The following is a 56,906-nucleotide window of genomic DNA, read 5'->3' as shown; positions in this document are numbered from 1 at the left end:
TTTTGTGGGGCGGTGCCGAAGCACTGTGGAGGTTCCTTTTACCATAACCTCTAACCTTTCCAGGAAAAGAATGCGTTAAATGGCAGCAAAAGCTTTTTGCTATGAAAAGACTGTACTGCTGTTATTTCCTGCTTTGTGCTCTCTTCTTGGTTAGCCCCGCCAGGGCACAAAACACCGCCCATGACATCAATGAAGAGCTATGGTATAAGAACTGCGTCATCTACAGCCTGGAAGTAGGCACATTTAGAGACAGCGATGGCGATGGGGTTGGTGACTTTGAGGGCTTGACCGGACAACTTGATTACCTGAAGTCTCTGGGCATAGACGCCATCTGGCTGGCACCTTTCCAGTCTTCGCCTAAGTTAGACGATGGCTATGATGTGGCAAATTACTATGATGTAGACCCGCAGTACGGCAGCCCCGGCGATTTCGCCGAGTTCATGTACCAGGCCAACAAGCACGGCATTAGAGTGATCATGGATTTGGTGTTGAACCATACCTCAGACCAGCACCCGTGGTTTAAGCAGGCGCGGGAAGACAAAAACTCCAGATACCGCAACTGGTACGTTTGGTCTAAGGAACGGCCCCAGGACTGGAACAAAGGCATGGCGTTTCCGGGGGTGCAGAAAGAAACCTGGACCTATGATAAGAAAGCCGGCGAATATTATTTCCACCGCTTCTATAACTTCCAACCAGATCTGAACTTTGAAAACCCAGACGTGCGCACTGAAGCACAACGCATCCTCGGCTTTTGGATGAACCAGGGAGTGAGCGGTTTTCGGCTAGACGCAGTGCCTTTCATCATAGATCTGCCTAAGACCAGCGCCGAAAAGCCCGAGCACATGTTTGAGCTCATCACGGAGTTCCGGCGGTTTGTACAGTGGCGCAAAGGCGATGCCCTCATTCTGGGAGAGGCCAACGTGATGCCAGACGAGAACAAAGAATACTTCGGTGAGCAGGGCGACCGCATGCACACCATGTTCAACTTCTACGCGAACCAATATCTCTTTTATGCCATGGCCACTGGGGAGGTGCAGCCCTTCAAAAAAGCCTTAACTGATACTAAAAAGATTCCCGGTACCGCTCAATGGGCTTATTTCCTGCGCAACCATGACGAGATTGACCTGGGCCGTTTAACTGAGGAGCAGCGTAATAAAGTGTACCAGGCGTTTGGGCCGGAGAAAGACATGCAACTTTATGATAGGGGAATCAGGCGGCGGCTTGCCCCCATGCTGGGCAACGACCGGAAACGCCTGGAGCTAGCGTATAGCTTAGTCTTTTCCTTGCCGGGCACCCCCGTGATCAGGTACGGAGATGAAATAGGCATGGGAGACGATCTTCAATTGAAAGAACGCATTGCCGTACGCACGCCCATGCAGTGGACAGACCAGAAGAATGCTGGCTTCACCTCCGCTCACAAACCTTTTAGACCCATAATAGACAAGGAGCCGTTCAGCTACAGGCAAATCAATGTAGCCATCCAGCGCCAGGACCCTAATTCATTACTCAACTGGACTGCCAACCTCATCCGCATCCGGCGGGAATGCCCTGAAATTGGGTTAGGCGAGTGGCAACTACTGGAGGTAGGCTCCCCGGAAGTATTGGCCATCAGGTATGACTATCAAGGCAAAGCGGTGGTCATGGTGCATAATTTCAGCAAGGAGGCCCGGCAAATTCAGCTTCCGGTGCAGTCTGAAAAAGAGAAGGAGTTGTTCAGTTTAACCCAAAACAACAAGCTGACGGCCACCAACAACGGGTATGCCGTGCGTTTAGAAGGCTATGGTTATAACTGGTTCAGGGTTGGTAGTGCCATAAGGTGAGAGAAGCATGGGGGAGGGTGCGTTTAGGGGCTGTTTTTCAAAAAAGAGGCTCTAAACGTAAATACCTCTATAAAGCAAAAAGACACCGCATGCGGTGTCTTTTTGCTTTATAGAGGTAACTCAAATTATACAGAGAAACTGTCGCCGCAGCCGCAGGTACGGCTGGCGTTAGGGTTATTGAAGTAGAAGCCTTTGCCGTTTAGTCCGTCAGAGAAGTCTAGCTCAGTGCCAGCCAGGTAGAGGAAGCTTTTCATGTCAACCACTACCTTTACGCCCTTGTCTTCAAACTCCTGGTCCATGGGTTTCACTTCGTCATCAAAGTCCAGCTTGTAAGACAGACCCGAGCAACCGCCGCCGGCCACAGAGGCCCTTAGGCGGAAGTTATCATCTAGCTGGGCATCTTGCTTCAGCTTGAGTACTTTTTCTTTTGCTTTATCAGAAACGGTAATCATACGCGTATCCTTTCTTAATTTAGGAGACTGGGTTCAGCACCACACTGAAAACCGTGATGGTGTGGATGTCCCGGCCATAATATAGTTTGTCCAGCGCGTCATACATATTCGTCGCCCGGAAGTAGGAGGTGTTCAGTTCCCGCTCGCCCCGGGCCACCCATTGGATGGTAAAGGAGCTTTCCTGGTCGCGGTACTGGCGCACGTACTCCCACATTTTCCGCAACGCATCCACCCGGTCATAACCTGTCTCTGTGTGAAACAGGAACGACTGGTGGTGGCGAGGGTTCACCGTAATCAAATCTAGCCGCATCCGGTCTTCCATAGGGCGGAAATCAAACAGCAGCTGACTTCCCTCTAAACCTAAATGGTCTTCTATCTGCTTCTGTATACGGGCACTTTCTACGTGCACGTTAGTGGAAACATCCATGCGGGTGCGGCTTGAGGTGGTTGATTAATGGTGAGATTTAGCCTCTACCAATGGCTCCAGACCGTTTTTCACGCGGTAGTCATTGATCGCCGCTTTGATGGCGTCTTCTGCCAGAACAGAGCAGTGAATCTTCACCGGCGGTAAGGCCAGCTCTTCCACAATCTCCATGTTGTCAATGGCCAGGGCCTCGTCAACAGTTTTGCCTTTCAGCCACTCGGTAGCCAGAGAGGAAGAAGCAATGGCAGAACCACAGCCGAAGGTTTTGAACTTGGCATCGGTGATTACCTGGTTCTGGTCAACCTCAATCTGCAGGCGCATAACGTCGCCGCACTCAGGGGCACCCACTAAACCGGTACCCACGTTGTTTTTAGATTTGTCCAGCGTACCTACGTTGCGTGGGTTGCTGTAATGGTCAATTACTTTATCTGAATAAGCCATAGCTTTAATTAATTAAAAATGAAGAATTATGAATTGAGAATTAGAGTTAAGTAACTAATATATACGCTTTTAATTCAAAGCTGATACTTCTTAATTACCAATTCCTAATTCTCAATTGAAATTAGTGTTCTGCCCACTCTACAGAGTCAAGGTCAATACCTTCTTTGAACATTTCCCACAGCGGAGAGAGTTCACGGAGTTTGGTCACGGCTTCTTTCACGTGGCTGATGGCATAATCCACTTCCTCATCGGTAGTGAAACGGCTTAAGCCGAAACGCAGGGAAGAGTGCGCCAGGTCATCGCTCATGCCCATGGCTTTGAGCACGTAAGAAGGCTCCAAAGAAGCAGAAGTACAGGCAGAGCCGGAAGACACGGCAATGTCTTTCACGCCCATCATGAGGCCTTCACCCTCTACATATTTAAAGGAGATGTTGCTCACGTGCGGCAGACGGCTCTCTTTGTTGCCATTCAGGTAAGACTCTTCCATTTGCAGCAACTCGCGCTCCAGACGGTCACGCATGGCCACAATGCGGGCGGTGTCAGCTTCCATGTCCAGGCGGCAGATTTCGGCGGCTTTGCCTAAACCTACAATACCGGGCACGTTCAAGGTACCGGAACGCATGCCGCGCTCGTGTCCGCCACCGTCCATCTGGGCGGTTACTTTCACTCTTGGGTTTTTGCGGCGTACGTACAGGGCACCCACACCTTTAGGGCCGTACATTTTGTGGCCTGAGAAGGCCATGAGGTCAATACCATCGGCCTCTACGTCTACCGGAATTTTACCCACGGCTTGGGTGGCATCTGAGAAGAACAGCACCCCGTGCTTCTTGGCAATGCGGCCAATTTCTCTGATAGGCTGTACCACACCCACCTCGTTGTTTCCGTACATGATGGAAATCAAGATGGTTTTGTCTGTGATGGCGGCTTCCAGTTCTTGTAAGTCGATCAAGCCTTCTGAATTCACTTGCAGATAGGTTACCTGCCCGCCCAGTTTCTCAATGTGCTTGCAGGTATCCAGCACGGCTTTATGCTCTGTGGTGGCCGTAATGATATGGTTCCCTTTGGAAGCGTACATCTCAAACACCCCTTTAATGGCCAGGTTGTCTGATTCAGTAGCCCCGGAGGTGAAAATCAATTCTTTGGGATTGCAGTTGATAAGAGCCGCAATCTGCTCACGGGCGTAATCAACGGCTTCCTCGGCAGCCCAACCAAAAGGGTGGTTGCGGGAAGCAGCGTTGCCGAAGTGATTGGTAAAGTAGGGCAACATGGCCTCCAACACGCGCGGATCCATGGGCGTGGTGGCGTTGTTATCTAAATAAATCGGAAATTTCAGCATCTTCGTCAGTAGTTTTCCTATGTAATGGCTAATCAAAAAACAGAATCTTGACTCAGTTAGTTTGATTTGCAGGCAAAATTACACAAAAATCGTCAGTTAGAATAAGTTTAAATAAACCGTATGCAGGTAGAGCACATAGGCATTGCCGTAAAAAATTGCAATGACGCGAATCATTTGTTTGAAAATTTATTAGGCATAGCCCCTTATAAAGCCGAAAAAGTGGAAAGCGAGGCCGTAAACACGTCTTTTTTCCACGTGGGGAACACCAAAATCGAACTGTTGGAGGCCACTTCTGAAAACAGTGCCATTGCCAAGTTCATTGAGAAGCGGGGCGAAGGAATCCACCACATCGCGTTTGAGGTGGAGGACATTTACGCCGAGATGGAACGCCTCAAAAGCCAGGGATTCCAGCTCCTGAACGAGGCCCCTAAACGCGGCGCCGACAACAAATTAGTCTGCTTTGTGCACCCAAAATCAGCGAACGGAGTCTTGGTGGAACTGTGCCAGGAGATACGGGGATAGCGGTTTTTTGCCTTTAGGGGCTGTTTTTCCAGAAAATGGTTAAAACTGGAAAGGGTGCCAGACGGCGCAGTTCCTCTGGGCACGGTGAGGTCTGGAACCTAGGCCTAGAAGCGGGTGGGAACCATGTCAAGAAGAGATTTGGCCGGTAGGTATGGTGGTAACTGCAGGCGCATTTTACTTTCCTAAAGGATACCAGGTGAGATTTAGGTAAACTTATACGTTGCGCGTCACTCGCAGCTCCCTTCCGCCGCCAACCTATGACCATCGGCGGTGCTCTCCAGACCTAGCGTCTCCGGAGAACCTGTGAACGTCTGCGTTAGTCTCCCTTTCCGTTTAGGGGCTGTTTTTAGAAAAACAGCCCCTAAACAGGTGCCTTGCGCAAGTTTGCCAATGCCTGTCTGTTCCCCTACCTTTGCAGCCCTGAGCGCAGCCTTCGCCAACGGCGGAAGCAGTGCGTATAAAATTTTGAATCAGACTCTTGCCCATGACCACGCCCGACATCTCTTTGCCCGATCATCCTGTTTTTGCCGTAGTGGCCCAAGCCGCCCAGGAACTGAACACCGAGGCCTACGTGATTGGCGGTTTCGTGCGGGATCTGGTGCTTAAGCGCCCCAGCAAAGACATTGATGTGGTCTGCATTGGCAACGGCATTGACTTAGCCCAGCGGGTGGCCAGTAAACTGCCCAACAAACCCAAAGTGGCCGTGTTCAAGAACTTCGGGACGGCCATGCTCAAGACCGAGGATGGTTGGGAAGTGGAGTTTGTGGGCGCCAGGAAAGAATCTTACCGTTCAGACTCCCGCAAGCCGGAAGTGGAGCAGGGCACGCTGGAAGATGACCTTAACCGCCGCGACTTCACCATCAACGCCATGGGCATCAGCCTGAACCAGAAAACCTACGGGCAGCTGATTGACCGCTTTGAGGGCATGAAAGACATCCGGCGCAAGAACATTAAGACGCCGCTGGAGCCGGGCATCACGTTTTCAGATGACCCGCTGCGCATGATGCGCGCCATCCGGTTTGCCACCCAGCTCAACTTTGACATAGACCCAGACACGTTTGACGCCATCGCGGAGAACAAGGAGCGCATCAAGATAGTCTCGCAGGAGCGTATCACAGATGAGCTGAACAAGATCATTCTGGCCAAGAATCCTTCTTACGGGTTCAAGCTGCTGTTCCAGAGTGGGTTGCTGCACCTCATCTTCCCCAAGATGGTGAAACTGCAGGGCGTGGAGACCATCAACAAGAACTCGCACAAAGACAATTTTTACCATACCCTGCAAGTGCTGGACAACGTGGCCGACGTCTCTGATGACCTCTGGCTCCGCTGGGCCGCCATCCTGCATGACATCGCCAAACCAGAGACCAAGCGCTACAACGAGAAAGTAGGCTGGACCTTTCACGGCCACGAAGACCGCGGGGCGCGCCAGGTGCCCAAGATCTTCGCCGATTTAAAACTGCCCCTCAACGACCACATGAAACAGGTGCAGAAACTGGTGCGGCTGCACCTGCGGCCCATCGCGCTGGTGAAGGAAACCGTCACCGATTCTGCCATCCGGCGCTTGTTGTTTGAGGCCGGTGACGATATTGACCTGCTCATGCAGCTCTGCAAAGCCGATATCACCTCCAAGAACAGTGACAAGGTGAAGCGCTACCTGCAAAACTTTGCCAAGGTGGAGCAGAAACTGAAGGAGGTGGAGGAGAAAGACCAGCTACGCAATTTCCAACCAGTCATTACCGGCGACTTGATCATGCAGACCTTCGGGATTTCTCCGTCTAAAGAAGTGGGTATTCTGAAGAACGCCATCACGGAGGCCATTCTGGAAGGCGAGATCCGGAATGAATATGAGGAAGCCTTTGCGTTTCTGCTGGAAAGAGGCAAAAAGCTGGGCTTAACGCCGGTGGCTTCGGCGTAAGCTCATCTAAAGTTTTACATAAACTGAGGCTTTGCGTTTAGGGGCCGATTTCGCAAAAACGGCCCCTAAACGCAAAGCCTCAGTTTTTTTTCTGGAGCAGACGAAGTTCCAGATCATGGAGGGATAACCTCAGGAACTACTGGGTGCCCTAAAACAAAAAAGGAGGACTTTGCCAGAAGCGCGTCCTCCTCATGCCAAAGCAGCTCAAGAAATCCAAAAAAGAGTGCCTTGGGTACTTTGCGTTTAGGGGCTCTTTTTCCAAAAAGAGCCCCTAAACGCAAAGCTTATTTCTTGCGGCTGATGTGGGAGCCGCCCGATTGATTTGTGTCTACCTGTTGTACTTCGCCTAGGTACTGCACTGAGCTGGCCCCGCTGGCCTCGGCCACCAGACGTTCTTTCACGTTGAACACGCCTTCGCTGGCCCCGCTCAAGTCTACATTGGCTCTCACCGAAACCAATTTTGAAGCTTCCACATGGCTGGCACCGCTGGCATTTACCGCCAAGTCATCGGCGTGGCCTTTGAGCAGGGTTTTGGCGGCCCCGCTGATGTCCACGTCTAACTGACCGGTGCTGATGTTGGAGGCCACCTCACTGGCCCCGGACTGCTTGATGGTGAAGCTCTCAGGGGCAAACCCTATGATCTCGGCCTTGGCAGCCCCACTGATGTCCACGGTGGAAAGGTCTGGGGTTTCTACTTCAATCAAGACAGGTTGCTGGCCCATTTCCCAGAGCCGCAGGAACTCAGAGTCGCGTTTGATTTTGAGCACGCCGTTCTGCACCCTCAGTTGTAGTTTTTCCAGCTCTTTCTCGGTGCCCGTTACCCGCACGTGGTGGCGGAATGACTGCCGCACCCGAATGTGGTAAGCGCCGCCCGCTTCAATTTCCTCAAATTCACGCACGTTGTAGATTTTGGAGACTCCGTCATACTCATCTTTCAGGATAGAAAGGTCATCGTCTAAGCTGGCGGCCACGGTGGGCTTAGCGCCGGAGGCTTGGGCGGCGGTGTCTACCACGCTACAGGTGAGGCAAACCAGACGGCCTTCTTTTACTTGCCAGGTGTTGCCAGACAGATCATCTGCGTTGTATTCTCCATTGGTGACCGCATTGGCGAAATGGTTCGCGAATCCTTCTGAGAAGCGCAGCTGCTTGCCTTCCGGCACCAGAATCTTCAGGTCTAAGTCTTGGTCACGGAAGGTGGCGTTTGGCTTGAAGGTGAAAGCATCATCAAAGCGGAGAACCGAGTCTTGCTGCACCAGTTTGTACGTGATCATCTGGGCATTTTTGATGGCGTCTTCCTCGTTCAGACCTCTGGACTTGAACGTCTGCACCAATCTAACGTCTGTGCCGTTGTATCCTTCCAGCGTCACGTTCATGCGGTGACCGTAGTCATGCGAGGATTCTCTGATGTTGAATACCAGTGTGTTGTGGGCCGCCACAGGGAAGCTCTGCTCTTGCACGTACTCGCCAGACTCTTGGTAGTAGCGGGCGGTAGTGAAGATACCGGTGATAAGCGCCGCGGTAGCCAGTAACCAAACCCCCAGCATTGACCAGCCCACCGTAGGGCGCAGGAAGAACTTTTTGGCCAGCAAGCCAACGCCCAGCAGAAACAGTAACAGCGCCGGAATAATGCCTGTGAAGAAGCCTGCCCACACCAGCCAAGACGGCACCGCATTAAAGAAAGCCGAAGCAGGAATCTCCCCGAAATTAAAATATTCCGGCTGCTCAAAGACACCCAAGCCCACCATGAGGGCCACCAGCAGCGCCACCATGAAGCTACCGGCCACTACCATCATCATGAGTCCGGCAAATACCCGCACAATGGTGACCAAGGCTGCCATCAACGGATTAAGCACTCTGGACAGCGCCTTGATCACCTGTGAGACCAAACGTACCGGAAATAGCAGTACTTTTGCCAAGGTGCTCTCCTGTCCGTTGGCGTCCTGCATGTGCAAGCTATTTTTCACAGATTCTTCAATGCTGGAGAGCGTGACGGGGTTTCCCTGCATCTGCATCCTTTCTGTAATACTTTTGGCCTCTGGTACGGCTATCCAGAGAAGGATGTAAGGCAGTAACCCAATCCCGAAGATGAAGAAGAACACCAGGAACAACAGCCGGATAATGGCCACGTCTGCCCCAAAGTAGATGGCTATGCCGCTGGCCACCCCGCCTAATTTCTTGTCAACGGGGTCTCTGAAAAGTTTGCGGACCGGAATATCTGGCAGAGACTCGTTCTCAGGCAGAGCCACCCAGCAAATGCCGTAGAGAATCACGCCTAATAAGGTGAACCCACCAGTGAAAGGCACGCCCAGCACCAGCAGCACAAACGCCAGCCTGACCCAGATGGGGTCCATCTGCAGGTAGTTGGCAATGCCAGAAGCCACCCCCGCCAGTATCTTGCGGTTTACATCACGGTACAGGCGTTTTTGCTCTATAGGGGCGGCGGCAAAGGGAGGAGGCGTAGCACCCTGGGCCTGACCGGTAGAAGCCTCGGCTTCATCTGGTTCCACCACGGTCTCAAAATCTGCGATGGTTCCCATCTGAGCGATGAGAGCCTGTACGTCTTCGCGCGAAATCACCTGTTTGCCGGGGTTAAGACGCGAGAAGAAGATCTCTGCTATGCGTGACTCAATGTCTGCCACAATCTCCTCATGCCCTTCATAAGAAGAGAAGTAAGTCTTTATGGCGGCAAGGTACTGACTCAACATCTCGTAGCCGTCTTCCTCCACATGGAAGATCATGCCTTGCAGGTTGACACTTATGTTCTTTTTCATGGCTAGTTGGATTTCTTGCGGTTGATGATGAAGGTGGTGGAATCTACCAGTTCCTGCCAAGTAAGGCGGAGCTGCTCTAAGAACTCGGTGCCGGTGGCGGTGAGTTTGTAGTATTTGCGGGGCGGCCCTGAGGTGGACTCCACCCAGGAGTAGTCTAAGAGTCCGGCGTTCTTCAGTCTGGTCAGCAAGGGGTAAAGCGTACCCTCCACAACAATCATCTTGGCGGCGGTCAGCTCCTCCAGCATGTCAGAGGCGTAGACCTCGCCGCGGGCGATGATCTCCAGAATGCAGTACTCCAGAATCCCTTTCCGCATCTGCACTTGTGTGTTTTCTACTTTCATGGTCTGTGAGTCTGAATGATTGATACAAATATATAACTAGGTACTATGTAAAACAAGGTACTGTTAAAATATATTTTTTGTTGCCGTTTCCAGGTAAATTCTCATTGTGGTAAACACGTAGGGGGCAACGGGGGCAGAAACAGAAAAAGGCCTGCAAGAAATATGGTATTTGTGGAACAGAGAAGGAGAAATGGTTGTAATAAGCCGTAAGGTAAAATGTTATTTAATAGAGAGGTAACTCTATATTTGCTGCCTGATCCCGTATATTGAATTATTAAGTGTCCTTTATGATAAAAAAATTTGTACCCATCCTTTTTCTTCTTGTTTCACTCCTGTTTTCTGACGCAGTTCAGGCCCAGGATATTTCTGCGCCTAAGTACAGCAACGAGTTCCTCAACATAGGGGTAGGAGCCAGGGCTTTAGGAATGGGAGGAGTCCAATCAGCCATTGTGCGCGATGCCACGGCAGGATTCTGGAACCCGGCAGGCCTGGTGGGCATGCCCAAGCGCCATAATGCCGTATATATGCACTCTGAGCTGTTTGCGGGCATCATCAAGAACGATTATGCCGCCTATGCCACCAACCTGGATACTGCCAGCGCTCTGGCTTTTTCGGTGATTAGAGTGGGGGTGGATGATATTGCTGATACCCGGCGTCTGCAGAATGAGTACGGGGCTATCCAGTACGACAGTATTGAGTTCTTCTCCGTAGCCGATTACGCATTTCAGGCTTCCTATGCCCGTAGAAGCAATCTCATCCCCGGCCTTACTTTGGGGGCCAATGCCAAAATCATTTACCGCAACGTAGGAAAATTCGCGAACGCCTGGGGGTTTGGCTTGGATGCCGGAGCACAGCTGCGCCGGGGTAACTGGCATTTTGGGTTAATGGCCAAAGACATCACCACCACCTTCACCGCCTGGAAGCTAAATCCAGATGAACTGGAGGCTACTTATCTGCAGGAAGAGAATTCCTTCAACGCCAACAGCATAGAAGTAACGCTGCCCCGCCTGATTTTGGGGGTTGGACGCTCTTTCCAGTTTGCCAAAAAGTTCTCGGCCCTAGTGGCTACTGATCTGGAAGTGACCACAGACGGGAAACGCAATACCCTTATCTCTACCGGGGTAGTCTCAGTAGATCCTAAAATTGGGGTTGAGGTGGGGTATGCCAATGCTGTGTATGTCCGCGGCGGACTCAACAATGTCCAGAAGATTGAAGACCTCAACGGGAAAAGCAGCTGGAAACCGCAACCCAACTTTGGGGTAGGAGTTGCCACCCATGACTTGCAGTTAGATTTGGCCCTGTCCAAGGTCTCTGATAACTCCCAAGTCTCTTCCGTGATTGTTTCTTTGGCCTATAGTTTTGATTGATTTTTCGTGCGAGTGAGTAATATGAAAACACCTTTCCAGTTAAAATACCTCTTCCTAATTTCTTTTCTGGCCTTGGCTATGGTTGGCTTGGTACAACCTTCCTTTGGGCAGCAGCAAGTCTACGGAAATGAGTGGATCAACTACAGCCAGAAATACTATAAAATAAAAGTACCTGCCACAGGTATTTACAGGTTGGATTACACTTATCTGCAGGCAGCCGGCATCACAGGCGTGAACCCACAGAACTTTCAGCTTTACCGCCGCGGTCAGGAGGTTGCCATACATGTGGAAGGTCAGGCAGACGGTTCTTTTGACAACAATGATTTCATTGAGTTCTACGGTGAGAAGAACGATGGAACCTTAGACCGGGAGCTATACAAAGATGCGGACCGCCACCACATCAACCCCTACTACAGCTTATATACCGATACCGCCGCCTACTTCCTGACCTGGTCCTCCACGCCCGGTAAAAGGATGGAGGCCTATAACCAAAGCTCTGCCGGTTTAACACCAGAGCCATGGCATTTGCAGGAGTATATCTTTTTTGACAATGGTGAATATGCGAAAGGGGAGCGGTATGGTGAGAACTATATGTCCTGGATGGATGCAGGCGAAGGGTACACGGGCGGCTCTACCGCAGGGTTCACCTTTAACCTGCCCGGTATGGTTTCCAATATATTTAGTGGAGGAGTGGCTCCCAAAGTGGAGATCGCGTTTGTGGGGGCCAATAGCAACAGCCACGAAGTGGATGTATTTGTGAGACCCCCAGGGGGAGCGGAAAGACTTGTGGGAACAGTAAGAATGAATGGATTTGGCGCTACAAAGAGTCAATTCACCTTAGCCGCCACAGACTTTGCCACAGACGGAAAGCTTGTGCTCCGTATCACCGCGAAAAATACTGCCTCCCGGTTCCGCACTGTCTATTTCAAGACAATTTACGCTCAGTCAAACACGATAACCACCCAAGGCTTACCTCTGAGTACAGAAGCCCCTACCACGGCTCCTCTTTTTTATGTTTTTGGCGGTGGCACCGCTGCAAATGCAATAGGCTATGACGTCACTTCACAGACAAATATTAAAAGAATCTCTGGTACGGTAGCCGGTGTCCAAAAAGGCTTCGTATTTCCTGAAGGTTTCCAAAAAGGAATGTTATGGTCTGGGAACAGTTTAGTTCCGTCACCTGCCAGAGAGATAAAGTTCAGATCTGTTGCCGGTAGTCAGGCCAATTATTTGATTATCTCCCATGAGATCCTGATGCAGTCTAGTGGTTCTTCCACTAATCCAGTGAAAGACTATGCCGCGTATAGAGCCTCCGCTCTGGGTGGGGGGTATGACACGCTCACCATGGAGGTAGGTCAGATTTATAACCAGTTCTTTTATGGAGATAAATCTCCCGCCGCCATTAGGAGATACATGAAGTACATGATAGCAAACGGCAAACCTGAATATCTGTTTTTGATAGGTAAGGGGTTGGAGGCAGATGATATAAGAGTTCGAAATAACCCAAGTGCGCTTACGGTGAAAGATTTGGTACCCACCGGTGGTACTCCTGGTTCTGATGTCTTCTTTACCGCTGACTGGGAAACGGGAAAATATATTCCTAAAGTAGCCACAGGACGTATTCCCGCAAATTCTGCGCAAGAAGTACTCAATTTTCTGGCTAAAATCAAACAACATGAAAGCCTGCCGCAGAACTTGGATTGGAGGAAGAATATTCTTCATCTAGGTGGTGGTACAGAGGGGGCAGAGCGCAATAAGTTAGCCGCTTATCTCCGTTCATATGAGCAGATTGCGGAAGGCAAGTGGCTGGGTGCGAATGTGGTCACTAAAATCAGAAGCTCTACTGCTGGTTTGGATACCGTCAATGTGGCGAAAGAGCTGAATGCTGGTTTAAGTCTGATCACTTTCTTTGGGCACAGTTCCACCACTACCTCAGACTTAGACATAGGATTGGTGTCAAATGTATTGTCTGGCTACCGGAATAACGGGAAGTATCCCATGATCTTAATGAACGGCTGTAACGTAGGGAACAGCTTTATTCCTGGTAAATCATTTGGGGAGGATTGGCTTCTAACGGCAGACAAAGGTGCTATTGCCTTTGTAGGGCACGCCAGTTACGGGTACCCAGATCTGTTGAATGTATTCAGTACCTACTTTTACCAAACCACGTTTGCAGACTCCAGTTATTACGGGAAGTCGTTAGGGGTGCAGCATAATGAGGTGTTGCGTAACATATCAGAGAAGCTCTCCGGAAATCATGCAACAGCCATGGCCATGCAAATGGTTTTACAAACAGATCCGGCGCTGGTGCTTTTTGCACCCGAGAAACCAGATTACACAGTTGTGAATGGAGGAATGAAAATTGCTTCTCCAGACGGAAAACCTGTTACCGCCACCTCAGAAAAGTTTGTGCTGTCCGTAGATGTGAGAAACCTGGGGAAAGTGAGTACATCACCTTGGTATGTGTCTGTAACACGCACCCTTGAAAACGGGACTGAGCTATTGTATGACCGTATCAAAGTGCCACCGGTATTCTACCGGGAAACGCTTCAGTTGGAATTGGAGGGCAGAACAACAGATGCCGCCGGTGTCAATACCTTCAGAATAAAACTGGATCATACAGACACCATTGCTGAAATAGATGAAACCAACAACCAGGCTACTCTGGAAATGTTCTTTCCAAGAAGTGGGGTAGTGGCACTGGCTCCGCATGAATACGGGATTGTGTCTGCTAACAAGGTAAAACTGGTGGGGCAATCCACAGATCTGCTTACAGCTGCCAGAGATTATTATTTTGAGATAGACACCACAAGTACTTTTGATAGCCCTTGGAAGAAGAGTCATACAGTGACAGCCTCCTTGTTACCTGTCTGGGAAGTTGAACTTCCGGAAACGGGGATGCCTAAAGATAGCATGGTGTACTTCTGGCGGTTGAAATACAATACTATTGCTGACGATGAAGAAGCCGTTTGGGCTATGAGCTCCTTCCGGCATATTCCAGAAAGTCAGAATGGGTGGTCACAGGCCAAGTTGGGGCAGTTAGATAAAGCTAGTATCTCAAAAATTGAGATTAATAACAAAGACAATAGGTTAGACTTCACACCACTGTACAAAAGCATCTTGATAAAAGGTGGCGGAGGCGGATTGCCCATGTCTAAAAGCGCTCCCTTTGGGATTTTTATTGACAACAATGCCTTCTTCTGGGACAATTGCGGCTATACCAGACCAAATATATTGGCCATGGTGTTCAACAATGTCACGTTAGAGCCTTATACCGCCATGCCTGAGAACACAGGTAGTAGATGTGGTCTGGCCGGATTGTTCGTTTACCAGTTCGCAGATTTATCAAGATCTTCTAACCAAGACAAACTGGAAGCATTCCTGAAAGCGGTGCCTGCCGGATACCACGTGGCATTGGTAGGGATCAACTCAGTGCCATATACCAGTTTTAAAGCATCCCTGAAGGAAGCTTTTAGAGGAGTGGGGTCTGTGTTGATCAATGAGTTGAAAACCGGTGATCCGTTTGTGTTGCTGGGGCAGAAAGGGGCAGCTTCTGGTAGTGCTCTTGAAATGGGGGCAACTGATACAGACACTACGCCACGCAACATGCAGGCCGTGCAAATAGAAAAAGTTCTGCAGGTGAAAGACCAGCAGGGCACCATTACCTCTTCATTGATTGGGCCTGCCACTGAATGGAGATCTCTGCACTACCAAATGAAGCTGGAAGACACAGACAGTTACCAATTAGACATTATTGGGATAGACAAAGATGCCCAGGAAACCGTGTTGGCTTCAGATGTGAAGGCCTCTACCTATACCTTGGATAATGTGAGTGCGATTACTTATCCTTACCTCAAACTGAGGCTAAATCTCATGGACGAAGGCCTCAGAACGGCACCGCAGTTAAGCCAATGGACCGTGTTGTATGAAGGGGTGCCCGAAGGGCTGTTGCGCCCAGATTTGGTTGGGGTAAGCAAGTACCAGAAAATCTCTGAGCAAGCTGCCACCGGCGAGGTGAACCTGGATTTCGCTTTTCATAACGTGAGTGACATCAGCTTCTCAGACTCCCTAACGGTAGAGACCACCCTGTTTGATGCCAACGGCGGCAGCACCGTGAAAAGGTTTAGGGTAATGCCGCTGGAGAAGGAAGATACGGTTTTCTTCAACCACAAATTCTCCACGCTCAATCTCAAAGGCAGCAACCGGTTACGGGTAACGGTAAACCCAAGGTTATTGCCAGAGCAGAATTACCTGAACAACACGCTGGAGCTACCTTTCACCAGCGAGGTGTCGGCTGGGATGCCGCCGGTGCTGGATGTGGTGTTTGATGGGGTTCGTATTCTGGACGGGGATCTGGTGTCGCCGAGTCCCTTGATCAGTATGGTGCTCAAAGACAACAACCGCAAAATCCCTATCACTGATCCTGCTTCCATGAAAGTATACCTCAAAAAGCCCGGTGCCGACTTTGAGGAACTGGACGTAAGGGCGAACCCGAACATCCGGTGGTTCCCCGCCGATGGCGAGAAAGATTTCAGGGTAGAGTATCAGCCGGAGAAGTTGGAGAACGGTACCTATACCCTGGAGGTGCAGGGAGTGGATGCGCAGGGCCAACGCGCCGGCAGTGAGCGGTACAGCGTCAATTTCATGGTGGAAAATGAGTCTACTATCTCCAATTTCTATCCGTACCCTAACCCTTTCTCGTCTAAGACTCGGTTTGTGTTCACGTTGACGGGCAGTACCATTCCTGCTAAGATGAAAATTCAGATCATGACCGTGACCGGGAAGGTGATCAGGGAGATTCAGAAGGAAGAATTGGGAGCCATCAAGATCGGAAACAACATCTCTGAGTTCGCCTGGGACGGTACTGATGAATTTGGGGACCGCCTCGCCAACGGAGTATACCTCTACCGGGTCGTGATTGACAATGGGCCTGAGGAAATGAAGCACCGTGGCACCAGTGGCGATAAAGCCTTTAAGAAAGGGTACGGTAAAATCTATATCCTGAGGTAAACCATACGTTTAGGGGCTGTTTTTCAAAAAAGAGCCCCTAAACGCAAAACGCCAAAAGAAAATGCCCACTGTTTGCAGTGGGCATTTTCTTTTATACTGAGTCTCTGGCTTCTAATTTATCTTTCCCACTACCCTTCAAGAAAGGTAGTGCATTACCCTGGGCGAGAACGGCATTTTCTGGTTTTGGGCCAATTCCGGAAAAAGAGCCGCTAAACAGAAGATAGCTGTATTTGGTGTTGTTGGGCAGGTTTTATAATCAAGCCTGTGGTTTCCGTTTAGGGGCTCTTTTTCGAAGAACAGCCCCTAAACGGAAACCGGAAGCTTAGTCTTTACTCAGTTCTTGCTGAAATCAGCCTTGCGTCTGAAGGTAAAAAAGGAAAACGGATAAGCGTGCCGTTCATCTGCTTCGTGTTCTTCCTGGGCTGTGACTTCCCAGGCGTCGGCGTCAAGGTCAGGGAAAGTGACATCGCCTTCAAAGGACTCGTGCACCAGGGTGAGGTACACCACCTCGGCCAGGGGCAGGGCTTGCCGGTAAATCTCGCCGCCGCCCACTACCATCACCTGTTCGTTTATGGAGAGAGCTTGCTGCAACGCCTCTTCTAGAGAAGCACAAACCAGGCATCCGGCCGGGGCCTGGAAATCCTTTTGGCGGGTCACGATGATGGACGTGCGGCCGGGCAAAGGCTTACCTATGGCTTCAAACGTTTTTCGGCCCATGACCATGGGGTGGCCCATGGTGAGTTTCTTGAAATGCTGCAGGTCTTTGGGCAAGTGCCAGATCAACTGGTTGTCTTTCCCAATGACGCGGTTTTCTGCGATGGCAACTACTAATGCGATCATACGGCCTGCTGAAACGTGAAACCTCTTAAAAAATCCTGAATCTTCATGCGCTTCTTGCCTTCCATCTGCAGTTCCTCTACCGCGAACCCCGTGTTCTCCCCGCACTGGAGGTGGAGGTACGTTTTACCGTCGGTGGAGTAAGCGCCGGGGGCAGAGAGGGAGGATTTCTCCAGCACATGGCCAGAGAAAATCTTGAACTGCTTTTCCTCCAGCACCGTCCAGGCGGCCGGGTACGGCGACAGTCCCCTTACAAAATTATGGACCTGCCGGGCTGGCTGGTTCCAATCAATCTGGCAGGTTTGCTTGAAGATCTTGGGGGCCATACGGAGCGGTTCTTCGGGCTGCGGCTGCGGATAAGGCTGCACGCGGTCCTCCACAATAGCCTGCGTGGTTTCCAGCAATAGTTCTGCCCCCGCATGTTTCAGTTTCTCATACAGCGTCCCGAAGTTGTCTTCGGGGGCTATGGCTACTTTCTTCTGCAGGATAATATCACCGGTGTCAATTTCATGCTGGAGGAAGAAGGAGGTGACGCCCGTTTCCTGGTCGCCGTGGATGAGCGCCCAGTTAATGGGGGCCGCGCCGCGGTAGTGCGGCAGCAGCGAAGCGTGGATGTTGAGCGAACCCAAAGGCGGCATGTTCCAGACAGCTTCCGGCAGCATTCTAAAGGCCACAATCACCTGAAGGCTGGCGTTGTAGCTTCTAAGCTCTTCCTGAAAGGTCAGGTCTTTGAGGTTGGTGGGCTGCAACACCGGCAGGTTGTGCTGTAACGCCAGCTCCTTCACCGGCGAATGCACCAATTTGAGGCCCCGGCCGGCGGGTTTGTCTGGAGCCGTGATCACAGCTACCACGTTCCAGCCGTTTTCCACCAGCGCCTGGAGGGCGGGCACCGCAAAATCTGGCGTGCCCATAAAGATAATCCGGAGGTCTTCTTTCCGCATGTTGTTATTCAAAGTCTGGGTACAGCAGGTACTGCTTACGCATTTTCTTGTAGGCCTCCAGATCGGTTTTCCAGGTGGCTCTTATTTCTTTTTCGCTCATGCCGGCCATGACCTGTTTCTGCAGCTCATCGGTACCGGCCAGGCTCTTGAAGAAGTTATTGAAGAATTTCTCCTTCTGCCCAGATTTCTGGTAGAAGTCCAGCAGGTAGCTGAGCGTGAAATTTTCCTTCAGCTCCAGCTTGGTAAGGTCTTTCCCGTAGCACACCTGGTTTTTGTAGGGGGGCTCCATAGACATACCCGGAATGGCCACTGGTGTGAAGGAGAAAGATTTGTCAGGGTAATAGGGTGCCCCGATGATCTGGAACGGAGTGTGCGTTCCGCGGCCCTGGCTCACAGTAGTACCCTCAAACAGGCAGATGAACGGGTATAGTTTGATGGACTGGTCGTTGGGCAGGTTAGGCGACGGTTTAATGGGCAGCGAGTAGAACATCTTGTGGTTGTAGCCCTTCACCGGAATGATTTTCACCTGGGCCTGCACCCCGTTCTTTAGCCACTTTTCGCCGTTGATCATTTGGGCGTACTCGCCTAAGGTTAAGCCATGGGAGATAGGAATGGTGTTCATGCCCACAAAAGATTTAAACGCGTGCTTGAGTACCGGTCCGTCTATTAAATAGCCAATGGGGTTGGGGCGGTCTAGCAGGAGCATGGGTTTGTTCTGCTCGGCGCAGGCTTCCATCACGTAATGCATGGTGCTGCTGTAGGTGTAGAAGCGCACTCCCACGTCCTGGATGTCAAACAAAACCACGTCCACGTCTTTCAGTTGGTCAGCGTTGGGCTTTTTGTTTTTGCCGTACAGAGAAAGGATGGGCAGACCGGTTTTGGCGTCGGTGGAGTTGCTGATGTGGGCTCCGGCATCGGCATCGCCCCTAAAACCGTGCTCCGGCGCGAAAATCATCGTGATCTTCACCCCGCAGCTTACCAGCGTATCTACCAGGTGCGTTTTGCCAATGGTGGAGGTCTGGTTGACCACCATGCCCACTCTTTTGCCTTGCAGGTACGGCAAATACAACTCTGTTTGTTGTGCGCCCGTTAGGAGAGTGGCCGGCTGGGGGGGCTGTTGGGCCGGTGCGGTCACTCTGGAAGGAGTGGTTGCCGCGGGGGTACTGGTAGTGGGCACTGTTTCAGTTTGTTTGCAACTGGCCAGCGTAGCACAAAGCACCGCCGCACGAAGGATAGTGGAGAGCATAGGTTTAGTTTAAGTACAGATAACTATCTTTAAGCACAAATTTGACGAAGTGAATCTTTCCCGATACATAGCCAGCCGTTTGGCCGGCGCCCGATCAGACTCTTTTACCGCATCGGTCACAAAAATAGCAAAGTTCAGCGTAGGGCTGGGCATTGCCATCATGATTGTGTCTTTTGCCATCCTGGAAGGCTTCCGTTACGAGATCCAGGCCAAGATCTTCAGCTTTGGCGGACACCTGCAAATTAGCAAATTTGACACCAACAATTCCTTTGAGGGATACCCCATGGGTACTTCTACCGGCCTGGGCGACTACAAAAACATTCCGGGGGTAGCGCATTTACAACCCTTCGCCCGTAAAACGGCCATCATCAAGACTGAGGACGAGGTGCTGGGCGTGGTGCTGAAGGGAGTGGATTCCACCTATGATTTCAGGGGCATGCGGGCTAATTTGGTGGCAGGCTCCGTGATGGAGTTCACAGACACGGCCGCCTCCAATCAGATTATGATGAGCCAGCTCATGGCCGATAAACTGCGCCTGAAGGTGGGGGAGAAGGTGCTTTTCTACTTTATCCAGAACCCACCGCGCATGCGCCGCTTTGAGGTGAAAGGCATTTTTAAGACGGGTCTGGAGGAGTTTGACAACGTGTACGTGCTAGGCGACCTGCAGCAGATACGCGACCTGAATCAGTGGCCCGACACCCTGGTGGGCGGCTATGAAATTCTGCTCAGTGACTTCACCAAGATTGACACCGTCACCAGCCAGGTTTTTGATAAGATGAACTATGACCTGCAGCTGGAGAAAATCACCGATACGTACGCCCAGCTTTTTGACTGGCTGGAACTGCTCAAGCGTAACGTGATTATCTTTCTGATACTCATTGTGTTTGTGGCCACCTTCAACATGGTGTCTACCCTGTTTATCATGATCCTGGAGCGGACCAACATGATTGGCGCTTTAAAAGCCATGGGGGCCACCAATGGGCAGATCAGGGGAATCTTTCTGCAAAGGGGGCTTCGGCTTACCATTGCCGGGCTCATTGGCGGGAACCTGCTGGCCTTGCTTTTCTGCGGAGTGCAGGATTATTTCCATCTCATTCCGCTAGACCCTGAGAATTATTACATGGACACGGTGCCCATTCACTGGGACTGGCGCATCTGGGTAGGCATTAACGGCATTACCTTTCTCCTGACCATGCTCTCCATCCTGTTGCCAACGTTGCTCATCTCCCGCATCAACCCAGTGAAAGCCATCAAGTTTGACTAAAAAAGCACCGTCGGCGTTTAGGGGCTGTTTTTACAAAAACGGCCCCTAAACGCCGACGGCGTGCAAGATGGTTAAGTGTTATTTCAGGGCAATTTCTTCCTGCTCAAAGGCTTCTTTCACTTTTTCGTTCAGGGCCTCAGAAATCTGTTGGTACCGGTAATCGCCACGGAGTACCCACACTTTCACGGACATGGTCATGGTTTGGCCAGCCAGCTTTTCCACGCCAACGGAGGGAGCAGGCTCTTTCACGATGCGTTCATCGGTGGCGATGATGCGCTCCAGCACTTGTCTTACCCGGGCCACCGGCAAAGCCGCATCAACGGTAAAGCTTAAGTCTAACCGCCGGTGGCTCTCCACGTCATAATTCACCACCACGGCAGACGCCAGCGGTCCGTTGGGCAGGTAGATGGTTTTGTTGTCTTCGGTTTTAATGACCGTGTTAAAGATGTTGATGATGCTTACCGTTCCTTTCTGGCCCTGGGCTTCAATGAAATCACCTACCCTGAACGGTTTCACGGTCAAGATCAACACCCCGCCCGCGAAGTTGGACAAGCTACCTTGTAGCGCCAGCCCCACCGCCAGACCCGCCGAGCCCAGAAGTGCCACAAAAGAGGTTATCTCCAGCCCCACCTGCGCAATGACCACCATGATGAGGAGCACCAGCAGCACAATGTTGAGGATGTTCTTGAGAAACGGCCTGAGCGAAGGATCTACATTCTTGCGGGTCATGAGACCGTACGTGAACTCCGTAATGCGCCGTATAAGCCAGAGGCCCACCAATAAAATGAAAACGGCCACTACTACCTTGAGACCGTACAGCACCGCAAAGTCCTGAATGCTTAGTAAAAAACGTTCTGGGTCAAACATAGAATTGAAGCTGATTGGATTGGAAAGATTAAATATAAAGTATAGCCATAAAGAAGAGGAAGTCTCTCTTAAGAGTGACAAGGGTATCTGGCTGGGAAGCGGTATGCTTTTAAGGAATAGGTACTTCAGGCGCATGCATGGCTTCTTGGTCTTTCTTAGGGAACACCTTTCGAAAAAAGCGGTCCCGAAGTTGGAGACAAGGCTGCTCTATACATAATGTGGAGAGCACCGCAAACACCATTGTCACCAATGTATACACTAGAAACCCTAATCCGCCCTTTCCAACATAATGCTGCACCGGTATCACGAAGAGAAAGTGCCAGAGGTAAATTCCGTAGCTGAAGAAGGCCAGTACCCTGAACGGTTTAAACAGCCCCGCGCGCGCCTGGTACAAGCCCAAAATTATCAGAAACCAGCAAACAGGGCTAAGGGTACGCAATACCAATTCAGGTAATGGAGAAAATACCGTCAGGCTTAGTAATAAGGTTAGAGTCCCCAAAACCAGCAGAGCTTTATTGTTGAAGAGAGGGTGTTGGGTGCCTTTTTTACCTCGGCTCAAGAGGGTAATGACAATTCCCCACCCAAAGGCATCTAACCTGTTGTGGGTATAGGTGGGCCATTCGGCAAAGTCAGTCACCATCGCCTGGGCTTTCAGGCCGATGCCCATGGTGAGCAGCAGCACCGCTGCAGCCACAAACCGTTTGTCCAACCTTGGCAACAGGAAAGTAAAAAAGATGAGCATGCCCGGCAAAATCCAGTAGAATTGTTCTTCCACACACAGAGACCACAGATGTTCCATGCTCCAGCGCGAGGGCGGCCCCCCATAGTTCCTGTAAAATAGAAAGTACTGCGGAAACTCACGGGGCAGCGGAATATCCTGCGGAGAAATATCTTTTAGCAACAGCACCGCCAGTAGATACCCCAGCACCAGAAATGTGTAATAAGCGGGAATAATCCTGAACAGACGTTTCAGGAAGAAAATGAGGTAACTGGTGCCGCCTTCAGCTTTCCGCAGCGTTGACCAAAGCGACACGCTCACCAAGTGCCCCGAAAGCACGAAGAACAGATCTACTCCCACAGCCTGTAGGTCCAGCACCCCAAAGTGCGTTAAGAACACAATGGTGATGGCAAAACCCCGCAAAAAATCCAGGCTGGGTAAACGGCTGGAATTACCTAAGATCTGTGAGAACATGCCAAAGAAAGCAGTTGAGATGAAAACCAAGGCAGTTTTCTGTTTAGGGAGTCTTTTTCCAAAAACAGCCCCTAAACAGAAAGTTTACTTTAAATGCTTTGTCTGAAGCAACAAATTAGGGTCAAGGCAAATCTGGCGGTAATAGTCTTCCTCAGAAGGGGCGCAGACGCCCGGGAAATCGCCGCTTTTGCCCAAAAGGTTGGTCATAAGCTGAAAATGCAGGTGAGGGGGCCAGTCGCCGTTCTCAGGGTAGGCGCCCATGGTGGCTACTTGTTGCCCGGCCTCAAAGTGCTTGCCCACAGACAAACCTTCCAGTGAAGTACGGCTGAGGTGCCCAAATAAGGTGTAGAAAATTTCCCCTTCCAGTTCATGCTCCAGAATGATGGTGGGGCCATAATCTCCGAAGTTGGCGTTGTCCTGGAAACTGTGCACGGTGCCCGCCACAGGAGTGTAAATGGGGATACCGGCCGGGGCCCAGATATCTACGCCCAAATGCACTGATCTGGGTTCCACGGCCCCGTCAAAATGCTCGCTGCGGCGGTAAATAACGCGGTTCTCAAAATAACCTCCCACGCCTACCGCTGCGTTCTGCTTCCGTAACATTTCAGTGACAAAAAGGTCAAAAGAGGCGGTGTCACGTAGATTGGCCTGCTGGAGGTCGGTGTTTTGCGCGGTAAAGTCCAGCCGTGCCACATCCGGCGCATTCAGGTCATGGTCCAGGATGGGAGCGAAGGTAGCGGCAGAAAGAAGGGAGATCAGTTTGGCGGAGTTTTCCATAAAACGGCTCTTAAACGGAAAGAGGTAAGAACAAACGGGGAAAGATACTGCAAAAACAAACGTACGCCCGCTTTTTTTGCGGTAAGTTCGGGCGGGTTGATGAAATGTCGTAACTTTCCCACTTTAATTACAGTCTGTAAACCCGAATCACCTTCGTTTTTCGTATATAAAACTATGAGTAACGCGTATTACAACATGAAAGTGGCGGCTATCACGCAAGAGACCTCAGATGCCATCACGCTTCACCTAGAACATCCAGACAAACAGAATATTCCATACGTTCCTGGTCAGTTTCTCACCTTGATCGTTCCGGTAAACGGCCAGAAAGTGCGCCGGTCTTACTCCCTGTGCAGCGTGCCGGAAGAACCGTACTTCTCAGTTACCGTGAAACGCGTGGAGGGCGGTCTGGTCTCTAATTTCCTGGCAGAAAACGCACAGGTGGGGCAGACCATTGAAGTAATGGCCCCGCTGGGGAATTTCGTGCTAAAGCCGGAGGCCTCGCAGAAGCGCCACCTGTTCCTGTTTGGCGGCGGCAGCGGTATTACACCGTTGATGTCCATGCTGAAAAGCACGTTGAAATACGAGCCCCAGAGCCGTGTAACGCTGGTGTATGGCAACCGCAACCTGGACTCAGTCATCTTCAGAGAGCAACTGGAGAAACTGGAGAAGCAGCACCCAGAGCAACTAAAAGTAGTGCACGTCTTCAATGAGGCGCTGGTAGATGCCACAGAAACCCAGGAGCATATTGGGTTGCTGGACCGTGCCATGGTATTGCGCCTCTTGGAGAACCTCAAAGTGCCGGGTTTCCAGCAGGAGCTGTTCTTTATGTGCGGTCCCGAAGGCATGATGAACGAGGTGCGCGAAGCCCTCAACTTCATGCGGGTGCCTGCCAACCAGATCTACAAAGAAAGCTTCACGGCCCCTACCACCCCAGAAACCCACGGAGCAGATGTGACCGCCGCCGCTGATGCTGATGAGATTATCACGCGCATGGTGACCATCAGATACGAGGGGGAAGAGTACCAGGTAGAAGTGAAGCCTGACCAAACCATTCTGGAGGCCGGTCTCAAAGCCGATATCGATTTACCTTATTCCTGCCAAGCCGGTTTGTGTACCGCCTGTATGGGAAAATGCCTGAGCGGACGTGTGCATTTAGATGAGCGGGAAGGCTTGTCAGACGCCGAGATTGCCCAGGGTTATGTATTGAACTGCGTTGGCCACCCACTCACCGCCGATGTAGTGATTGAAATTGGTTAATCCCTTCATCCTGTTCTATGGAAAATACCCCCAAAACACTCGCGTTGCCCAAACGCAAAACACGTCAGTATCTGCCCGAGGATTTTGAAGTGACGGACTGGGCCTCTTTGGAACCTATTTTTGAGGAACTGAAGAACCGTGAAATCACTTCTTTACCTGATCTGGAAAAATGGATCGCCGACCGCAGTGAACTGGAGAGCGTGCTCTCTGAGAACATGGCCTGGCGCTACATTAAAATGACCTGCGATACCCGTGATGAGGCGCTCACGCAGGCATTCCAGTTCTTCGTGACGGAGATTGAGCCCAAAGCCTCGCCTTATGACGATGCCTTCAACCGTAAACTGGTGGAGTCTCCATTTATAGACGGGCTGGATGAGCAGCAGTACCGCATTTACCTGCGGGGCGTGCGCCGGGCAATTGAGTTGTTCAGGGAGGAAAATATTCCGCTGCAGACCGAGATCAGTACCAAGCAACAGCAGTACGGCGCCATTGCCGGTGCCATGACCGTGACCTTAGACGGCGAGGAGATGACGCTGCAACGCGCCGCCGACCGCCTCAAGCAAACAGGCCGTGCCGTGCGGGAAGGAGCGTACCTGGCCATTCAGGGCAGAAGACTGGAGGACAAAGACAAGCTGGACGAGCTGTACACAGAGTTGGTGCAGCTGCGGCACCGGGTTGCCCAGAACGCCGGCTTTGACAACTTCCGGGATTACATGTTCGCGGCGCTGGGCCGCTTCGATTATGGTCCTCAGGACACATTCTCCTTCCACCAGGCCATTAAGGAGAAGGTGGTGCCGGTAACCCGGCAGATAGACCGTTCCCACAAAGAAATGCTGGGACTGGACACGCTCAAGCCCTGGGACATGGACGTGGACCCCAGCCTGCTTCCGCCGCTGGAGCCATTCAAGACCGGAGAGGAACTGCTGTCCAAAACCATTGACATTTTCTACCGCCTAGATTCTTTCCTGGGAGACTGCCTGGTCACCATGCGGGAAATGGGCCACCTGGACCTGGAGTCGCGCAAGGGCAAGGCTCCGGGCGGGTATAACTATCCTTTGGATGAAATTGGGGTGCCGTTCATCTTCATGAATGCGACTTCCTCGCTGCGCGATGTAGTGACGCTCTTGCACGAAGGCGGACATGCGGTGCATTCCTTCCTCACCAGAGACTTGCCCCTGAACGCCGCCAAGCACCCACCGTCTGAAGTGGCCGAGCTGGCCTCCATGTCTATGGAACTGCTCACCCTGGATCATTGGAATGTATTTTTCCCCAACGGGGAAGACCTGGTGCGCGCCAAACGACAGCATCTGGAGGGTGTACTGGAGACATTCCCGTGGGTAGCCACCATTGACAAGTTTCAGCATTGGGTGTATGAGCATCCTAACCATACTGTTGAGGAGCGCCATCAGAACTGGGTGCGCATCTATGAGGAGTTCAACCTACAGGAAGTTGATTGGAGTGGGTTGGAGCACCTGAAACCGTACATCTGGCAGAAACAGCTGCACCTATATGAAGTGCCGTTCTATTATATAGAATACGCCATGGCCCAATTGGGTGCTATTGCCGTCTGGAAGCGTTTTAAAACCGAACCTGAGGCTGCGCTGGAAGGGTATAAGCAAGCCTTGAGTCTGGGCTATACCGCCACCATTGGTGAGATCTATGCCGCCGCCGGCATCCGCTTTGATTTCTCCAGTGACTACATCCAGTCCCTGGTAGATTTCGTGAAAGATGAGTTGGCGCAGTTAGACCAAAAGTAATCTGCTGTTACTAAAACAATCGTTACTTAGCTGTAAATGCGTTTAGCGGCCGTTTTTCCAAAATTTGGCCCAAACTAGCTTAAAAAGAGAAGCCTCAGAATTAGATTCTGAGGCTTCTCTTTTTAAGCTAGTTCTATAGTTTAGTTATTCTTCTTCCTCTTCCTCCGCAGGTTTGGCGTCTTTGTCTACCCATTGGAAAAGGGGAGCCGGTTGCAGAGTGTCATAAGGCTTTCCTAGGTTAGGAAGCTGCTTTTTATAGCGCCGGAGAAGGGTATTGAGTTCTTTGGCTGTTTGGTCATAGCGTCCGCGGTAGAAAACCGCTTCAGAATGAAGAGCCGTGATGGATTGGTTCAGGGAGTCTACGAGGGCTACTCCTGTGGGGCCATTCTCCGGTAAAAAAGCGCGCAGGGCGTTCCAGACAGAATCCGTGGCGGCATCATAGGTGTCTATGCGGTCTGAGTCACGCACAGAAGTACGGTCATAGCGCAAGGTAGAAAGTCTTCTGATGGCCTGTTGCAGATCGGCGCGTTGTTGGGCCGCAATGGCCTCTGGCGGAATGGCGGCCAGTATTTCTTCCATCTGCCGTACTTTTACGCTGTCACTGTGCATCATCACGTTCCATTTGCCGGTGAGCGTGTCATTGAGCACAGCCAGCTCCTGTTTCAGTTGTTCATCAGAAATAGGACGGGCTAGTTTCCCGGTTCTGCCAGAATCTTTGGAACAGCCTACCATGCCCATCACCAGTGCTATGGCCATGCCAAAGAATAATTGTTTTTTCATAGTTGCTTGTGTAGAGGAGGCAGTGCGTGGTTTGCCTCTTTGCCGCGTGTCTTCGCCATACTGTGGTGAGACACCCTGCAAACGGATTAGTTGACTTTCCCGTTACAATGCAACTCTTTAAGCATATGTTGTAGTAAAGGAAAGCACCTTGGGCACATTAGTGCCTTTGTCTAGGGCTATAAACCGGCAAAGGACGAAGCTAGAAATTCTTAAGACCGTTGAGCAGCAGGTTAGAGAGGAACTCCGCAATTTCGTCGGGGCTCATTTTGCCTTCGGGTTTGTACCACATGTGCAGCCAGTTCAAGCTGGAAAGCAGCGTGAGCACTACAAACTTTTCATCGTTCACTTTGAACTCGCCGCTGGCAATGCCTTGGCGCACAATTTCCCGCAGGCTCTCCTCGTATTGGTAACGCATGTCCTGGAACTTGCCCAGGGAAGGTTCACTCAGATGACGCCACTCGTTCAGGAACACGCCGGCCGCCGGTGGGTTTTTGGTGAGTACCCGCACGTGCGCCGCCACCGCCAACCGCAGTTTCTCGCCCGCCGGAACGTCCTGGTTTTTCACTTCCTCAAAGGCAGCGTTGAACTCATCGGCCATTTTGAAACAGACACGTTGCAGAATATCTTCCTTTGATTTAATGTGCGAATATAAACTTCCGGCTTCAATGCCTAACTCCAGCGCCAGGTCGCGCATGGTGGTGGCGGCAAAGCCTCTGGTTTTGAAAAGCGAAGTGGCAACTTGGTCAATCTGTTCTTTACGAGACAATGGGGTACTGCTGGACATAGAGGTACTGTTTACAATCAAAACTACTGATCCTAACACCCGTTAGCAAATTTAGTTTGTCCTCAGGCACGTAAATGCACATGACCTGAGAGGTGCCGGAGAAAAAAGCTATCTTTGCGTTTTGGGCAAGTTTTTCTAAAAATAAGACGAAAACGCAGAACCTCGTACTTTTTTTAGTTACGTTTTATAAAATAATATCTCTGAACATACCATGTCTGACTATACCCCATTGGAAAGTTTGGGCGAATTCGGGTTGATCCGGCGCCTGCAAGAGCAAGTAGAAGTGAACAATGCGTCTACGGTGGTAGGCATTGGCGATGATGCCGCCGTGCTGGAGCCGGGCCAGAAACAGATTGTGGTCACCTCAGATATGCTGGTGGAAAACGTGCATTTTGACCTTACCTTCTGCCCCCTGAAACACCTGGGGTACAAAGCCGTGGCCGTGAATGTGTCTGACATTGCCGCCATGAATGCCATCCCTACCCAGATTGTGGTGAGCCTGGCCATTGGCGCGCGTTATACCGTGGAGGCCATTGAAGAACTGTACGCGGGCATCAGGTTGGCCTGCGAGAATTATAAGGTTGATTTGGTGGGCGGCGACACCACTGCTTCGCGCGGCGGGTTGGTCATCAGTATCACCGCTTTGGGCGAAGTGGAGAAAGGCAAAGCGGTGCTGCGCAGCACGGCCCAGCTCAACGACCTCATCTGCGTGACCGGCGACCTGGGCGGAGCCTATTTAGGATTGCAATTGCTGGAGCGCGAAAAACAGGCCTTCCTCGCCGATCCTGAAACCCAACCCGAGCTGGAAGGGAAAGACTATGTAGTGGGCCGGCAGCTTCGGCCGGAGGCCCGCATGGACGTGATCCATGAGCTGCGGGAGCTGGGCGTACATCCTACTTCTATGATTGACATCTCAGACGGACTAGGATCTGAGTTACTGCACATTTGCTCGCAGAGTAGGGTAGGGGCCGCCATCTACCAGGACAAACTCCCCGCCGACCAGCAGACCCTGGAAACCGCCGAGGAGTTCAAGCTAGACCCCGTAACCTGCATCCTGAACGGCGGCGAGGACTATGAACTGCTCTTCACCGTGAAAATGGCCGATTACGACAAAATCCGGAACCACCCAGACATCACCATTATAGGCAACATCACAGATGCGGGCGAAGGGGTGCGCTTGGTAACCCCGAGTGGCAACGCGTTCCCCATCAAAGCCCAGGGCTGGAACCATTTCGGTTAAGAGTAGACTTCTTGAAAAAGCGGAAGGGCGAGATGGATTCATCTCGCCCTTCCGCTTTTTTATTGGTTTTCCGCCGGAGCTTTATAAGTATGGAGTTACGTAAGATTGAAGCATGGTAATCAGTTCTTCATCCATGTAGCCGTACTTATCTGGGATGTTCAGTACTACAATTTGCTTTTCGCGGGCAGTGGTGCCAAATCTGGAGACGAGCTGCTATTTGTGCTTTTTCTCCATCACAAAAACCAGATCGGCCCAAGCCAAGGTTTTGGCCGAGATCTTAATTCTGGCCTGTTCTGAGGTGCCCGCCGACCGGAACGCGTGTTCCTGCACCGGTTGGAAAATTTTCTCGGCCGTAGGGCTACGCCATTGGTTGCGGCTGCACACGAAGAGGATGTTCATTGGGCTGGTTCTCCAGGAAAAGGCAAATCAATCCTCTGGATAAGGCACAAACACGAAGTTCATGAAATCGCGGTCTACCACAAAAAGGCAGCAGTATTCGTCGGCGTCGCGGTAGGCTTGCTCAAACTCCTCCACTTTGTCTGGGGCCACCAGCTGGCGGTTCACGAAGTCTTCCAGGTAAGAGGCGTTGATGTTCCATTCCAGGTCGCGCTCCTGCGCCCCAATCAGCAGGCCACCAATTTTGGTCACATCGCGGGAGAACACGAAGATGGGGTACTTGGAGATGTCGCGCTTCCGGATTTGGTAGGAGGCTTCTTTGAGGGTGTCAGAGACCTGCACAAAATCTTTGGTGATGGTGCCCAGGTATTTGCCGTTCAGTTCTGGATCGTTTTGCATAAGCGTAGTAGCAAGTATCGTGTATCAAGTAGCACGTAAGGTGAAACAAGATGTTGTGTGAATTTGCGTTTAGGGGCTGTTTTTGGAAAAACAGCCCCTAAACGGCATTAGCTTCTTAAAGAAAGCAGCGCCACGCTTTCTACGTGGTAGGTCTGCGGGAACATGTCTACCGGCTGAATCTTCACCACATCGTACTGCTCGGCCAGCATTTCCAGGTCACGGGCCTGAGTGGCGGGGTTACAGCTCACGTACACAATACGGTTGGCTTTCACTTCCAGCAGCTTGGCCACCACGTCTGGGTGCATGCCGGCGCGGGGCGGATCGGTGATGATCACATCGGGCCGACCATGGCGGGCGAAAAGCTCGTCGGTGAGCACGTCTTTCATGTCACCCGCGTAAAAATGGGTGTTGGTGATGTCGTTGATCTGGGAGTTGATCTTGGCGTCTTCAATGGCGCTGGCCACGTATTCAATGCCCACCACCTGCGCCGCCGACCGGGCCACGAAGTTGGCGATGGTGCCCGCGCCGGTGTATAGGTCATACACCGTCTCATGGCCATTGAGCAGCGCGAACTCCCGCGTGAGTTTGTACAGGTTGTACGCCTGCTCTGAGTTGGTCTGGTAGAAAGATTTAGGACCCACCCTGAAGCGCAGCCCCTCCATCTGCTCATGGATGTACGGCTGGCCGTGGTAACACACTACCTCCAGGTCATGGAAGGTCTCGTTGCCCTTGTTGTTGACCACGTACTGCAAAGACGTAATCTGCGGAAACTCCAGTAACAGGTAATCCAGCAGCGGCTGCAGCCAATCCATCCGGTCCTGGAACACCTGTACAATCACCATGAGGTCGCCGGTGTTGGCGGTTCTGATGATGAGATTGCGCAGGTAGCCTTCCTGTTTCACCAGGTCAAAGAATGGCAGGTTGTTTTCGCGGGCGTAGTTTTTAACGGCCAGCCTGATCTCATTAGACGGGGCCGGTTGCAGGTAGCAGTGCTGCACATCTACAATTTTGTCAAAGCGCATGGGAATGTGGAAGCCCAAGGCGCGGCGGTCTACGTCCACGCCGCTGTCTATCTGCTCTTTGGTAAGCCAGGCGTAGTCTGAGAACGTGAACTCCAGCTTGTTGCGGTAAAAGCTCACGCGGTCTGAGGGCAGAATGGGCAGCATCTCATGGCCCGTGATCTTGCCAATGCGCTCCACGTTGTCATTCACCTGCTTCTGCTTGTAAAACAGCTGCGTCTCATACGGGATGTGCTGCCACTTGCAGCCGCCGCACACGCTGAAGTGCTCACAGAATGGCTGCGTGCGGGCTTCAGAATACTCATGGAAGTGCACGGGCACGGCTTCCAGGTAATTTTTCCGTTTTTTGGTCACGCGCACGTCTACCACATCGCCGGGGGCCACGTCTGCGATGAACACCACCAAATTGTCGTGCCGCGAGATGCACTTGCCCTCGGCGGCCATTTCCTCCACGCGCAGTTGCGTCAGGACTTCGTATTTATGTTTCTTTTTGCTGTGTCTTTTCACGATGCCGCAAAAATACGAAGAAAACTCGGCCCCGCCGCCCCCTGCCTTGAAATAGCGTTTAGAGGCTCTTTTTCCAAAAACAGCCCCTAAACGGAAGCCGTGGCCGGTAGCGCAAGAAAAGAAGCGCAACCAGAATCTTCTCGTAAATTTGTGAGGGCAGCGGTGCTGCTTCACAGATGATTTTGAAGAACATGGAAAATAAAGTTGTCATCATTACCGGCGGTTCCTCGGGCATTGGCCGGGCCTGCGCGCTGGCGTTTGGGAGAGCGGGCGGCAAAGTGGTCATCTCGGCGCGCAACGCCCAGAAATTGCAGGAAGTGGGGCAGGAGCTGGCCGCCGCGGGGGTAGAATACTTGGCCGTACCCGGCGATGTGAGCAAGGAGGAAGACTGCCGCCGCCTGATTGAGGAGACCGTGGCCCGTTTCGGGAAGATAGACGTGATGCTTAACAACGCGGGCATTAGCATGCGGGCCCTGTTCCAGGACGTGGACCTGGACGTGATCAGACAGCTCATGGACATCAATTTCTGGGGAACCGTGTACTGCACCAAGTTCGCGCTGCCGCATCTGCTCCAGAGCAAAGGTTCTGTGATTGGGGTTTCCTCCATTGCAGGGTACCAGGGGCTGCCGGGCCGCACCGGCTATTCGGCGTCTAAGTTTGCAATGCAGGGTTTCTTAGGCGCGCTCCGCACTGAGACGCTGCACCAGGGACTGCACGTGATGGTGGCCTGCCCGGGCTTTACGGCCTCCAACATCCGGAACACCGCCCTGGCCGCCGACGGTAGCCAACAGGGAGAATCGCCGCGTGATGAGGCGAAGATGATGACCGCCGAGGAAGTGGCCGCCCGGATTTTGAAGGCCACCCGCCAGCGCAAACGCGATCTGGTACTTACCACCCAAGGCAAGCTGGCGGTGCTGCTAGGTAAATTCCTGCCGGGCCTCACCGACAAACTGGTGTACAACCAGATGAAAAAAGAACCAAATTCTCCTTTTAAGTAAACTTCTGGATTCTATGCGTTTAGGGGCCGTTTTTCTAAAAACAGCCCCTAAACGCTTGGGGTGATTACAGTTGGGTTTTCTCGGCCAGCGGCTGGGGCAGAAGCAGGAGGTTGTTTTTCCGGATGTAGGCGGTCTGGTCGTTCCATTCTATGCGGTACCAGATGTCCTGCTCGCCCAGGATGTTCACTTTATGGCCCGTGCCCACGGTGGCCACCAAGCCCGCCCCGGCCGAAGGCGCCGCCATGATAGGCACGTTCCCGTTCCGGATAATGCCCTGCTGGCCCAGGGTAAGGAAATTGGCGAAATAAAAGACGAAGCCCAGGTACAGGAGCATCCCTATTTTGGCTTCGCCGCTAATGGGTTGTTTCTTCACCCAGTTCCGCAGCAGCAAGGTCATAAAAACCGCCGCCACAATGAGCAACAGCTCCAGCAGCAGGGAGTAGTATTTGTAAAATTGGGTTTTGAAGAAGTCCCAGTCGGTGTACTCATAGCCGTTCAGGTGCTGTTGCAGGCCCACTTCCTCCATCTTTTGCAGCACAGATTTGCTGGGGTGCTTGCTGTAGTAGAGCTGTAGGTAGTGCATAGATTGGGTGTAATCATGCAACCCTTCATGGATGTAGGCCATTTTCAGGAGCATCTGCGGGGAGTATGTCCGGTTCTGCGACAGCAACTGCTCGTAGATCTGTAGGGCTTGGGTGTACTTGTGCTGGCTAAACAAAGAATCTGCCTTGGCCAGAGAAAAATTAGGTGCTTGAGCCAGAATAGGTTGTGCGCAAATGAGCCACAGGGAGCAAAAAAGCAGAGATAATTTGCGGAAAATGTTTGGCATTTACAGAAAGTGATTATACTTTTGCATCGCAATACGGGGGAACGCCCTGGTAAGCAAAGGTAGTAAAAAGATTCTGTAGCTCAGCTGGTAGAGCAATACACTTTTAATGTATGGGTCCTGGGTTCGAATCCCAGCGGGATCACTTGATCAAAAGCCTTTCCGGCTCCTAAGTCGGGAAGGCTTTTTTACCACCTTCTTTTTTTCTTGATTCTGTAGCTCAGCTGGTAGAGCAATACACTTTTAATGTATGGGTCCTGGGTTCGAATCCCAGCGGGATCACAATTAAACCTTCAAAGGTTATCAAAACCACTCAAAACTTTGTCTTTGAGTGGTTTTTTTGTTTGGTGCAATTTGCTCTGTAGCTTTGATACTGCCTTTTTGCAGGGCGGGTGTACGCTTCAGATGAATTGATGCCCCTTCAGAATGTTTGCAAGAGCTTTTTAATGGCCAACTGCATTGCCTTTACAGATATCCTTCCTCCTTTCAACAATATAACAACAGCAAATGAGGGTAGACGAGATTCTTGACGCTATATACCCGCTTTCTGATGCCTCAAGAAGTAAAATCACTGACTGTATAACGGAAGTAAGGCACCCCAAAGGGCACCTTCTGTTAAGAGCGGATAAAATCGAATCCAGCATTTATTTTATCAAGAAGGGGATTGTTCGGGCGTATGCCCAGAAAGCCGACAATGAAATTACCTTTTGGTTTGGGAGAGAGGGCGACACGGTTATCTCCATGAGGAGCTATGTGCAAGACCAAAGAGGGTATGAAGACATTGAGCTCCTGGAAGATTGTGACCTTTACGAACTGAAAACAGAACACCTGCGGGCACTTTTCAACGCAGACATTCACATCACGAATTGGGGCCGACGATTCGCAGAGCAGGAACTGATAAAGGTAGAGGAAAGGTTAATTGCCCAGCAATTCAGAACAGCCTCAGAACGCTACAGGGAGCTCCTTGAAAGCCATCCGGAACTGATCCAGCGGGTGCCGTTGGGGCATATCGCTTCCTATTTGGGTATCACGCAAGTTAGTTTAAGTAGAATAAGAGCAGAAGTGAGATAGGCGATCCTTTTTTATCATTTGTAAAATTTCCCCTCCATCGTATTTCCAACCTTTGCAGCAAAAAGAAGCAATGAACTGGATAATCTTGATTGTGGCAGGTTTGTTTGAAGTTGCCTTTGCCTTCTGCCTGGGAAAGGCGAAAGAAACCACCGGCAACGAAATGTATCTATGGTATGCTGGTTTTGTGGCCACCTGTGGTATTAGTATGGGGTTATTGATCAAAGCCACTCAGGTTCTTCCAATCGGGACGGCCTATGCGGTGTGGACGGGTATTGGGGCTGTGGGAACCGTTTTAGTAGGCATTTTCGTGTTCAAAGAACCAGCCACTTTTCTGCGTCTCCTTTTCCTCATGACCCTGATTGGCTCTATCGTCGGGCTAAAAGCCGTGTCACATTGAGCGATAGAGCAAAACATGAATGGCATCTGAGTCCTTTCATGGCTGGCTGCTAAGTGAAAAGCTCTTTTGAAGGCCCGCGTGCGCAGTACTAGCAGAGGTTGGTTTACTATGAATGGCCCTGCATGGCCTCTTTAATCTTTGGTGAAAGGGACTCTTAACTATACTCAAGAAGCATGGAAAATATTCAAATAACGAAGGCCTCTCTGAGAGACCTAGCGTTGGTGCAAAGAATAGGCAGGCAGACTTTCTCTGAAACGTTTGCCGCAGACAACACCGAGGAAAATTTGGCGAAGTACTTGGAAGAGGGCTTTTCGCAAGAAAGATTAACGGCTGAACTTAGCAATACCAGCTCAGAGTTCTATTTTGCGGTACTGGACAACGAGGTGATTGGTTATCTGAAGCTCAACACTGGACAAACCCAGACAGAAATAAAAGATGAGAATACCCTTGAGATTGAGCGCATATATGTACTCAAAGAGTACCACGGGAGAAAAGTAGGCCAGCTGCTTTACGAAAAAGCGATTCAAGTTGCCAGGAGAAGAAATGCAGACTATATATGGTTAGGTGTGTGGGAGAAAAACCATAGAGCCTTGAGTTTCTATAAGAAAAATGGCTTCATTGAGTTTGACAAACACATATTCAAACTAGGGGATGAAGAACAGACTGATATCATGATGAAATTGCAGATGGAAGGCAGGTAAAACAGGACAGTTTGGTTTTTTACAGGGTAATGTGGTTTCTTCCTGAGTTGTATTTCCTTTCACGCCATCATCCCCCCGTTAAATAAGTCTATTGATCAAGCTAATGACAAACCCTATCCTTTGCAAGAAGGATAGGGTTTGTTGTCTTTCTTCCAGCAATTTATGAAGCGGCAGACACTGATACCCGCTCCCGGTGGGCCCTACGCTGGCGGTGCTCCTCTACTGCCCCCTCCATGATGGTTTTGAGCTCTTCCTTGTCCCAGGGCTTTAGGAGGTAGCGGTACACCTGGCAGTGATTGATGGCCTCCAGTGCAGAATCCATGTCGCTGTAGCCGGTTAAGATTATCCGGATGGCGTCTTTGCTGGGGGGGAGGTTCTTCAGGAACTGGATACCCGTCATTTTAGGCATGCGTTGGTCTGTGATGACCAGGGAAATGTCCTCGGAGTTGAGGATGCGCAGGCCTTCTTCTCCAGACATGGCGGTGAACACTTTGAAATGGCGCCTGAACATAGACCGGAAGACTACCAGATTATCTTCTTCGTCATCAACAAAAAGAATGCTGGGCTTTTCCTGCCCCAGGGCGGCAGGGGAATGGGGATAGGGGGAATTCTGCATTTTGTCTGTTTTAAAGAGTGACTAGGTCAGGTGCTTCCTGCGCGTGGGCAGGGGAGGTGACCGCCGGTTCAGATGCTAAAAGTTTATTCAGATGTTGCGGTAGCCGAAGGGTGAATTCAGTGCCCAAACCGGGGGAACTTTCGACCTCTATGCTGCCCTGGTGCTTCAGAAGAATGCCGTAGGTGAGTGTAAGGCCCAGCCCGCTGTTGTAGCCGGTAGTTTTGGTGGTGAAGAAGGGCTCAAAGATTCTGCCTTTCACCTCCGGTGACATTCCTGCGCCGGAATCTTTCACTTGAATCACCACTTCGTCCTGATCCAGAAAAGTTCTAAGGGTAATGGTGCCCGTGCCGGCAATGGCCTGCGCCGCATTGGTGAGCAGGTTCATGAACACCTGGTTGAGCAGCGCGGGGTAGCAGTAGACCGGGGCCGTGGCGCCATACTCTTTTACAACCTCTATTCTGTCCTTCAGTTGAGCTTGCAGAAGGTCTATCGTTGCATCTAGCTGTTGGTGCAAGAGGGTAGGTTGCAGGGCAGACGCGTCTAATTTATTGAACTGGTGGAGGCTCTGGACCACCTCTTTGATGCGGTTGGCTCCTTTATTGATGCTGGAAAGCAGTTGGTCACACTCGTGCAGGAGCTCGCTCAGGTGCTGTTGCTGTGCTTGGCCTTCCTGTAGTTTTGACGGCAATGGGGCGCTTTTCTGAATGGCTTCCTTTAACTCCGTGAAATTATGGGTGAGGGCATCAATTCCCGCCGAGACAAAATTAACCGGGTTCAGAAGTTCATGGGCCAAGCCGCTGGAGAAAGGCTCTGCCGGTAAAGGGCCGGTAAAGGTTGCACTGTCCATCCAGGGAATAGTGGTAGCCCCTATGGCAGGATTTGCGTTTAGCGCCCGTTTTTCCAGTTTCGGGGCAAAACTGAATTTCCACACGAAACCCATGCACAGGAGCAGCGCCAACGCAATAGCTCCTCCAGACAGGGCAACCTGTAAGGGAACGCTCAGAGCAGCTGTAAGTATGGATAAAATGCCGTGCATTATCTACTGTAGAAAATCAATCCCCCTTAATATGCCTTTCCAGAAATAAGGGTAGCGTTCAGGCACTTTGGCCAGGGCTATCTAAGGCTACAAAAGGGTTCTTTATTTTGAAGCCTAAATTTATAGAACAATAGTCTGATATTATAATTTAATATAAAATTTATTCTATAAATAGGTTCTTTCTAATATATGCTGTAGCCAGGAGTGTTCTCTCCTGCATTGGGTACAGACCTTGAGACTATCCTTAGGAAGAGGCGGGCTTAGTGAAGATGAGGAAGGCATTCCTATGGGTATCATAGGCAAGTCCTCTATTAGTTAATCATTCTTTTATCCTCTCCTTGATTTATTGAGGCTCTAAAGAGATAGGGTCACTAGGTGTAGCCCTTTTCATTCCTTTGGGGATTTTTTTATTTGTATAGTTTAAATTATTATAAGCAAAATTAAAATGTTAAGAAATTATTATTAAATTAGTTCAGCGCTATAAAGTTATGTCTATGGGACATTGGGGGGAGGAAATACTAAAAATAGACTTTTATGAATATTAGACATCTACTTCATAATCAAAAATCAGTTGTGGTACGGGTCAGTTTGCTGTATCTATTCCCGTTGGTGGGGTTTGGACTGCTTGGGGTACAGCCTTGGGTGAACGTGAGCACCCTCACCAGAGATGCCACGGCAGTGGCCGGCGGTAAATTCTACCACGGCCTCATTTCTAATCTGGGGGTGTTGCTGTGGTGTGCAACCGCGTCCGTTAGTTTGTTCAGCGCGTGGCTCCTGAAAGCCAGAGGCGAACAAAAAACGGCTGTCTTCGCTTTCTACGCCGGGTTGCTCTCGCTCTTCATCCTTCTGGACGACCTGTTCATGCTGCACGAAGAAGCTTTCCCTAACTATATAGGCATACCGGAAAGCGTAGCCACTGCCCTGTACCCGTGCCTGATCCTGGCGTTCCTGTTCACGTTCAGGAAGAGATTGTTGGCTTCCTCCTTTCTAGTATTGGTTTCCTCCCTGGGCTTTCTGGGCTTGTCCATGCTGGTAGACGTGGTGGCACCCAACCAAACCTCTGAGCTGGAATATCTGCTGGAAGACGGTTTCAAGTTCATGGGCATTGTGGGTTGGTTTTTATATTTTGTCCATACCAGCACGGTGCTGGTGAACCAAAGAATCCAGGAGCAAGCGGGTTTGGGGAGTAGCAAGCCAGTTGCATCAGGTTCCCCAACCCCAGAGGTATTTACACCAAATGCCCCGCTGGCACTAGGAATCCAGAAATAAGCTCTTTCTTGGGGCAAGGGCAGATAAAAGGGTGGAGTAACCCAATGCTTTAGTGGCGTATTTAAAAAGAAAATTTCCATTCAATCAGATAGTGTCTGGTGATGCATTGATAGGTTAAACGCCCCGTTTTTCATTTTTGGCACGGGCTTTGAATAGAGGGAAGAAACGAAGCGATGACGATCGCTTCGCTAGAAAAAAATCAACCCTTTAAAAAGATACGAAGATGAAAAAGGTATTTGTAATGTTGTCGCTTGGTTTATTGGTAGCCGGTACTTCATTTGCGCAAGATGCGCCTGTTAAAGAAAGAAAAGCCCGCACAGAGCGCTCTGGCCGCGAGGGAGGTAGAAAAGAAAACATTACCCCTGAGCAGAAAGCCGAGAAAAGAGCCCAGATGCTGACGAAGAAGTACAACCTCACGCAGGCGCAGCAGGAGAAAGTGAAAGCCCTGTATTTGCAGCAGGCGCAGGAAAGAACGGCTTTCAAGGCACAACGTGATGCCAACGCTCCCGGTAACCAACAGCAGCGGGAAGCCATGAAAGCCAAGCACGAGCAATGGAACGCTGAGTTCCAGAAGATCCTGACCAAAGAGCAATACGCCCAATACCAGAACGACCAGAAAGCCAGAGCCAGCCGATTTGAAGGAAAAGGCGGCCACAAAGGGCATAAGATGAAAAACAGAGCGCAGAAAGCTGAACAGAAAAGCTAATTGCTCTTAACCAAAAAGGAGGTCCATTGAGTTGGGTCTCCTTTTTTTGTGCCTATAATCCAACAGGAAGGAAACGTGGTGGATGTTCATTCCAACTTAACCGCTGGAGATCCAGTTTTGGCCTGTTTTAGGAAAAAGAGCCCCTAAACGCAAGCTTTCTCGGCAACCCAAAAAAGTACTGAGTAAGGAATTGGGTTATTAAGGGTGACGCTGGTTTGCCAGAAATGTCTGGAGGTCTTGTTCCGTGAGTTGGGGGGTGGCCCCCGTATGGGTGGCTACCAGAGCACCGGCGGCGCAGGCTTTCCGTAAAGCGGTGGCTACTCCTTCGCCCTGTAGGAGGGCGTGCAGGAAATAAGCCAGAAAAGCATCGCCGCTGCCAATGGTGTCTTGCACCGGTACCGGAAAACCCGCTTGCTCATAGAAGTGGTCGCCTTGCAGGACCATAGCGCCGTTCTCCCCTTGGGTCACAATGAGCAGCTCTACGTTAAAGCGCTGGCGCAGGAAACGCATGCTTTCCCGCAGATCAACGGCGGGGCCGTACCAAGCGCTGATTTCTGCCAGTTCGTGGTGGTTCATCTTGGCGATATGAGCGGCCGAGAAGAGCTCCTCCAGTAGTTCCTGGCTATAGAAGGGAGGCCTGAGGTTCACGTCCAGCACGTTCAAGTTGCCCCGCGTCAGGTACTCCCGAAGCGTCTGCCGCGTAACCTCGTGCCGAGCCGCTAAACTCCCGTACACAAAGGCATGGCTGCGGGAGACTGTCTGGGCGGCCGCCTCGCTATAAGAAATGAAATCCCACGCGGCGGGAGCCACAATCTCATACCGGACCTCGTGTTTGTCAGATACATTCACCTTTACCGTGCCGGTAGGAGTGGTGGCGTCTGTCTGTACCAAGGCAAGCCCAAGTCCTTTCCGTTGCAGGAACGAAGTGAGTTCCTGGCCCAGAGCGTCCTGCCCAAGCCGGCTGATAAGGTGAACGCGCTCCCCTAGGTAGGTAAGATGAACGGCTACGTTCATGGGCGCCCCGCCGGGCAGTTTGCCGGTGGGCAGAAGATCCCAGAGCATCTCCCCGAAACATACAATTTCCTTAGGCATAGACTAAAAGGGTGAATTGATTCCCTCTGTGAAGGTACGTTTTTACCCCGATTTCAGAAAAGCAGGCTCTAAACGCAATTAAGCTTCTGGTTGTGAGGTGGGCACTTGCTCCTGCTTCTGCTGGATGATTTCCTGCCTGGCCGGGGAGGAGGTGAGGCGTAGGGCTGTCTGGTAGCAGGCTTTGGCCTGGGCGGGTTGCCTGCTCCGGTGGTACAGATCGCCCAGGGCAATGTGGTACAGGTAATAATGGGCGGCGCTTTCTTTCAAGTCCAGCAGCAGGTTGATGCCTTGGGCTACGCCATCACATTCGGCTACGGCAATGGCACTGTTAAGGGCAATGATAAAGCTGTTGTTCTGCTGCAACAGGAGGTCATAGAGGCGTTTGATGGCGCACCAATCGGTTTGGGCGTAGGTGGGGGCAGCGGCGTGCAGACCCGCAATGCAGGCTTGTAAATAGTAGGGGTTGAGTTGCCGGGGGAACGCCTCTTTTAGGAAATGGTAACCGCGGCTGATGAGTGGTTTGTCCCACTGGCTCCGGTCTTGGCGGGAAAGAGGCACAAACCGCCCTTGGTCATCCAAGCGCGTCTCAAACCGGGAAAGCTGAAAATATTGAAGCGCCAGCAAGTGCCGGACTTCCAGCCGTTGCTGGCCCATTTTCTCCTGGAGCAAGTGTGTGAGCCGTACCGCCTCCAGGCAGATGTCTCTGTTAAGCAGGTTGTTGCCCTGGGTGGTGTCATACCCTTCATTGAAAAGCAGGTACAGGATGCGCAAGACATTCTGCAACCTATCCGGCGACGCCTGGATGTCCAGCTCCATAAAGTCTGGCGAGAGCGTCTGGAAGAACTTCCTGCTGCGTTGCAGGCTTTTGTACACTGCTTCTTTGCTTTGCTGCACCCCCTGCGCAATCTCTTCCACGCCAAAACCGCCCAGGTGCTTCAGCGCGAAAATGATTTGGGCCGACTCAGAAAGCTTGGGGTGGCAGCAGGCAAACAGCAATTGCAATTGACTCTCCTGGGTTTCCCCTTCGCATAGGGCTACAGCTGGGTTTTCCTGCGCATACTGCTGCGCGGCCGCCTGGTGAAGGTTGCTGCGCTTGAGGTGGTTCAGGAGTTTGTGCTGCGCCACGGTCAGGAGCCAGGCCTGCGGTTTCTGGGGGAGGCCTTTGGTGGGCCATACTTTGAGGGCGGCATAGAAGGCCTCCTGCAGCGCGTCTTCTATGCTTTCCTGGTGGGCAGGTCCGTAGCGGCGGTACAACAGCGAGAACACCTCTCCGTAGGTTTCCCGGAAGAGGTGCTCGGTGGAGAAAATCGGCTGCGCCGAGGAAGGGTTAGGCGGGTGGGGCATAGTCCATGATGGGTCTGACCTCGGTGGTGCCGCCCCACAAATGACAAGGGCATTCTTTGGCAAGCTCCACGACCTGCTCCAGACTCTCCGCCTGCAACAGGTAATAGCCGCCAATCATTTCCTTCGTTTCAATGAAAGGGCCATCCGTAACCAGCGCGTTTTTGCCTTTGATGTACGCCCCGGTTTCCTCCAGTCCGTCTCCGCCCCGCAAGTGCCCCAACTGGGCCAGTTTCTCGGTCCACTGCATGTGCGCCTGCACCAGTTTCTGCATTTCCTCTGGTGACATTTCCTGCAGCGTGTCTACGTGGTCATACAAGAGTAACAGGTAATTTTTCATACGGATAAGTTTGGGTTGATAGGTTCTTTTAAGGCTATGACCACGGAGGGAATAGTTTTTGGACAGATGGAAGCAGATTTTTTTTCAGATAGCAGAAACACAAGCGGCCGCTTTCGCGATGCAGTCTTGTTTTGCCTCTGTTTCCGGAAAAAGGCAGCCTAAACGCAAACTAATACTTGGCGGCAATTCTGGTGAAGAGGCCGGGCCAGCCAGCGTCTCCGTAGTCTTTACCCAACCGCACAATGATCAAATCTTTGGCGGGGTTCACGTACACGTACTGGCCCAGAATGCCCTGCATCATGTAATCGCCTTGGTTAGACGGAAACCACCACTGGTACTGGTAATGCCAGGCGCTGCCCTGGGTGGTGTCTATTTTGGTGGATTCCTGCACCCAACTGGCGGGAATGAGCTGTTTGCCGTTCCAGTTGCCTTGCTTCAGATACAGTCTGCCCAGTTTGGCGAAATCGCGGGCGCGGGCGTTGAGGCAGCAGAAGGTTTTCTCCAGACCGTCTTTCTTTTTGTCCAGGCTCCAGCTGGCGTCATATTCCATGCCCATGGGTCCCCAGAGCTTCTCCTGTAAATAAGTGGTAATGGTTTTGCCGGCCAGCGCTTTCTCCAACACCGCCCCCAGGAGTTGGGTGTTTCCGCTGATGTATTGGAAGCGCGTGCCAGGGGCCACTTCGGGCTTCAGCTTGGCTATGGATTTGCGCAGATTACGGCCATAGTAAAAGCTGGCGGCGTGGCCGAAGGGGTTCACGTAGCTTTCATTGAACTCAATGCCGCTGGTCATCTGCAGCAAGTGCCGGATGGTGACGTTCTCCAGCCCGTTCTGTTTCAGTTGGGGCAGGTAATTGGTGAGAGGCTCCTCCACCGACTTGATCAGGCCGTCTTCCACCGCGCAGCCCACCAGCATAGACGTCACCGATTTGGCCATGGAGAAAGACGCCACGGTAGAGCTTTCCTCATACCCGTTGAAGTAGCGCTCATACTGGATAGAATCCCGGTGGATGACCAGAAACGCCACCGTTTTGTTGTCCTTCAGGAACTGTTCCACGGCTTGCTCGGTGGGGGCAATGGCCGTCAACGCGTTGGGCACGTTGGGCCTGGAACTCTGCGGGAACCGGAACGGAGCGCTGCTGCCCGTCAGGGGCCTGGACGGGAAAATCTTGTAATCTGTGATGTTGGCGAAGTTGTAGTAGATAAACCGCCCCACCTGGCAAGACGAAAATAAAAGGGAAACCAGCAGCAGGCTGCCGGCCAGCTGCGCAACTCGTGTTCTCTGCCGCATGTATCCAAAGGTTAGTGCAAACAAGATAACAGTTGTGCCGCAATGTTGCACTGCCTCCATGGAGATAGCCAGCGAAGCGTGGGCGTTTAGGGGCTAATTTTCAAAAAAGAGCCCCTAAACGGTTATCGCGCGGCGGCTACCTGGAGAACTGCGTGAGTAGCAGCAACACCGCTATGAGGGCCGCCACTATGATGTGCGGGATAAACGTGATGCCTCCCATTTGTTGAAGCTGCGCAAAGGCGGCTTGTTGGCCAGGGGCCTGCGCCAACACTTTCTGCACCTGAATGTGGGCCTGGCGCAGGTAAAGCCAGTTCCCTATAAAACCCAGCAACAGGCTCCAGCCAATGGTGAAGGCATTGTTCGCCAGAAGCGCCGCGCCGCCGGTAAGCCCCGCGGTTTGGATGAGCCGCTCCACCAGAAAAGACAGCACCACAATGGTGGCCATGGCCAGCAGCGCTTCCTTGTACAGTTTCCGGTAGAGCATCCAGGCAATCCCGAAGAAGAAGGCGCCCCAGTTGAACATCAGTTTCCGGCCCTGGCGGTACTGCTCCAATCTATCCATATAATACTCGGCGTCTGCGCCGAAATAGGCATGGAAATAATCGTCGGTGTCGTCTGGCTCAGGCTGCGGGGCGTGGGGTTGCATAGGTAGTTCGTTCGTAAGCGGTACTTTCAGATTCCTAAAGATACGGCACTTCGGGCAGACGGCGGTGCCTGCGGCGAGCAATCCCCTGTTTTTGCCCTGTTTTAGGAAAAAGAGCCGCTAAACGCCCCAGGTTGTGACGAACCAAAGCCATCATGAACGCAAGCTGCTGCATGAACGCAAGCTGCTGACAGAATTCACCATAAATGTTCCTAATAAAGCTTCAGGCCGAAAAGAAAACGCCGAGCGCCCGTAGAAGGGGAGGCACAAAACCTGAACCGTGGAACAGACACCAGAAAAGAGTACCGGCAAGAAGCTGTATTGGGGCGTGGCTGTGGTGCTCACGTTGGTAGGCTTGCTGTGGGGAGCGGCGCTGAACCTGGAGGGCTGGGCCACGCAGAAACTGCAGGACCAGGTGCATGCCAAATCAAAGGGACTGTACCAACTCCAGATCAAAAAACTGGACCTCTCCCTGCTGGCGGGTTCGGCTACGCTGGACTCCGTCATCCTCACCCCCGACCGTGCCCTCTGGCAACGGGTAGAGCAGAAATCACCCCAAGACGCGCCCGCTAGCCTTGCTTGGGCCAGGGCAGAACGGGTGCGCGTGCAGGGCCTCAACTTTCTGAAACTGCTGTTAGGCCGTGATCTTCATCTGGGCACTATCATCCTTGAGCAACCGGCGCTCACCTGGCAGGAGATGAAAAAAGACACCACTAGTCAGCCCCTGCACGAACGGGCCGGACCCCAGCTCCAGGGCCTGCGGGTGCGGCAAGTGCAAGTGAAAAACGGCAGATTCCAGTACAGAGCACTCTCCATGCCTAAGACAGAACGCATTGCGCTGGCGGGAATCACGGGCTACGCCGATGACTGGCAGTTAGACAGTGCCTCTTACGCAGACCCCGCGCGGGCGTATTACTGCAAAAGCCTTGAGGTAATTGCCCAAAAGGGAACGCTACAGTTACCGGATGGGAATTACCAACTCCGGTCAGAGGCCGTGCGGGTAGATACGCGCCAGCAGCAGGCTTCCCTGCGTCAGTTGCAATTGGTGCCGTTGCGTAGTGCCCGGGCTATGTCCAGAAGGGCGGGCAAGGCGGTGACGCGGTTCAACGTGCGGGTACCGGAGGTGCAGCTCACTAAATTGGATTTCAGAGATTTGTTTCAGAACTCTAATCTGTCAATGGGCCGGTTGGTGCTGCAAAACCCACGGGTGAGCGCCTTCAAAGACGGGAAGAATTTTGTTTCCAGAGGCAGTGGTTTGCTGCCCCATGACCTTGTCCGGCAACTGTCCTTCGGGTTGAACATCCTGCAGGCCGAGGTCCGGAATTTGGCGGTGCGCTACGAGGAACTGGCCGAGAAAGCCTTTCAGACTGGCTACGTCATGGCTAGTAACATTGACCTTTCCCTCAGCAACCTCACCAATGATCCGCGCCTGAATACCGTGAAGAAACCTGCCGTGCTGAAAGCCAGAGGCCTGCTCATGGGCAAAGCCAAACTGGAAGCCACTGTTAAAATGGCGCTGCTAGACCCCAACGGACACCACTCTATGGAAGGCAACATTGGGGGCGGAAATCCGGCTATTCTTAATCCCATCCTGGAACCTAGCATGTTTGTGCGCGTGAAGAGCGGCTATTTACAGAAAGGCGCGTTTCAGATGGAACTCACCAAGACCTCAGCCCGTGGCTCCATCCAATTGCAGTATGACAACTTCAAGGTAGATCTTTTAAACAAGTCGCCGGAACGGAAGCAGTCTTTGGGAAAGAAACTGAAAACGCTGGTGGCCAACAAGCTGGTGCTCAAATCTGAAAGCGAGCAAGACGGCAAAGCGCCCCGGCAGGGCACTATTCAGGTGACCCGTAAACACGGGCGTTCTTTTCTGGCTTACTGGAAAGACTGCCTGGCTAACGGCGTGCTCTCCGTAATTGGAGCGCCCACATAACCCGGGCCGTCGCCGCACTGGTAAGGCATTCACTTCTTCGCACAGCTCCGGCATTTTTGAAGTTAGGGCGGTAACCCCTACCTTGAGGCATCAGATATAGTTGCCTGCCTAACCTGCCCCATGAAAAATGCCCTTTCCCTGTTTTTGCTGTGTCTCTTTTTGGTCTTCGGAATGATGAACGCGCACGGACAGCAACCCAGAGAAATGCTCCGCCAGAAAACCGAGCAGCAACTGAAGGAGATACTGGAGGCATCGCCGGCACTCACGGGGCTGGTGGCGGTAGACTTAACCTCCGGCGAAACCATTTCCTTTAACCCTAATGTGGTGTTTCCGCAGGCGAGTGCCATTAAAGTGCCTATTTTGCTGGAGGTGTACCAACAGGCGCAGGCGGGAAAATTCAAGCTCACTGATCTGCGGGCCATTGCCCCGGAAAACCGGGTGGGCGGCACGGGCATCATCAAAGACTTGCCAGATACCACTTCCTTCAGTATCCGGAACCTGGCCGTGCTCATGATTGCCCTCAGCGACAACACCGCCACCAACACCTTGCTAGATCTGGTGAGCATGGCTTCTATCAATGCTACTATGCAGCGTCTGGGCCTGAAACAGACGCGGGTGCAGCGCAAGATGATTCAGGCCGCCGCTTCAGGCAGGGGCGAGGAAAACATCTCCACCCCCGCAGAGGCCGCTAAAATGCTACAGTTGCTCTACAAGGGCGAGTTCCTCAATAAAGCTGCTTCCGCGGAGATCATCTCCATTCTGCAGAAAACCAACCGCGAGACCAGCCGTTTGGCCGCCGGTCTGCCTGCCTCCGTACCTTTGGCCTTCAAGCCTGGGGTACTGAACGGTGTGTCTACGGAGTGGGCGCTGGTGCTGCTGCCCGAACGGCCCTACGCCGTAGCCATCATGGAAAACTACAAGGTGCCCGGCAAAGCCGAACGGGTGCTGGAAGACGTATCTGCGGTGCTGTACCAGTATTATTGGCGCCTGGGCAATGCCACCCGTTACGGCACCTACGTAGACCCCAAACTGATCAAATAAGCTTACCGTCTATCTGTGAAAACCCGCCCCTCCCGGGAGGGGAGTTTCCGGTAATGGTAGTAGAAATGGGGAAATTGGCAGAGGAAAATTTATACCTAGCATTAGGCACGCATTCCGTCCCCCTTGGAAGGGGGTAGGGGGATGACAAAGGCCGGTGAAGAGCCTATGTCTTTAGCTATAGAGCAGATTCGTTTCTCACATAAAGGGCAACCACAAGGGATTGCCCCTACAACGGGAACGCCATTTCCAGGACGAGAAATCATTCCCCAATCCCTTCCAAGGGGGACGAAATGCGTACAAAAAAATATACATCAGCCTATTCATACTTTAATCAAGCTCCACCAGCTTAACCCCTCACTTACCCTATGCTAGTAGATAACTCCCCTCCTGGGAGGGGCAGGGATGGGTTACAGACCACCCTCTCAATCCGTGTCACCTTAGCGTAATTCCGCTGCACCTCACTGTATTTTAACAATACTTTTCCGCTACAGGAAAGGGCTTTCGGTTTGGCGGGGTTTGCTGTCACCAGTGCGGGGAGGGTGGCGTTTAGGGGCCGTTTTTTGGAATTTAGCCCTAAAACGCTGGAACAGCCCAAGAAAGGTTGCTTCCCACCAGGTTTGCTGCATAATTTAGCCGCCGTTCCTGCAGGCATGCAGCACACCAAACTCTCACCAAACCTAAACCCCATGCACAGAAACCTTCTGTTCTCCCTTGTGAGCCTCTGTTGCCTCGCGTTCCTGCAGGCCTGCTCCACCTCCAAGCCCGTCGCTCCGCAGGAGCCAGTCGCGGCGCAGCCAAGTCCCCCGGCCCCCGGTTCCAAAGCCGAAACTGAATTCAGGGCCGCCTGGGTAGCCACGGTGGCCAACATCAACTGGCCCAGCAAACCCGGTCTCAGTACTGAGGAGCAGCAGCGCGAAGCCATTGAACTGCTGGATTTCCTGCAACAGCACCACTACAACGCGGTCATTTTCCAGGTTCGGCCGCAGGCCGATGCGCTTTATAAGAGTGACCTGGAGCCCTGGTCTTATTACCTCACCGGCGAGCAGGGCAAAGCCCCGGCCCCGTACTATGACCCGCTGGAGTTCTGGACCGAAGCCGCCCATGACCGTGGCATGGAACTGCACGTGTGGCTCAACCCATACCGCGCCCACCACGTGGCCGGTGGCCCTGTAAGCGAGCAGTCTATTGTGAAGAAGCGCCCCGAGCTGGTGGTGCACCTGAAAGAAGGCTATTACTGGCTGGACCCCGCCCAACAGGGCACGCAGGACCACTCCTACAACGTGGTCATGGACCTGGTGAAGCGCTATGACATTGACGGCGTGCACTTTGACGATTACTTCTACCCGTACCCGTCTTACAACGGCGACCAGGATTTTCCGGATGATGTTAGCTGGGCGGCGTACCAGAAAAGCGGCGGCACCTTGTCCAGGGGAGATTGGCGCCGGCAGGCCGTGAACCAGTTCATTGAGCGCCTCTACAAAGGAATTAAAGCCGAAAAAGCGCATGTGAAATTCGGGTTGAGCCCCTTCGGGATTTGGCGGCCCGGTTACCCGGCCTCGGTGCAGGGCTTTGACCAGCACAACGTCCTCTACGCCGATGCCCGCCTGTGGCTGAACAAAGGCTGGGTTGACTATTTCTCGCCGCAGCTGTACTGGAAGATCAACCAGATGAACCAGAGTTTCCCGGTGTTGCTGGGCTGGTGGTCTCAGGAGAACACCATGAAACGCCACCTGTGGCCCGGCATCAGTGTGGGCCGCGACAGCAGCGCGCTCAACGTGCAGGAGATCATGAGCCAGATCATGATCACGCGCGGCATGTTGCCCAGCAGCAAAGGCGTGATCCACTGGAGCCTTTCCTCGGTGACCAAAAACCCGCCCATGGCCAAAGCCCTGCTGGCCGGACCTTATAAGAATGACGCGCTGGTGCCCACCAGCCCCTGGTTAGACCGGGTTGCCCCGGCCGCCCCTTCCATCAGCACAGAACTGCAGGGCGACAGCGTGCGCGTGGTGTGGGTGCCCAAAGAGGCCAAAGATGCGTTCAGAACGGTGGTATACTACCAGTACGGCAACGCCTGGAACTACAAAGTCCTGAACCGCAACGACCGCTCCTTCACGCTGCTGCGCTCCTTCACCGATAAAGCCGGGGCCGCGCTTCCGCTTAAGAAAGTGGCTGTTACCTCCGTAGACCGCATGGGCAACGAAAGCGACCGCCAGGAAGCCACCCTGCCCGAAGCGGGTATGTAACCTCGGGGGTTGCTTCAATAGCGCTACAAAACAACTCGGCCTGCTTTCTCTGATGGGAAGCAGGCCGAGTTGTTTTTATGAAAGAACGAACGGGGGGAGAGCGCTTGCGCTGGTTTTGGGCTTCTTTTCAAAAAAGAGCCCCTAAACGCAAGATGCTTTACAGGTTTGCTTTAGGCTCCGGCACCCGGGTAAAATTCAGGTCCTGAAAATCATAGCTGAAATCAGTGAGCGGGGAAATGGGCTGCATGGTTATGCCCTGGGCGCGGCCCTCAAAGTCCAACGAGAAATTTACGAAGGCATCGGCGTCCATGCTGCGCTCGGTCCATTTTACCACGTAGGTAGTGCCTTTGTAGGGAAACAGTGCGCCAGAAAGTTTAGGTGACTTTTTAGCGGCAAACCAGAGCTGGCCGTTCTTCTGGGAAATCAAGGCCTCGCCCAGCCACGGGTCACGGTAGGTACCCAGAAAGGCGCTGTAGTTAGGGTTCTTTTTCTGCTGCTTCTGGGCGGTGGCTACTTGTTTCCAGATGGCATCGGTCACGTTGCCGGCGCTGGCCAGCGACTCCTGCCGGGCTTTGGCGTACTGGGCTACGCGGTCTGTGCCGGTGAGGCCCAGGTAGCTGTCTTTGATTTGGTCAGCGATGGCCCTGAACGCACCGCCTTCCTGCTGGTTGGTCAGGACAATAACGCCCAAGTTCAGTTCGGGAATCATGGTGATTTGGGTGACCATGCCTTCCAGGCCGCCGGTGTGGTTGAGCTGTTTGTAGCCTTTCACGTCTGAGAGGTTGAAGCCCAGCCCGTACGCGGCAAAGTGGGTGTTGTACGGCCCCGGGTTATTTACCGGGATAAGCGTTTGCGGGGTCTGGAGTTCTTTGCTCACGGCTTCAGAGAACAGGCGCTGGCCGTTTCCGTACCGGCCGTGGTTCAGGTGCACCAACACCCATTTGCTTAAATCTGCCACGCTGCTGTAAATGCTGGCGGCGGCGTGGTCTACGGCAGAGCGGTGGCGTTGAATCACGCGCACCTTGCCGTCTACTACCGCGTGGCCGTCTATCACGTTGGTGTGGTCTTTCAGGCGCTCATAGCTGGCAGCGGTCTCGGTCATGCCCAGGGGCTGTAGCAGGCGCTCCTCCACAAATTGGTCCCAGCTTTTGCCGCTCACGCGGGCCACCACTTCGCCAGCTACCAGGTAAAGGTTGTTGTCATAGTCATACCTGCTCCGGAAACTGGAGGTAGGCTTGATGAGGTGGCGCAGGTTGTAGATAATATCCTGTAGCGTGAAACTGTTAGAGTCTGGCCAGAGCATTAAATCTCCCGCGCCCAGCCCCAGGCCGCTGCGGTGGGTGAGCAGGTCCCTGATGGTGAATTCCTCGGTTACGTAGGGGTTGTACAGCTTGAACTCCGGAATATAGTCCTGCACCTTGGCATCCCAGGTGAGTTTTTTCTCGTCTACCAGCAGCCCCAGCGCCGCGGCCGTAAACGCCTTGGTGTTAGAGGCTATCCCGAAGCGCGTGTGCGCATCGGTTTTCTCGTGGCTGTTCAAACTCCGCACCCCGTAGCCTGCCGCGTGTACCACTTTCCCGTCTTTCACCACGCCCACCGCAATGCCCGGCACGTTGAACGCCTGTAGGGTGCGCTGCGCCAGTTCGTCTATCTGCGCGCTGGTGAGCCCTTGGGTGAAACCGAGGGTGGTGGTTATGAGGAGGAAGAGGGTGAGGAGGAGGGGTTTCATTTTGTTATTTGTTGAGGAAATGGTCCGCAAACTGAATGATGAGCATTTATTAGCACATTAAAAATTGCTATTTAGCATAAAAAGGCTTTTTGACTTGAATCATATTTTGATATTCATTAATATGTTTGCTTGCTGCCACCAGTACTATTAAAAAGGCAAGTCAGGGTCATCAAATAAACTTTCGTCAGTATCATTGAAAAAACTTACGTCAGTATCGTCAAAATAACTTCCTCGTGGTGCACTAGCAGACCTCTCATTTCGAAATTGAATTCCAATTGCTTTCTCTTCTTGATTTAAAAAATAGTCTTGATTGAAAGAATAGATATCTATGGATTCGTCAAGAATAACGTGTAAATGATTTTCATAATTAATCGACCTAGGATAGACTCTCCATCTCGTAATTGGTCCAGGGATTGTTATTGTCTGGTTGTTACTTAAAATTACAATTAATGCGTTTTCGCATTCGACAATATTTCCGAAGTATGCTGTTCCGCCGTTTGTGACTTCTCCTTTCCAAGCTTGAAGATTCAAAGAAGTTAATATTTGAAATTTTTCCTCACCTTTTTCTTCATTAGCATAATTGTTGAATTTAATAATTTCAAATCCACCATTTCTTGCTTTGTAAATTTTGTCAGCAATTCCCCAGCTTACAAAATGTTGATTTGAATTTGTTTTAAATAAAAATTTGTCCGTGATTTTTTCTTCAAAATTTCTTGAAATATCCTTTTGGCCTGTGGGGTTTAGCTTTGCACTCCATTTGAAGGTGGCTAAAAAAGACTCTTTGATAAGTGAGGTATTGTAGATGTTAAGATAAGAATAGTTAGAAAAAGAAGAATGTTCGCTACTAACTTGATAAATCGGTTTTTTAGTCTCTACTTTTTTTAAATTCTCTGGTTGAGCTCTTGAAGTATTAAGCTCAAATAGGCCTTCATCTCCACCTGACAATGCTATTTGAGGATATTTATTAGCTTTTATAGATAATAAATTACAGTCCCAAAGTTTCACAGGTCTTGAACTTACAGGATACTTTTCAGATTTTGCTCGATGGACGGAACCTGAAAAAAGTCCTTCATCATGAATAAAATATAATTGATTACTATAAATTTCAGTATCAGTTGGTAAAATTCCTGTTGGAGTCTCTTGTTCTCCAATTAAAAATTTTTCTAATTTGTTTTGTGTGATTTCAAATATTTTATTTTCTAATCTCTGAAATTTTTTTAACAATAGCTGTTTGAAATCTTTATCTTTAAATAGTTCAATTAATGAAGATTTATAAAGATAGTTACCATCTAAAAAACTGAAAGTAAAAGCTATTTTGTCTGTTTCTTTTTTTATTAAACTTTGAATAATGGAAGTCCAATCGTATACTTTTAGTCCACCATCAAAATCCCATAGGTACAACCTGCCACGATATATTTGGCAGTCATAATAATCTCCTTTTATACTTATTTTTAAAGGTCGCACGGTTGTCCTCTTCTTATTTTGTTCATTTTTGCTTTAGTCAAATATCCTTTGTCTACCCAACTCTTGAGTATAAAAGTTGGCGGTCTATCTTGAGACCGTCTTAGGTAATCGGCTGGGTACCCATGCCAAATATCATTTTCGTTCCCATCAACAAATTTTGCTAGTTTGAGGGTTTCATTCTCAAAGTTATGCCCAATATATTGTAGAACAGAATCTATTGCTTTTACTCCCCAACTATAATTATCTTGTATCCACTCCGATATTTTTGATTGTTTAAAGCATTCAACTTCTTCATTGAAATCAATTGTCCATACAGTTTTTTTTGGATTTCCTGTTGCGCGATGTTGAGAAGAAATAATATATGTTGTCTTTGATTCTTCTTTTAACTCAATTTCAATTTTGGTATCTGTTGTATATGGCATTGTTGATGATTTTCAATAGAAATCAATTTTTTGATAACTGCATCACTACAATCATTTTGGTTACACTGAATTTGTTCAATGCAGTTAACCTTTCAAAATAAGAATCAACTGCACTTAAATAATATATGGTTTTCGAAATACAATATAAGGTATTTCATTCTGTTTCCCACCTCTTTTCCCAAAAACAGCCCCAAAACGCAAAACCACCGCCTCCGCCTGCAAAACCCAGAAAGAAATCGCACCTTTGCAGAAGTTTCGGCGGGGGAACCGTAAAAGGGGAGAACCGCCACCACCTCGGCCGCCGGCCGGAACCTTTGCGCCCATGAAATTCGAGGATTACCATATCAACCCCGCCATCAAGAAAGCCCTGGACAAACTGGGCTTCAAGAAACCCACCGATATCCAGTTCAAAGCCATTCCGCCCATCTTGAAGGGCGAAGACGTGCTGGCCATCGCGCAGACGGGCACGGGCAAGACCGCCGCGTTTGCCATACCCGTGCTGCACCTGCTGCATGAGCGTAAGCAATACGGCCGGCAAGACGGCATCAAGTGCCTGGTCATGGTGCCCACCCGCGAGCTGGCCATCCAGATCACCGAGGTGTTCCACACGCTGGGCAAGCACACCCGCGTAGAGACCATGACCGTGTTTGGCGGCGTGGAGCAGGCCCCCCAGATTGAGAAACTGCAAGACGGCATAGACGTGCTGGTGGCCACGCCCGGCCGCATGTTTGACCTGGTGAGCCAAGGGCACATCCGGCTGGAGCGCGTAGAAATGCTCATCCTGGACGAGGCCGACCACATGCTGGACCTGGGCTTCATCAAAGACATACGCGACGTGCTGCGCCACCTGCCCCGCAAGCGGCAGACGCTGTTCTTCTCGGCCACCATCAATGAGCACATCAAAGACCTGGCGTACTCGCTCGTGACCAAGCCCATTAGAATCCAGATTTCGCCCAAAGACCCCGTATCTAAGAACGTGGACCACTCGGTGGCCTATGTGGGCATGGATGACAAGCGCTTCTTCCTGGAGCGCGTGGTGAAAGAGAACGAAGGCAGCAAAATACTGGTGTTCGTGCGCACCAAGGTGCGGGCCGAGCGCGTGCACAGCGCCATGGAACGCGTGGGCATCACCACCGAAACCCTGCACGGCGACAAAGACCAGAAAGACCGCCTCAACTCCCTCAACCGCTTCAAACGCGGCGACGTGAAAGTACTCATCGCCACCGACGTGAGTTCCCGCGGCATTGACATCCCCAGCGTGGAGTACGTGGTGAACTATGACCTGCCTGACGTGCCCGAAAACTACGTGCACCGCGTAGGCCGCACCGGCCGCGGCACCCAGAAAGGAAAATCCGTCTCGTTCTGCAGCCCCGAGGAAAAACCCATCCTGGACCAGATTGAAGAATACCTGGGCAAACCCATCAAAGTGCTGGAAATAGAAAAAGGCGACTACACCGCCACCATTGACTTCTCCGCCGAGGTAAAACCTGACTTGAAATCTCTGCTGCGCGAAGTAGAGGAGTTTGAGAACCAGAAGAAAGGCAAGAAAAAACCGAAGGGGAAGAAGTAGGAGCGAAGTACATTTGCAAAAGCCGTTTAGGGGCTGTTTTTCCAAAAACAGCCCCTAAACGGCTTTTGGGTTTTATGGGTGGGTAGGAGAGGGGCTTCCTTTTAGGAAACCTTTATTAATAAAAAATGAGAGGTATTTATCAAGAAAGTAAGAGGTAAACGATAACTCTCTCTAAGCGCAGATTCTCCCCTTGAGGGGAGATAAAGAGGGGTGTTTACACAGGAGAGTACGCATTGTTAAATATTCTTCTTTTATGACCCAGAAGTAATTTCCGCGCCATAGTTGGGAACGCCATGACCTGCAGGTGTAAACACCCCTCTTCGCTCCCCTCAAGGGGAGAATCTGTGCTTGCAAGGGGAGGATCTATGCTTGTAAGGGGGAATCTGTGCTTGGTAGATTATTTTGCTGAGATACTGATAATATATACACAGGAGAGTCACTTCTGCTGGTTCTTATGCTCCTCTATCCAGTGGTAAATCTCCTCCACCACATATCTGATATTCCGCTTCACATCAATGTCTTCAAACCGGAGGAACTTCACTCCATACGCTTTTAACTCTTGCTCCCTCTGTTGGTCATACGCTACCTTATCATCATGGCTATCCCCGTCAACTTCTATGGCGAGTTGCAATTCATGGCTGTAAAAGTCAACGATGTAGTGGAGCATTGGCACCTGCCGGTGGAATTGAAAGCCTAATTTTCTGTCTTTGATTTCTTCCCACAGCAACACCTCTGCCAAGGTGCTGTTCTGGCGAAGGTATCTGGCCTTCTCCCTTAAATCTTGGCGATATGGTATGATTCTGTTGGGCATTCGAGCTATTTACGAAATGCATGCCCGGCAGGTGTAAACACCCTTTTTTAGAACTGCGATTGGTGCCTCAAACTCTCGTTTAGAAATCCTTTATGGGAGTACCAAAAAGTAATTACTGATTTTGAGAGCTTATATCAAGCTTGCCTCCCCAATTTGCCAGCCCTAAATACCTCACAGGTTTTGAAAACATGTGAGGTCTACCTCAGCCACCGCCCTTCTAAAAGCTCCTCACCATCCCACTTACATTCAAAGTGATAAAACAAGTCTAAACATTAGTAAAAGAGTTTCGTATTTTATTTTTAGGTTTGTCTAAAAATATGTTTTAGTACATTTAATATTGAACATGCGAAAACAATTACTTCTGCTAGTTGGGTTTTGGCTGTCCCTTGCCGCCGCTGCCCAACAGGTGACCATCACTGGAAGCGTGCGCGACGCGCAGACGCGGGAGCCGCTGGGTTTCTGCAACATTAGTGTAGTGAATAGCACCCTCGGCACCATGGCCGATGAGAAAGGGAAATTCACCCTGAAGCTCCCGCAAACTCAACTGAGCAGCCAACTGGTAGTTTCCTTTCTGGGCTACCAGAACGATACCCTCTCTTTGCAGGCGGGGAAAACCAGTTACCAAATCAACCTTCGGCCCACGGCCGGGAAACTGAACGAGGTGGTGGTGACGGGCACCATGAAGGAGATGAGTAGGCTGGAGAGTCCGGTGCCGGTGGAGGTGTACACGCCTGCGTATTTCAAGAAGAACCCCACGCCCAGTTTGTTTGAGGCCGTGGGCATGATCAATGGGGTGCAGCCGCAGCTTAACTGCAATGTCTGCAACACCGGTGACATCCACATCAACGGCATGGAAGGCCCGTACACGCTCATTCTCATTGACGGCATGCCCATTGTGAGCAGCCTCTCCACGGTGTACGGCCTCAACGGAATCCCTAACAGTCTGGTGGAGCGGCTGGAGGTGGTGAAGGGGCCGGCGGCTTCTTTATATGGCTCTGAGGCAATGGGCGGCATCATTAACGTGATCACCAAAAGTCCGCTGAAGGCGCCGCGGGTGAGTGCCGAAGTGTTTGGCACTACGTGGGGCGAGGTAAGCTCAGATGTGGGCGTGAAGTTTAAGGCTGGTCAGGCGCACGGGCTGCTGGGTATTAACTACTTCAACTACCAGAACCCGTTGGATAAAAACCAGGACGGCTTCACCGATGTCACCTTGCAGCAGCGCGTCTCTGTGTTCAACAAGTGGGACTTTGAGCGGAGGGAGAACCGATTAGCCAGCATGGCTGCGCGCTACGTGTACGAAGACCGTTGGGGCGGACAGATGGACTGGACCAAGGAACACCGCGGCTCTGACCAACGCTACGGCGAAAGCATCTACACCAAACGGTGGGAACTGATTGGGCAGTACCAACTGCCGGTGTCAGAGAAAATTATGGCTCAGCTGTCGGTGAACCGGCACCAGCAGAACTCCTTCTACGGCACCACGCCCTTCCACGCCGACCAGACCGTGGCCTTCGGGCAGCTGTACTGGGACAAGCCGCTCACGCCCCGCCACAACCTGCTGCTGGGCACCTCGTTCCGCTACACCCACTATGATGACAACACCCCCGCCACGGCCTCCAGTGATGCCGCCAGCCCTCAAAATACCCCTGTGACCACGCCCTTGCCCGGCGTGTTTGTGCAGGACGAATGGACCCTCACCGAGAA

At 51.5% G+C, this 56,906-nt stretch carries 50 protein-coding genes and 2 tRNA genes (1 of these 52 cut by a window edge); 22 read left to right on the top strand and 30 right to left on the bottom strand.

Going from position 1 to position 56,906, the window contains the following annotated elements:
* The first annotated feature begins 101 nt into the window (after positions 1–101).
* Positions 102–1,820, top strand: coding sequence for an alpha-amylase family protein (locus EFA69_RS05700; RefSeq protein WP_221175677.1), 1,719 nt, complete (start codon positions 102–104; stop codon positions 1,818–1,820).
* A 125-nt stretch (positions 1,821–1,945) separates the two neighbouring features.
* Here the strand turns inward: EFA69_RS05700 and EFA69_RS05695 are convergent, their stop codons facing one another.
* The 4 genes from EFA69_RS05695 to EFA69_RS05680 form a co-directional block, all read right to left on the bottom strand.
* The gene (locus EFA69_RS05695; protein ID WP_123132131.1) at positions 1,946–2,272 is read right to left on the bottom strand and encodes a HesB/IscA family protein; all 327 of its coding nucleotides are present in this window, start codon (positions 2,270–2,272) and stop codon (positions 1,946–1,948) included.
* A 19-nt stretch (positions 2,273–2,291) separates the two neighbouring features.
* On the bottom strand, positions 2,292–2,699 hold the full coding sequence (locus EFA69_RS05690; protein WP_123132130.1) for a hypothetical protein: 408 nt from the start codon (positions 2,697–2,699) through the stop codon (positions 2,292–2,294).
* Positions 2,700–2,723: 24 nt separating this feature from the next.
* Positions 2,724–3,137 carry a Fe-S cluster assembly scaffold IscU gene (iscU, locus tag EFA69_RS05685; protein ID WP_123132129.1) on the bottom strand — a complete coding sequence of 138 codons (414 nt, stop codon included), beginning with the start codon at positions 3,135–3,137 and terminating at the stop codon, positions 2,724–2,726.
* Between the two features lie 121 nt (positions 3,138–3,258).
* Complete coding sequence (locus EFA69_RS05680) at positions 3,259–4,473, bottom strand: IscS subfamily cysteine desulfurase (RefSeq protein ID WP_317125621.1); 1,215 nt, start codon at positions 4,471–4,473, stop codon at positions 3,259–3,261.
* 120 nt (positions 4,474–4,593) lie between these two features.
* On the opposite strand from EFA69_RS05680, the gene mce reads away from it, so the two are divergent.
* Together mce and EFA69_RS05665 are read left to right on the top strand one after the other, a co-directional pair.
* Positions 4,594–4,995: a methylmalonyl-CoA epimerase gene (gene mce / locus EFA69_RS05675; RefSeq protein ID WP_123132128.1), complete on the top strand. Its 402-nt coding sequence runs from the start codon at positions 4,594–4,596 to the stop codon at positions 4,993–4,995.
* Between the two features lie 484 nt (positions 4,996–5,479).
* Complete coding sequence (locus EFA69_RS05665; protein WP_123132126.1) at positions 5,480–6,910, top strand: CCA tRNA nucleotidyltransferase; 1,431 nt, start codon at positions 5,480–5,482, stop codon at positions 6,908–6,910.
* Between the two features lie 284 nt (positions 6,911–7,194).
* Here the strand turns inward: EFA69_RS05665 and EFA69_RS05660 are convergent, their stop codons facing one another.
* Both EFA69_RS05660 and EFA69_RS05655 read right to left on the bottom strand, forming a co-directional pair.
* Positions 7,195–9,681: a PspC domain-containing protein gene (locus EFA69_RS05660; protein WP_123132125.1), complete on the bottom strand. Its 2,487-nt coding sequence runs from the start codon at positions 9,679–9,681 to the stop codon at positions 7,195–7,197.
* 2 nt (positions 9,682–9,683) lie between these two features.
* On the bottom strand, positions 9,684–10,022 hold the full coding sequence (locus EFA69_RS05655) for a PadR family transcriptional regulator (RefSeq protein ID WP_123132124.1): 339 nt from the start codon (positions 10,020–10,022) through the stop codon (positions 9,684–9,686).
* A 287-nt stretch (positions 10,023–10,309) separates the two neighbouring features.
* Here EFA69_RS05655 and EFA69_RS05650 point away from each other — a divergent pair, with 287 nt between their 5' ends.
* Positions 10,310–11,389 (top strand): putative type IX sorting system protein PorV2, encoded by a 1,080-nt coding sequence (locus EFA69_RS05650; protein ID WP_148041272.1) that lies wholly within the window; start codon positions 10,310–10,312, stop codon positions 11,387–11,389.
* A gap of 21 nt (positions 11,390–11,410) precedes the next feature.
* Complete coding sequence (gene porU2 / locus EFA69_RS05645) at positions 11,411–16,399, top strand: putative type IX secretion system sortase PorU2 (RefSeq protein ID WP_123132123.1); 4,989 nt, start codon at positions 11,411–11,413, stop codon at positions 16,397–16,399.
* Positions 16,400–16,732: 333 nt separating this feature from the next.
* On the opposite strand, the gene EFA69_RS05640 is transcribed toward porU2, so the two are convergent.
* The 3 genes from EFA69_RS05640 to EFA69_RS05630 are packed head-to-tail and all read right to left on the bottom strand — an operon-like array spanning position 16,733 to position 19,423.
* Positions 16,733–17,239: a dihydrofolate reductase gene (locus EFA69_RS05640; protein ID WP_123132122.1), complete on the bottom strand. Its 507-nt coding sequence runs from the start codon at positions 17,237–17,239 to the stop codon at positions 16,733–16,735.
* Complete coding sequence (fmt, locus tag EFA69_RS05635) at positions 17,236–18,177, bottom strand: methionyl-tRNA formyltransferase (protein WP_123132201.1); 942 nt, start codon at positions 18,175–18,177, stop codon at positions 17,236–17,238. Before fmt ends, EFA69_RS05640 begins: the two co-directional genes overlap by 4 nt.
* Before the next feature lie 4 nt (positions 18,178–18,181).
* Complete coding sequence (locus EFA69_RS05630) at positions 18,182–19,423, bottom strand: exo-beta-N-acetylmuramidase NamZ family protein (protein WP_123132121.1); 1,242 nt, start codon at positions 19,421–19,423, stop codon at positions 18,182–18,184.
* 49 nt (positions 19,424–19,472) lie between these two features.
* Here EFA69_RS05630 and EFA69_RS05625 point away from each other — a divergent pair, with 49 nt between their 5' ends.
* Positions 19,473–20,687 (top strand): ABC transporter permease, encoded by a 1,215-nt coding sequence (locus tag EFA69_RS05625; protein WP_123132120.1) that lies wholly within the window; start codon positions 19,473–19,475, stop codon positions 20,685–20,687.
* A 78-nt stretch (positions 20,688–20,765) separates the two neighbouring features.
* Here the strand turns inward: EFA69_RS05625 and EFA69_RS05620 are convergent, their stop codons facing one another.
* From EFA69_RS05620 to EFA69_RS05610, 3 genes are all read right to left on the bottom strand, one after another.
* Positions 20,766–21,554 (bottom strand): mechanosensitive ion channel family protein, encoded by a 789-nt coding sequence (locus EFA69_RS05620; RefSeq protein WP_123132119.1) that lies wholly within the window; start codon positions 21,552–21,554, stop codon positions 20,766–20,768.
* Positions 21,555–21,663: 109 nt separating this feature from the next.
* Positions 21,664–22,746 (bottom strand): acyltransferase family protein, encoded by a 1,083-nt coding sequence (locus EFA69_RS05615; RefSeq protein WP_148041271.1) that lies wholly within the window; start codon positions 22,744–22,746, stop codon positions 21,664–21,666.
* A gap of 84 nt (positions 22,747–22,830) precedes the next feature.
* Positions 22,831–23,523, bottom strand: a complete 693-nt coding sequence (locus tag EFA69_RS05610; RefSeq protein WP_123132117.1) for a peptidoglycan DD-metalloendopeptidase family protein — start codon at positions 23,521–23,523, stop codon at positions 22,831–22,833.
* Between the two features lie 174 nt (positions 23,524–23,697).
* On the opposite strand from EFA69_RS05610, the gene EFA69_RS05605 reads away from it, so the two are divergent.
* Entirely contained in the window at positions 23,698–24,780 is a 1,083-nt protein-coding gene (locus EFA69_RS05605) for a ferredoxin--NADP reductase (RefSeq protein WP_123132116.1), read from the top strand.
* Positions 24,781–24,797: 17 nt separating this feature from the next.
* Entirely contained in the window at positions 24,798–26,537 is a 1,740-nt protein-coding gene (locus EFA69_RS05600) for a M3 family oligoendopeptidase (RefSeq protein ID WP_123132115.1), read from the top strand.
* Between the two features lie 144 nt (positions 26,538–26,681).
* Here EFA69_RS05600 and EFA69_RS05595 read toward each other — a convergent pair whose 3' ends face one another.
* Both EFA69_RS05595 and EFA69_RS05590 read right to left on the bottom strand, forming a co-directional pair.
* Entirely contained in the window at positions 26,682–27,317 is a 636-nt protein-coding gene (locus EFA69_RS05595) for a hypothetical protein (protein ID WP_123132114.1), read from the bottom strand.
* Positions 27,318–27,516: 199 nt separating this feature from the next.
* Positions 27,517–28,101, bottom strand: a complete 585-nt coding sequence (locus tag EFA69_RS05590) for a TetR/AcrR family transcriptional regulator (RefSeq protein WP_123132113.1) — start codon at positions 28,099–28,101, stop codon at positions 27,517–27,519.
* Between the two features lie 211 nt (positions 28,102–28,312).
* Between EFA69_RS05590 and thiL the strand changes: the two genes are divergently transcribed.
* Entirely contained in the window at positions 28,313–29,341 is a 1,029-nt protein-coding gene (gene thiL, locus EFA69_RS05585; RefSeq protein WP_123132112.1) for a thiamine-phosphate kinase, read from the top strand.
* A gap of 213 nt (positions 29,342–29,554) precedes the next feature.
* On the opposite strand, the gene EFA69_RS20505 is transcribed toward thiL, so the two are convergent.
* From EFA69_RS20505 to rlmD, 3 genes are all read right to left on the bottom strand, one after another.
* Positions 29,555–29,740 (bottom strand): arsenate reductase/protein-tyrosine-phosphatase family protein, encoded by a 186-nt coding sequence (locus EFA69_RS20505; RefSeq protein WP_245964506.1) that lies wholly within the window; start codon positions 29,738–29,740, stop codon positions 29,555–29,557.
* A 27-nt stretch (positions 29,741–29,767) separates the two neighbouring features.
* Positions 29,768–30,136 carry a hypothetical protein gene (locus EFA69_RS05575; protein WP_123132111.1) on the bottom strand — a complete coding sequence of 123 codons (369 nt, stop codon included), beginning with the start codon at positions 30,134–30,136 and terminating at the stop codon, positions 29,768–29,770.
* 107 nt (positions 30,137–30,243) lie between these two features.
* Positions 30,244–31,599 carry a 23S rRNA (uracil(1939)-C(5))-methyltransferase RlmD gene (gene rlmD, locus EFA69_RS05570; RefSeq protein WP_123132200.1) on the bottom strand — a complete coding sequence of 452 codons (1,356 nt, stop codon included), beginning with the start codon at positions 31,597–31,599 and terminating at the stop codon, positions 30,244–30,246.
* Positions 31,600–31,853: 254 nt separating this feature from the next.
* On the opposite strand from rlmD, the gene EFA69_RS05565 reads away from it, so the two are divergent.
* Entirely contained in the window at positions 31,854–32,660 is an 807-nt protein-coding gene (locus EFA69_RS05565) for an SDR family oxidoreductase (RefSeq protein ID WP_123132199.1), read from the top strand.
* Positions 32,661–32,724: 64 nt separating this feature from the next.
* On the opposite strand, the gene EFA69_RS05560 is transcribed toward EFA69_RS05565, so the two are convergent.
* Positions 32,725–33,489 carry an SH3 domain-containing protein gene (locus EFA69_RS05560; protein WP_123132110.1) on the bottom strand — a complete coding sequence of 255 codons (765 nt, stop codon included), beginning with the start codon at positions 33,487–33,489 and terminating at the stop codon, positions 32,725–32,727.
* 69 nt (positions 33,490–33,558) lie between these two features.
* On the opposite strand from EFA69_RS05560, the gene EFA69_RS05555 reads away from it, so the two are divergent.
* The 5 genes from EFA69_RS05555 (at position 33,559) to EFA69_RS05535 (ending at position 35,655) form a co-directional block, all read left to right on the top strand.
* A tRNA-Lys gene (locus EFA69_RS05555) sits at positions 33,559–33,631 on the top strand.
* 64 nt (positions 33,632–33,695) lie between these two features.
* Positions 33,696–33,768 (top strand) — tRNA-Lys (locus EFA69_RS05550).
* A gap of 225 nt (positions 33,769–33,993) precedes the next feature.
* Positions 33,994–34,557, top strand: coding sequence for a Crp/Fnr family transcriptional regulator (locus EFA69_RS05545; RefSeq protein ID WP_123132109.1), 564 nt, complete (start codon positions 33,994–33,996; stop codon positions 34,555–34,557).
* 70 nt (positions 34,558–34,627) lie between these two features.
* Positions 34,628–34,954 carry a DMT family transporter gene (locus EFA69_RS05540; protein ID WP_123132108.1) on the top strand — a complete coding sequence of 109 codons (327 nt, stop codon included), beginning with the start codon at positions 34,628–34,630 and terminating at the stop codon, positions 34,952–34,954.
* 173 nt (positions 34,955–35,127) lie between these two features.
* The gene (locus EFA69_RS05535; RefSeq protein ID WP_123132107.1) at positions 35,128–35,655 is read left to right on the top strand and encodes a GNAT family N-acetyltransferase; all 528 of its coding nucleotides are present in this window, start codon (positions 35,128–35,130) and stop codon (positions 35,653–35,655) included.
* A 160-nt stretch (positions 35,656–35,815) separates the two neighbouring features.
* Here EFA69_RS05535 and EFA69_RS05530 read toward each other — a convergent pair whose 3' ends face one another.
* Together EFA69_RS05530 and EFA69_RS05525 are read right to left on the bottom strand one after the other, a co-directional pair.
* Positions 35,816–36,271, bottom strand: coding sequence for a response regulator (locus tag EFA69_RS05530; RefSeq protein ID WP_123132106.1), 456 nt, complete (start codon positions 36,269–36,271; stop codon positions 35,816–35,818).
* 10 nt (positions 36,272–36,281) lie between these two features.
* The gene (locus tag EFA69_RS05525; protein ID WP_123132105.1) at positions 36,282–37,307 is read right to left on the bottom strand and encodes a sensor histidine kinase; all 1,026 of its coding nucleotides are present in this window, start codon (positions 37,305–37,307) and stop codon (positions 36,282–36,284) included.
* A gap of 534 nt (positions 37,308–37,841) precedes the next feature.
* Here EFA69_RS05525 and EFA69_RS05520 point away from each other — a divergent pair.
* Positions 37,842–38,576: a hypothetical protein gene (locus EFA69_RS05520; RefSeq protein ID WP_148041270.1), complete on the top strand. Its 735-nt coding sequence runs from the start codon at positions 37,842–37,844 to the stop codon at positions 38,574–38,576.
* A 223-nt stretch (positions 38,577–38,799) separates the two neighbouring features.
* A complete protein-coding gene (locus tag EFA69_RS05515) occupies positions 38,800–39,282 on the top strand; it encodes a hypothetical protein (protein WP_123132103.1) in 483 nt (160 codons plus the stop codon).
* A 198-nt stretch (positions 39,283–39,480) separates the two neighbouring features.
* Here EFA69_RS05515 and EFA69_RS05510 read toward each other — a convergent pair whose 3' ends face one another.
* The 6 genes from EFA69_RS05510 to EFA69_RS20415 all read right to left on the bottom strand — a co-directional run bounded on the left by EFA69_RS05510 (position 39,481) and on the right by EFA69_RS20415 (position 44,161).
* Positions 39,481–40,374, bottom strand: a complete 894-nt coding sequence (locus tag EFA69_RS05510) for a carbohydrate kinase family protein (RefSeq protein WP_123132102.1) — start codon at positions 40,372–40,374, stop codon at positions 39,481–39,483.
* A gap of 78 nt (positions 40,375–40,452) precedes the next feature.
* On the bottom strand, positions 40,453–41,718 hold the full coding sequence (locus tag EFA69_RS05505) for an RNA polymerase sigma factor (RefSeq protein ID WP_123132101.1): 1,266 nt from the start codon (positions 41,716–41,718) through the stop codon (positions 40,453–40,455).
* On the bottom strand, positions 41,702–42,055 hold the full coding sequence (locus EFA69_RS05500) for a YciI family protein (protein ID WP_123132100.1): 354 nt from the start codon (positions 42,053–42,055) through the stop codon (positions 41,702–41,704). Before EFA69_RS05500 ends, EFA69_RS05505 begins: the two co-directional genes overlap by 17 nt.
* A 169-nt stretch (positions 42,056–42,224) precedes the next feature.
* Entirely contained in the window at positions 42,225–43,343 is a 1,119-nt protein-coding gene (locus EFA69_RS05495; protein ID WP_123132099.1) for a serine hydrolase domain-containing protein, read from the bottom strand.
* Positions 43,344–43,479: 136 nt separating this feature from the next.
* Positions 43,480–43,989 (bottom strand): DUF2628 domain-containing protein, encoded by a 510-nt coding sequence (locus tag EFA69_RS05490; protein WP_123132098.1) that lies wholly within the window; start codon positions 43,987–43,989, stop codon positions 43,480–43,482.
* Positions 43,990–44,023: 34 nt separating this feature from the next.
* On the bottom strand, positions 44,024–44,161 hold the full coding sequence (locus EFA69_RS20415) for a hypothetical protein (protein ID WP_221175676.1): 138 nt from the start codon (positions 44,159–44,161) through the stop codon (positions 44,024–44,026).
* A gap of 105 nt (positions 44,162–44,266) precedes the next feature.
* Here EFA69_RS20415 and EFA69_RS05485 point away from each other — a divergent pair, with 105 nt between their 5' ends.
* From EFA69_RS05485 to EFA69_RS05475, 3 genes are all read left to right on the top strand, one after another.
* On the top strand, positions 44,267–45,922 hold the full coding sequence (locus EFA69_RS05485) for an AsmA family protein (protein ID WP_123132097.1): 1,656 nt from the start codon (positions 44,267–44,269) through the stop codon (positions 45,920–45,922).
* A gap of 120 nt (positions 45,923–46,042) precedes the next feature.
* Positions 46,043–46,963, top strand: coding sequence for a serine hydrolase (locus EFA69_RS05480; protein WP_123132096.1), 921 nt, complete (start codon positions 46,043–46,045; stop codon positions 46,961–46,963).
* Positions 46,964–47,649: 686 nt separating this feature from the next.
* Positions 47,650–49,206 carry a glycoside hydrolase family 10 protein gene (locus tag EFA69_RS05475; RefSeq protein ID WP_123132198.1) on the top strand — a complete coding sequence of 519 codons (1,557 nt, stop codon included), beginning with the start codon at positions 47,650–47,652 and terminating at the stop codon, positions 49,204–49,206.
* A gap of 157 nt (positions 49,207–49,363) precedes the next feature.
* Here the strand turns inward: EFA69_RS05475 and EFA69_RS05470 are convergent, their stop codons facing one another.
* The 3 genes from EFA69_RS05470 to EFA69_RS05460 all read right to left on the bottom strand — a co-directional run bounded on the left by EFA69_RS05470 (position 49,364) and on the right by EFA69_RS05460 (position 52,821).
* On the bottom strand, positions 49,364–50,935 hold the full coding sequence (locus EFA69_RS05470; RefSeq protein WP_123132095.1) for a serine hydrolase: 1,572 nt from the start codon (positions 50,933–50,935) through the stop codon (positions 49,364–49,366).
* Between the two features lie 147 nt (positions 50,936–51,082).
* Positions 51,083–52,399: a hypothetical protein gene (locus tag EFA69_RS05465; RefSeq protein ID WP_123132094.1), complete on the bottom strand. Its 1,317-nt coding sequence runs from the start codon at positions 52,397–52,399 to the stop codon at positions 51,083–51,085.
* A complete protein-coding gene (locus tag EFA69_RS05460) occupies positions 52,387–52,821 on the bottom strand; it encodes a hypothetical protein (protein ID WP_123132093.1) in 435 nt (144 codons plus the stop codon). Before EFA69_RS05460 ends, EFA69_RS05465 begins: the two co-directional genes overlap by 13 nt.
* A 322-nt stretch (positions 52,822–53,143) precedes the next feature.
* Here EFA69_RS05460 and EFA69_RS05455 point away from each other — a divergent pair, with 322 nt between their 5' ends.
* Complete coding sequence (locus EFA69_RS05455; protein ID WP_123132092.1) at positions 53,144–54,391, top strand: DEAD/DEAH box helicase; 1,248 nt, start codon at positions 53,144–53,146, stop codon at positions 54,389–54,391.
* Between the two features lie 436 nt (positions 54,392–54,827).
* Here the strand turns inward: EFA69_RS05455 and EFA69_RS05450 are convergent, their stop codons facing one another.
* Positions 54,828–55,202 (bottom strand): endonuclease domain-containing protein, encoded by a 375-nt coding sequence (locus EFA69_RS05450; protein ID WP_123132091.1) that lies wholly within the window; start codon positions 55,200–55,202, stop codon positions 54,828–54,830.
* A 343-nt stretch (positions 55,203–55,545) separates the two neighbouring features.
* On the opposite strand from EFA69_RS05450, the gene EFA69_RS05445 reads away from it, so the two are divergent.
* Positions 55,546–56,906: the 5' portion of a TonB-dependent receptor gene (locus EFA69_RS05445; RefSeq protein ID WP_123132090.1), read on the top strand. The gene runs 901 nt beyond the window's last position; 1,361 of the gene's 2,262 nt are visible here — the first part of the coding sequence; its start codon is at positions 55,546–55,548; its stop codon lies beyond the right edge, outside the window.

Source organism: Rufibacter immobilis (genome assembly GCF_003721565.1).
Taxonomy (GTDB): Bacteria; Bacteroidota; Bacteroidia; order Cytophagales; family Hymenobacteraceae; genus Nibribacter; species Nibribacter immobilis.
This window is presented reverse-complemented; position numbering and strand designations above follow the sequence as displayed.

Excerpts from the sequence above, each read along its gene's own strand:
- EFA69_RS05460 (WP_123132093.1), bottom strand. The coding sequence starts at position 52,821 with ATGCCATATACAACAGATACCAAAATTGAAATTGAGTTAAAAGAAGAA.
- EFA69_RS05450 (WP_123132091.1), bottom strand. The coding sequence starts at position 55,202 with ATGCCCAACAGAATCATACCATATCGCCAAGATTTAAGGGAGAAGGCC.
- EFA69_RS05455 (WP_123132092.1), top strand. The coding sequence starts at position 53,144 with ATGAAATTCGAGGATTACCATATCAACCCCGCCATCAAGAAAGCCCTG.
- EFA69_RS05640 (WP_123132122.1), bottom strand. The coding sequence starts at position 17,239 with ATGATCGCATTAGTAGTTGCCATCGCAGAAAACCGCGTCATTGGGAAA.
- EFA69_RS05615 (WP_148041271.1), bottom strand. The coding sequence starts at position 22,746 with ATGTTCTCACAGATCTTAGGTAATTCCAGCCGTTTACCCAGCCTGGAT.
- EFA69_RS05560 (WP_123132110.1), bottom strand. The coding sequence starts at position 33,489 with ATGCCAAACATTTTCCGCAAATTATCTCTGCTTTTTTGCTCCCTGTGG.
- EFA69_RS05690 (WP_123132130.1), bottom strand. The coding sequence starts at position 2,699 with ATGGATGTTTCCACTAACGTGCACGTAGAAAGTGCCCGTATACAGAAG.
- EFA69_RS05480 (WP_123132096.1), top strand. The coding sequence starts at position 46,043 with ATGAAAAATGCCCTTTCCCTGTTTTTGCTGTGTCTCTTTTTGGTCTTC.
- EFA69_RS05660 (WP_123132125.1), bottom strand. The coding sequence starts at position 9,681 with ATGAAAAAGAACATAAGTGTCAACCTGCAAGGCATGATCTTCCATGTG.
- EFA69_RS05525 (WP_123132105.1), bottom strand. The coding sequence starts at position 37,307 with ATGCACGGCATTTTATCCATACTTACAGCTGCTCTGAGCGTTCCCTTA.
- EFA69_RS05565 (WP_123132199.1), top strand. The coding sequence starts at position 31,854 with ATGGAAAATAAAGTTGTCATCATTACCGGCGGTTCCTCGGGCATTGGC.
- EFA69_RS05600 (WP_123132115.1), top strand. The coding sequence starts at position 24,798 with ATGGAAAATACCCCCAAAACACTCGCGTTGCCCAAACGCAAAACACGT.
- EFA69_RS05650 (WP_148041272.1), top strand. The coding sequence starts at position 10,310 with ATGATAAAAAAATTTGTACCCATCCTTTTTCTTCTTGTTTCACTCCTG.
- EFA69_RS05665 (WP_123132126.1), top strand. The coding sequence starts at position 5,480 with ATGACCACGCCCGACATCTCTTTGCCCGATCATCCTGTTTTTGCCGTA.
- iscU (WP_123132129.1), bottom strand. The coding sequence starts at position 3,137 with ATGGCTTATTCAGATAAAGTAATTGACCATTACAGCAACCCACGCAAC.
- EFA69_RS05530 (WP_123132106.1), bottom strand. The coding sequence starts at position 36,271 with ATGCAGAATTCCCCCTATCCCCATTCCCCTGCCGCCCTGGGGCAGGAA.
- EFA69_RS05500 (WP_123132100.1), bottom strand. The coding sequence starts at position 42,055 with ATGAAAAATTACCTGTTACTCTTGTATGACCACGTAGACACGCTGCAG.
- EFA69_RS05470 (WP_123132095.1), bottom strand. The coding sequence starts at position 50,935 with ATGAAACCCCTCCTCCTCACCCTCTTCCTCCTCATAACCACCACCCTC.
- EFA69_RS05540 (WP_123132108.1), top strand. The coding sequence starts at position 34,628 with ATGAACTGGATAATCTTGATTGTGGCAGGTTTGTTTGAAGTTGCCTTT.
- EFA69_RS05655 (WP_123132124.1), bottom strand. The coding sequence starts at position 10,022 with ATGAAAGTAGAAAACACACAAGTGCAGATGCGGAAAGGGATTCTGGAG.
- fmt (WP_123132201.1), bottom strand. The coding sequence starts at position 18,177 with ATGCGGAAAGAAGACCTCCGGATTATCTTTATGGGCACGCCAGATTTT.
- EFA69_RS05590 (WP_123132113.1), bottom strand. The coding sequence starts at position 28,101 with ATGTCCAGCAGTACCCCATTGTCTCGTAAAGAACAGATTGACCAAGTT.
- porU2 (WP_123132123.1), top strand. The coding sequence starts at position 11,411 with ATGAAAACACCTTTCCAGTTAAAATACCTCTTCCTAATTTCTTTTCTG.
- EFA69_RS05515 (WP_123132103.1), top strand. The coding sequence starts at position 38,800 with ATGAAAAAGGTATTTGTAATGTTGTCGCTTGGTTTATTGGTAGCCGGT.
- thiL (WP_123132112.1), top strand. The coding sequence starts at position 28,313 with ATGTCTGACTATACCCCATTGGAAAGTTTGGGCGAATTCGGGTTGATC.
- EFA69_RS05680 (WP_317125621.1), bottom strand. The coding sequence starts at position 4,473 with ATGCTGAAATTTCCGATTTATTTAGATAACAACGCCACCACGCCCATG.
- EFA69_RS05605 (WP_123132116.1), top strand. The coding sequence starts at position 23,698 with ATGAGTAACGCGTATTACAACATGAAAGTGGCGGCTATCACGCAAGAG.
- EFA69_RS05575 (WP_123132111.1), bottom strand. The coding sequence starts at position 30,136 with ATGCAAAACGATCCAGAACTGAACGGCAAATACCTGGGCACCATCACC.
- EFA69_RS05520 (WP_148041270.1), top strand. The coding sequence starts at position 37,842 with ATGAATATTAGACATCTACTTCATAATCAAAAATCAGTTGTGGTACGG.
- EFA69_RS05475 (WP_123132198.1), top strand. The coding sequence starts at position 47,650 with ATGCACAGAAACCTTCTGTTCTCCCTTGTGAGCCTCTGTTGCCTCGCG.
- EFA69_RS05620 (WP_123132119.1), bottom strand. The coding sequence starts at position 21,554 with ATGTTTGACCCAGAACGTTTTTTACTAAGCATTCAGGACTTTGCGGTG.
- EFA69_RS05595 (WP_123132114.1), bottom strand. The coding sequence starts at position 27,317 with ATGAAAAAACAATTATTCTTTGGCATGGCCATAGCACTGGTGATGGGC.
- EFA69_RS05535 (WP_123132107.1), top strand. The coding sequence starts at position 35,128 with ATGGAAAATATTCAAATAACGAAGGCCTCTCTGAGAGACCTAGCGTTG.
- EFA69_RS05505 (WP_123132101.1), bottom strand. The coding sequence starts at position 41,718 with ATGCCCCACCCGCCTAACCCTTCCTCGGCGCAGCCGATTTTCTCCACC.
- mce (WP_123132128.1), top strand. The coding sequence starts at position 4,594 with ATGCAGGTAGAGCACATAGGCATTGCCGTAAAAAATTGCAATGACGCG.
- EFA69_RS05630 (WP_123132121.1), bottom strand. The coding sequence starts at position 19,423 with ATGCTCTCCACTATCCTTCGTGCGGCGGTGCTTTGTGCTACGCTGGCC.
- EFA69_RS05490 (WP_123132098.1), bottom strand. The coding sequence starts at position 43,989 with ATGCAACCCCACGCCCCGCAGCCTGAGCCAGACGACACCGACGATTAT.
- EFA69_RS05700 (WP_221175677.1), top strand. The coding sequence starts at position 102 with ATGAAAAGACTGTACTGCTGTTATTTCCTGCTTTGTGCTCTCTTCTTG.
- EFA69_RS20415 (WP_221175676.1), bottom strand. The coding sequence starts at position 44,161 with ATGCAGCAGCTTGCGTTCATGATGGCTTTGGTTCGTCACAACCTGGGG.
- EFA69_RS05495 (WP_123132099.1), bottom strand. The coding sequence starts at position 43,343 with ATGCGGCAGAGAACACGAGTTGCGCAGCTGGCCGGCAGCCTGCTGCTG.
- EFA69_RS20505 (WP_245964506.1), bottom strand. The coding sequence starts at position 29,740 with ATGAACATCCTCTTCGTGTGCAGCCGCAACCAATGGCGTAGCCCTACG.
- EFA69_RS05695 (WP_123132131.1), bottom strand. The coding sequence starts at position 2,272 with ATGATTACCGTTTCTGATAAAGCAAAAGAAAAAGTACTCAAGCTGAAG.
- EFA69_RS05545 (WP_123132109.1), top strand. The coding sequence starts at position 33,994 with ATGAGGGTAGACGAGATTCTTGACGCTATATACCCGCTTTCTGATGCC.
- EFA69_RS05610 (WP_123132117.1), bottom strand. The coding sequence starts at position 23,523 with ATGGAAAACTCCGCCAAACTGATCTCCCTTCTTTCTGCCGCTACCTTC.
- EFA69_RS05510 (WP_123132102.1), bottom strand. The coding sequence starts at position 40,374 with ATGCCTAAGGAAATTGTATGTTTCGGGGAGATGCTCTGGGATCTTCTG.
- rlmD (WP_123132200.1), bottom strand. The coding sequence starts at position 31,599 with ATGGCCGCCGAGGGCAAGTGCATCTCGCGGCACGACAATTTGGTGGTG.